The 57,671-nt window shown below is 66.6% G+C and carries 37 protein-coding genes (2 of these 37 only partly in view); 20 read left to right on the forward strand and 17 right to left on the reverse strand.

Annotated elements, in window-relative coordinates:
• Window positions 1–2,452, forward strand: partial view of a 2-oxoglutarate dehydrogenase E1 component gene (locus tag O9271_RS04905; RefSeq protein WP_298266615.1) — the 3' portion only. The gene continues 323 nt to the left of window position 1, outside the view; the window shows 2,452 of its 2,775 coding nt (coding positions 324–2,775); its start codon lies beyond the left edge, outside the window; the stop codon is at window positions 2,450–2,452.
• A gap of 5 nt (window positions 2,453–2,457) precedes the next feature.
• Window positions 2,458–5,142, forward strand: coding sequence for a PIG-L family deacetylase (locus tag O9271_RS04910; RefSeq protein ID WP_298266617.1), 2,685 nt, complete (start codon window positions 2,458–2,460; stop codon window positions 5,140–5,142).
• 262 nt (window positions 5,143–5,404) lie between these two features.
• Here O9271_RS04910 and O9271_RS04915 read toward each other — a convergent pair whose 3' ends face one another.
• Window positions 5,405–7,066 (reverse strand): sodium:solute symporter, encoded by a 1,662-nt coding sequence (locus O9271_RS04915; protein ID WP_298266619.1) that lies wholly within the window; start codon window positions 7,064–7,066, stop codon window positions 5,405–5,407.
• A 132-nt stretch (window positions 7,067–7,198) separates the two neighbouring features.
• Window positions 7,199–8,644, reverse strand: coding sequence for a M20/M25/M40 family metallo-hydrolase (locus O9271_RS04920; protein WP_298266622.1), 1,446 nt, complete (start codon window positions 8,642–8,644; stop codon window positions 7,199–7,201).
• Window positions 8,645–8,788: 144 nt separating this feature from the next.
• Between O9271_RS04920 and O9271_RS04925 the strand changes: the two genes are divergently transcribed.
• Both O9271_RS04925 and O9271_RS04930 read left to right on the forward strand, forming a co-directional pair.
• Entirely contained in the window at window positions 8,789–10,420 is a 1,632-nt protein-coding gene (locus tag O9271_RS04925) for a TldD/PmbA family protein (RefSeq protein ID WP_298266624.1), read from the forward strand.
• Window positions 10,417–11,814: a TldD/PmbA family protein gene (locus O9271_RS04930; protein WP_298266626.1), complete on the forward strand. Its 1,398-nt coding sequence runs from the start codon at window positions 10,417–10,419 to the stop codon at window positions 11,812–11,814. The genes O9271_RS04925 and O9271_RS04930 overlap by 4 nt, the downstream gene beginning before the upstream one ends.
• A 65-nt stretch (window positions 11,815–11,879) precedes the next feature.
• Here the strand turns inward: O9271_RS04930 and O9271_RS04935 are convergent, their stop codons facing one another.
• On the reverse strand, window positions 11,880–12,596 hold the full coding sequence (locus O9271_RS04935; protein ID WP_298266628.1) for a hypothetical protein: 717 nt from the start codon (window positions 12,594–12,596) through the stop codon (window positions 11,880–11,882).
• 181 nt (window positions 12,597–12,777) lie between these two features.
• On the opposite strand from O9271_RS04935, the gene O9271_RS04940 reads away from it, so the two are divergent.
• The gene (locus tag O9271_RS04940; RefSeq protein ID WP_298266630.1) at window positions 12,778–13,053 is read left to right on the forward strand and encodes a superinfection immunity protein; all 276 of its coding nucleotides are present in this window, start codon (window positions 12,778–12,780) and stop codon (window positions 13,051–13,053) included.
• A 25-nt stretch (window positions 13,054–13,078) separates the two neighbouring features.
• On the opposite strand, the gene O9271_RS04945 is transcribed toward O9271_RS04940, so the two are convergent.
• From O9271_RS04945 to O9271_RS04960, 4 genes are read right to left on the reverse strand one after another with little or no spacing between them, the layout of a single operon-like run.
• Window positions 13,079–14,896, reverse strand: coding sequence for an alpha-amylase family glycosyl hydrolase (locus tag O9271_RS04945; RefSeq protein ID WP_298266632.1), 1,818 nt, complete (start codon window positions 14,894–14,896; stop codon window positions 13,079–13,081).
• The gene (locus tag O9271_RS04950; RefSeq protein WP_298266633.1) at window positions 14,893–16,251 is read right to left on the reverse strand and encodes an MFS transporter; all 1,359 of its coding nucleotides are present in this window, start codon (window positions 16,249–16,251) and stop codon (window positions 14,893–14,895) included. Before O9271_RS04950 ends, O9271_RS04945 begins: the two co-directional genes overlap by 4 nt.
• Entirely contained in the window at window positions 16,248–17,714 is a 1,467-nt protein-coding gene (gene malQ / locus O9271_RS04955) for a 4-alpha-glucanotransferase (RefSeq protein ID WP_298266635.1), read from the reverse strand. Before malQ ends, O9271_RS04950 begins: the two co-directional genes overlap by 4 nt.
• A 34-nt stretch (window positions 17,715–17,748) precedes the next feature.
• Window positions 17,749–20,169 (reverse strand): hypothetical protein, encoded by a 2,421-nt coding sequence (locus O9271_RS04960; protein ID WP_298266636.1) that lies wholly within the window; start codon window positions 20,167–20,169, stop codon window positions 17,749–17,751.
• Between the two features lie 642 nt (window positions 20,170–20,811).
• Here O9271_RS04960 and O9271_RS04965 point away from each other — a divergent pair.
• From O9271_RS04965 to O9271_RS04995, 7 genes are all read left to right on the forward strand, one after another.
• Entirely contained in the window at window positions 20,812–23,799 is a 2,988-nt protein-coding gene (locus tag O9271_RS04965; RefSeq protein ID WP_298266638.1) for a SusC/RagA family TonB-linked outer membrane protein, read from the forward strand.
• Between the two features lie 26 nt (window positions 23,800–23,825).
• The gene (locus O9271_RS04970; protein ID WP_298266641.1) at window positions 23,826–25,400 is read left to right on the forward strand and encodes a RagB/SusD family nutrient uptake outer membrane protein; all 1,575 of its coding nucleotides are present in this window, start codon (window positions 23,826–23,828) and stop codon (window positions 25,398–25,400) included.
• Between the two features lie 90 nt (window positions 25,401–25,490).
• The gene (locus tag O9271_RS04975; RefSeq protein WP_298266643.1) at window positions 25,491–28,868 is read left to right on the forward strand and encodes a VCBS repeat-containing protein; all 3,378 of its coding nucleotides are present in this window, start codon (window positions 25,491–25,493) and stop codon (window positions 28,866–28,868) included.
• Window positions 28,865–30,223 carry a vanadium-dependent haloperoxidase gene (locus O9271_RS04980; RefSeq protein WP_298266645.1) on the forward strand — a complete coding sequence of 453 codons (1,359 nt, stop codon included), beginning with the start codon at window positions 28,865–28,867 and terminating at the stop codon, window positions 30,221–30,223. The genes O9271_RS04975 and O9271_RS04980 overlap by 4 nt, the downstream gene beginning before the upstream one ends.
• Window positions 30,224–30,273: 50 nt before the next feature.
• Entirely contained in the window at window positions 30,274–33,606 is a 3,333-nt protein-coding gene (locus O9271_RS04985; protein WP_298266647.1) for an FG-GAP-like repeat-containing protein, read from the forward strand.
• Window positions 33,603–35,327, forward strand: a complete 1,725-nt coding sequence (locus O9271_RS04990) for a sodium:solute symporter family protein (protein ID WP_298266648.1) — start codon at window positions 33,603–33,605, stop codon at window positions 35,325–35,327. The genes O9271_RS04985 and O9271_RS04990 overlap by 4 nt, the downstream gene beginning before the upstream one ends.
• A gap of 15 nt (window positions 35,328–35,342) precedes the next feature.
• Window positions 35,343–35,558, forward strand: a complete 216-nt coding sequence (locus O9271_RS04995; protein WP_298266650.1) for a hypothetical protein — start codon at window positions 35,343–35,345, stop codon at window positions 35,556–35,558.
• A 23-nt stretch (window positions 35,559–35,581) separates the two neighbouring features.
• Here O9271_RS04995 and O9271_RS05000 read toward each other — a convergent pair whose 3' ends face one another.
• Complete coding sequence (locus O9271_RS05000) at window positions 35,582–36,208, reverse strand: hypothetical protein (protein ID WP_298266652.1); 627 nt, start codon at window positions 36,206–36,208, stop codon at window positions 35,582–35,584.
• The gene (locus tag O9271_RS05005; protein ID WP_298266654.1) at window positions 36,196–37,353 is read right to left on the reverse strand and encodes a glycoside hydrolase 100 family protein; all 1,158 of its coding nucleotides are present in this window, start codon (window positions 37,351–37,353) and stop codon (window positions 36,196–36,198) included. The genes O9271_RS05000 and O9271_RS05005 overlap by 13 nt, the downstream gene beginning before the upstream one ends.
• A gap of 9 nt (window positions 37,354–37,362) precedes the next feature.
• Here O9271_RS05005 and O9271_RS05010 point away from each other — a divergent pair, with 9 nt between their 5' ends.
• A complete protein-coding gene (locus O9271_RS05010; protein WP_298266656.1) occupies window positions 37,363–38,727 on the forward strand; it encodes an MFS transporter in 1,365 nt (454 codons plus the stop codon).
• A 205-nt stretch (window positions 38,728–38,932) separates the two neighbouring features.
• On the forward strand, window positions 38,933–40,264 hold the full coding sequence (locus tag O9271_RS05015) for a VWA domain-containing protein (RefSeq protein ID WP_298266659.1): 1,332 nt from the start codon (window positions 38,933–38,935) through the stop codon (window positions 40,262–40,264).
• A gap of 16 nt (window positions 40,265–40,280) precedes the next feature.
• Here the strand turns inward: O9271_RS05015 and O9271_RS05020 are convergent, their stop codons facing one another.
• Both O9271_RS05020 and O9271_RS05025 read right to left on the reverse strand, forming a co-directional pair.
• The gene (locus O9271_RS05020; protein WP_298266661.1) at window positions 40,281–40,679 is read right to left on the reverse strand and encodes an NUDIX domain-containing protein; all 399 of its coding nucleotides are present in this window, start codon (window positions 40,677–40,679) and stop codon (window positions 40,281–40,283) included.
• Window positions 40,680–40,692: 13 nt separating this feature from the next.
• On the reverse strand, window positions 40,693–42,720 hold the full coding sequence (locus O9271_RS05025; protein WP_298266662.1) for a S9 family peptidase: 2,028 nt from the start codon (window positions 42,718–42,720) through the stop codon (window positions 40,693–40,695).
• Between the two features lie 122 nt (window positions 42,721–42,842).
• Between O9271_RS05025 and O9271_RS05030 the strand changes: the two genes are divergently transcribed.
• From O9271_RS05030 to O9271_RS05040, 3 genes are read left to right on the forward strand one after another with little or no spacing between them, the layout of a single operon-like run.
• Window positions 42,843–43,571 (forward strand): ABC transporter ATP-binding protein, encoded by a 729-nt coding sequence (locus O9271_RS05030; protein WP_298266664.1) that lies wholly within the window; start codon window positions 42,843–42,845, stop codon window positions 43,569–43,571.
• A gap of 38 nt (window positions 43,572–43,609) precedes the next feature.
• Window positions 43,610–45,964: an ABC transporter permease gene (locus O9271_RS05035; RefSeq protein ID WP_298266667.1), complete on the forward strand. Its 2,355-nt coding sequence runs from the start codon at window positions 43,610–43,612 to the stop codon at window positions 45,962–45,964.
• Between the two features lie 31 nt (window positions 45,965–45,995).
• Complete coding sequence (locus tag O9271_RS05040; RefSeq protein ID WP_298266669.1) at window positions 45,996–47,204, forward strand: efflux RND transporter periplasmic adaptor subunit; 1,209 nt, start codon at window positions 45,996–45,998, stop codon at window positions 47,202–47,204.
• Between the two features lie 57 nt (window positions 47,205–47,261).
• Here the strand turns inward: O9271_RS05040 and O9271_RS05045 are convergent, their stop codons facing one another.
• From O9271_RS05045 to O9271_RS05070, 6 genes are all read right to left on the reverse strand, one after another.
• Entirely contained in the window at window positions 47,262–48,512 is a 1,251-nt protein-coding gene (locus O9271_RS05045) for an MFS transporter (RefSeq protein WP_298266670.1), read from the reverse strand.
• Window positions 48,513–48,521: 9 nt separating this feature from the next.
• Window positions 48,522–49,400, reverse strand: a complete 879-nt coding sequence (locus tag O9271_RS05050; RefSeq protein ID WP_298266672.1) for an ABC transporter permease — start codon at window positions 49,398–49,400, stop codon at window positions 48,522–48,524.
• Window positions 49,397–50,533 (reverse strand): ABC transporter permease, encoded by a 1,137-nt coding sequence (locus O9271_RS05055; protein WP_298266674.1) that lies wholly within the window; start codon window positions 50,531–50,533, stop codon window positions 49,397–49,399. Before O9271_RS05055 ends, O9271_RS05050 begins: the two co-directional genes overlap by 4 nt.
• Window positions 50,530–52,092: an ABC transporter ATP-binding protein gene (locus O9271_RS05060; RefSeq protein ID WP_298266676.1), complete on the reverse strand. Its 1,563-nt coding sequence runs from the start codon at window positions 52,090–52,092 to the stop codon at window positions 50,530–50,532. The genes O9271_RS05055 and O9271_RS05060 overlap by 4 nt, the downstream gene beginning before the upstream one ends.
• On the reverse strand, window positions 52,089–53,138 hold the full coding sequence (locus O9271_RS05065) for a BMP family ABC transporter substrate-binding protein (protein WP_298266678.1): 1,050 nt from the start codon (window positions 53,136–53,138) through the stop codon (window positions 52,089–52,091). The genes O9271_RS05060 and O9271_RS05065 overlap by 4 nt, the downstream gene beginning before the upstream one ends.
• 116 nt (window positions 53,139–53,254) lie before the next feature.
• Window positions 53,255–54,763: a hypothetical protein gene (locus tag O9271_RS05070; protein WP_298266681.1), complete on the reverse strand. Its 1,509-nt coding sequence runs from the start codon at window positions 54,761–54,763 to the stop codon at window positions 53,255–53,257.
• A 93-nt stretch (window positions 54,764–54,856) separates the two neighbouring features.
• Between O9271_RS05070 and O9271_RS05075 the strand changes: the two genes are divergently transcribed.
• The 3 genes in view from O9271_RS05075 to nadC are tightly spaced (at most 29 nt apart) and all read left to right on the forward strand, a layout consistent with a single transcriptional unit that may run on beyond the window.
• Window positions 54,857–56,380, forward strand: a complete 1,524-nt coding sequence (locus O9271_RS05075; RefSeq protein WP_298266684.1) for an L-aspartate oxidase — start codon at window positions 54,857–54,859, stop codon at window positions 56,378–56,380.
• 29 nt (window positions 56,381–56,409) lie between these two features.
• On the forward strand, window positions 56,410–57,420 hold the full coding sequence (gene nadA, locus O9271_RS05080; RefSeq protein WP_298266686.1) for a quinolinate synthase NadA: 1,011 nt from the start codon (window positions 56,410–56,412) through the stop codon (window positions 57,418–57,420).
• Window positions 57,417–57,671, forward strand: partial view of a carboxylating nicotinate-nucleotide diphosphorylase gene (gene nadC, locus O9271_RS05085; RefSeq protein ID WP_298266688.1) — the start only. Its footprint extends 705 nt past the window's final position; only the first 255 of its 960 coding nucleotides appear in the window; it begins with the start codon at window positions 57,417–57,419; its stop codon lies off the right edge, out of view. The genes nadA and nadC overlap by 4 nt, the downstream gene beginning before the upstream one ends.

Consider the following 57,671-nt stretch of genomic DNA (forward strand, 5'->3'; position numbering starts at 1 on the left):
CGCCGATCTGGCGCAGATCCCGGGCGCGGCGCTCGGTGACGATCGCTTCGCCACGGCGAAGGACGTCATCGAACGCAAGCGCCGTGTGTACTCGGGGCGTATCGGTTACGAGGTGTGGCACCTCGAAGTGAACGAAGAGCGGAATTGGTTCCGCAAGGCATTCCGCGACGGTGTCATCACGCGCCCGCTCACGGCCGACGAAAAAAAGCAGGTGTTGCGTCGTCTCAACGAGGTCGACGGGCTCGAGCGCTTCCTCGGACGCGCGTACCAGGGATACAAGCGCTTCTCCGTTGAAGGCACGGATTCGCTCATTCCGCTGCTGGATGCCATGGTGGACGCACTCGGCCGCGCGGGGGCGCACGAAGTGGTGATCGGCATGGCGCACCGCGGCCGGCTCAATGTCCTCACCAACGTGATGGGCAAGCCCTTCGAGGCGCTGTTCGCCGAATTCGAGGGGCATCATGATGCCGCCGATGAGAACGCCACCGGCGATGTGAAGTACCACATGGGCTACATGGGCTCGCGCACGGTCGACGGGCGCGAGGTGAAGCTGCGCCTCATGCCCAATCCGTCGCACCTCGAAGTGGTGAACCCCGTGATCGAAGGCGTCGTGCGCGCGCTGCAGCGCGAGCCGGGCGAGCCCGGACGCCGCAATGAGCACGTGGTGGTGCCGGTGGCCATTCACGGTGACGCGGCCTTCCCGGGCGAGGGCATCGTGGCGGAGACGCTCAACATCTCGCATCTCAACGCGTACCGGACGGGCGGCACGATTCACATCATCGTGAACAATCAGGTGGGCTTCACCACCGACCCGTCGGACGCCCGCTCCACCTATTACGCGTCCGATCTGGCCAAGGGCTTCGAGATTCCCATCTTCCACGTGAACGCGGATGATGCAGAGGCATGCGTCATTGCGATGCGTCTGGCCTGCGCGTACCGTGCCACGTTCAAGAAGGATGTGCTCATCGATCTGGTGGGCTATCGTCGTCACGGGCACAATGAAGGCGACGAGCCGATGTACACGCAGCCCACGCGCACGGCGGCCATTCGCAAGCACCCCACCGTGCCGCAGGTGTGGGCGAGCCGTCTCGTCGCCGAAGGCGTGATGACCGCTGAAGACGCGGCGCACGTGGAGCAGGAGGTCTCGCAGCGCTACGCCGAGATCCACGCGCGCTTCAAGCAGTCGCTCCTGGGCAGCGAGAAGCACGCGCCGTGGCCGGCGGAACCTGCCGAGGCGCCGCGGCCGGTGGCCACCCGGGTCGCGCCCGAACGGTTGCACTTCATCAACGAGTCGCTCCTGCAGTGGCCGACCGATTTTGCCGCCAACCCGCGCCTCGCCAAGCAACTCGAACGTCGTCGGGAAACGATGGGGGACCAGGGGGGAATCGAGTGGGGCCACGCCGAGGCGCTGGCTTTCGGCTCGCTGCTGCTCGACGGCCTGTCGGTGCGCCTCACGGGGCAGGATGCGGAACGCGGCACCTTCTCGCATCGGCACGCGGTGCTCAACGATGTGAACAGCGGGCGCAAGTATGCGCCGCTCGCCCATCTTCCGGGCGCCAAGGGCGCGTTCGAGGTGTACAACTCGGCGCTCTCCGAAACGGCCATCATGGCCTTCGAGTACGGCTACAGCGTCATCGCCACCGATACCCTCACGCTCTGGGAAGCGCAGTTCGGCGATTTCGTGAACGTGGCGCAGCCTATCATCGACCAGTTCATCGTGGCGGACCGGGCGAAGTGGGGGCAGGACAGTGGCCTCGTGCTGCTGTTGCCGCATGGCTACGAAGGGCAGGGGCCCGAACACTCGAGTGCCCGACTCGAGCGGTTCCTGCAGCTGTGCGCCGAAGGGAACATGACCGTGGCCTACTGCAGTACGCCGGCGCAGTATTTCCACCTGCTGCGGCGACAAGCCTTGCGCAAGGATCGTCGACCGCTCGTCTGTATGCAGCCCAAGTCGCTGTTGCGCCTGCCGCAGGCGGCGTCGCGCCTCGCGGATCTCGTGCAGGGTGGCTTCCAGGCCGTCATCGACGATCCCATGGCCTCGCAGCAGCCCGACGACGTACGGCGCATCGTGTTCTGCTCGGGGAAGCTGTACTACGATCTCGCGCTCTCGCCATCACGCAATCCGCACGTGGCGCTCGTGCGGGTGGAAGAGCTGTATCCGTGGCCGCACGAGGACATCCAGCGGGTGGTCGACCGCTATCCGGCACTGGAGCAGGTCGTGTGGGCGCAGGAAGAGCCGAAGAATCAGGGCGCGTGGACCTACGTGCAGCCGCGCCTGCGGGCGAGCGCCGGGGCGGCGGTCGGCGTGCGCTATGTAGGACGGCCGGAGCGGGCGAGTCCGGCAGAAGGATTCGCCGATGCGCACCAGGCGGAGCAGGCCCGTATCGTCGCGATGGTGATGGACACGGGTGAGGTGCTCGAGGGGCGCCCGGTCATGACCGCCACATACTGACCACCATGCACCCTTTCGCTGCTTCGAGGCGAACGATCAGCGCCGCGGCTCTTGCCGCGGCGCTCGTCGTTCCGGCCGCTCCGCTCGCGGCACAGGTCGCTCCCGAACGTGGCGCGGCCGCCCTCGGGTCTGCGCTGGCCGGGATCGGCACCACCGGGCGCGTCCTCACCGTGGCCGCACATCCCGATGACGAAGACACGCCCATCATCGCGTGGCTCACCCGCGGCCGCCACGTGGAGACGGCGTATCTCTCGCTGACGCGCGGTGACGGTGGCCAGAATCTCATCGGCAACGAACTCGGCGAAGCGCTCGGCGCCATCCGTACGCAGGAGCTGCTCGCCGCACGGCGCATCGACGGCGGCACGCAGTACTTCACGCGCGCCTATGACTTCGGGTTCAGCAAGAACGCCGAGGAGACGTACCGGCACTGGCCGAAGGACAGCATCCTCGGCGACGTGGTGCGCGTGGTGCGGGCGTTCCGGCCGCACGTGGTGATCGGCTTCTTCAGCGGTACGCCGCGCGACGGCCACGGGCATCATCAGGTGAGCGGGCTGCTGGCACGCGAGGCCTACGAACTGGCTGCCGACACGGTGCGTTTCCCCGTGCGCGAGTTCGGGATGCCGTGGACACCGCAGAAATTCTACCGCAGCGCGCGGCAGGTACCCGACAGCGCCACATTGCGTGTGAATACCGGCGAGTACAATGCGATGCTCGGCCGAAGCTACTACGAGATTGCCGCGGAGAGTCGGTCGCAGCACAAGAGTCAGGGCTTTGGCGTGCTCCAGCGCAAAGGCGTGATCTGGGGCTATCTCTCGCGCGAAGCCACGCGTGCCGGGCCCGCCGATGCGCGCGCCGAACGCTCGCTGTTCGACGGCATCGATACCACGTGGGCGGCGATTCGCCGTCGGGTACCGGCGGCGACACAGCCGGTGCTGGACTCGGCGCTCCAGGCGCTCACGCACCTTCGCGCCGAGTATCGCGCTGCCGATCCTGCAGGCATCGTCGAGCCGCTGGCGCGGACACTTGGACAGTTCCGTCGTGTGCGCAACACGCTGGGGAGCGGCCCCTTCGTATACATCAACGACGGGTTGCGCGGTGGGAACAGCCCCAATGCGCGGCGCGCAATGGACGAGGCGGACCCGGCGCTCTGGGTGGCCATGGCCACGACCGTGGAGCGTACGGAGCAGGCGCTCGTGCTCGCGGCTGGCGTGGTGGTGGAAGCCACGGCCCCGCGTGGCACGTTTCCGGTTCGTGAGCCGGTAAAGGTGGACGTGAACGATACGTTGCCGGTCACGGTGACCGTGTTCAACCGGGGGCGGGCACCGATCTTCCTGCGCAATGCCGGCGTGGCGGGCATCGGGTTGCGTGGCATCGACCAGGGCGATGTCACCATTGCGCCCGACAGCGCGCACGTGATGACGCGATGGGCGGTGGCCTTCGCGAGCAACTCACCGTGGTGGCGTGCCAAGGGGCGCCAGCAGCAGGACTGGTTCCAGCAGCCCATCGATTCGCGCGATGAGGTCGCTCAGCAGGAGAAGGTGTCCACGGTCCTGCAGGCGTTCCTGCAGATCGCCGGGGAATCGGTGACCATCACCACGCCGGTTGTCTACCGCTATGCCGACCCGGTCAAGGGCGATCTGCAGATTCCGGTGAGTGCGGTGCCGGGCATCTCGGTGAACCTCGGCAGCACCATGGAGTACATCCGCGCGGGAGTGCCAGTGGATCGCTACATCCCGGTGCGCGTCACCTCGTCGTATCCGCACGAGGCCAAGGTGGCGGTGCGCATCCTGCTCCCCGATGGTCTCAAGGCCGACACGGTCGAGCGTGAACGCACCCTGGAGGCGCAGGGCAGTGTAATGGTGACGTTCCGTGTGCGCGGCACCATCAGGGCCGGGCGTCACGAGCTCGGTGCCATGGCACTCCACGAGGGCACCATGAGCACGAGCGGCCCGTATCTGGTGGCGTACGATCATATCACGCCCATGCGCCTGTACGGCGCCTCGGGCATGTACCTGTCGGCGGTCGATGTGAAGCTGCCCCCGCGCGCACGCGTGGGCTACGTGGAAGGGGTCGGTGATGCCGGCGTCAAGGCACTGGAGCAGCTCGACATCACGGTGGAGAAGCTCGAGCCGGCCATGCTCGGCAGTATGGACCTCTCGCGCTTCACCAGCATCGTGGTCGGGCCGCGCGCCTACGAAACGAGTGAGACGCTGGTGAAGAACAACGCGCGGCTGCTGGAGTATGCCCGACGCGGCGGTACGCTGGTGGTGCAGTACGGCGCGCAGAACATGAACGCCTTCCCGGGAATCACGCCCTATCCGCTGCAGTGGGCGCCGCGGGCGGCGCGCGTGACCATGGAGGACGCACCGGTCACGGTGCTGCAGCCCGCCCATCCGCTGCTCACGAGTCCCAACCGTATTGGCGCTGCCGATTGGGCTGACTGGGCGCAGGAACGTGCCACCTACATGCCCAGCGTGATCGACCGGCGTTACACGCCACTGCTGCGCATGAACGATCCCGACGAAGCCGCCAATGACGGTGCGCTGCTCACCGCGCCCGTGGGCAGAGGGCGGTACGTGTACGTCACGCTCGCGCTGTTCCGGCAGTGGTCTGCGGGGGTGCCGGGGGCGGCGCGGCTGCTGGCGAATCTGGTGGCGGGGCAGGCGATCGCGATGCCGCCGAAAATGTAGGCGGGGACACGACGCGGGGGACCACGCGCGATCGATGACGCGTTGGCGGCTACGCGTTGGCGGGAACGCGTTGGCAACTACGCACGGGGGCGCGGGCACCTACGCGCCCACCGACGCGGGCGACCGGGTCGCTCCGCGTTTTCGCCCCCGTTGGTGCCCGCGTGTTCATGCGTGCTTGCCAACGCGTACTTGCCAGAGCGTTGGTGCCAACGCGTTCCCGCCAACGCGTCGTCGATCGCGCGTCGTTCCTCTGCGCCGTCTACTACGCCAACGCCGCGCGCTTTCCTCCCACCGACAGCAGCAGCCCTACCGAGAACACCACCACGGCACCGATCACGTTGTGCCAGAGAAAACTCACCGTGGGCAGGCCGAACGAGACCGCTGCCACCGCGCTCATGCCGGCGATGAGCCCCGCGAACGCCCCCAACGCGGTGGCACGCTTCACCATCGCCAGCAGGAAGACGCCGAGAATGGAGCCGTAGAAGAACGAACCGAACCGGTTCACCACTTCAATGAGGGAGCCGAGCGTGGCCGCGTAGGTTGCCACGACCATGGCAAAGACGCCCCAGAGCGCAGTGGCAACGCGACCGACGGTAAGGAAATGCCGATCGGTATCTTCCTTTCGATACCACCGCTGGTAGAAGTCGACGACGGTCGCCGTGGCCAGCGAATTGAGTTCGGCCGCAATCGATGACATGGCCGCGGCCAGCACGGCCGCGAGGAACACCCCCGCGAAACCGAGCGGCAGGTTGTCGAGCACGAAGCGCGGAATGATATAGTTCACGTCGCGGGCACTTTCGCCGCTGGCCACGGCCGCGGCCGCCAGCGCGTCTTTGCGCACCGTCTCCAGGGCGTCGTTCTGCGCCTTGAAGGTGGCCAGCGCCGCGCCGCCGGGGGCGGTGGCTGCGTCACGCGCTGCCAGTTCGCGCCCCGCCAGCGCCGCGGCATGCCGCGACTCGAGCGCCGCGTACACCGCCGGCTGCCGCTCCCGCAGGATGCCATCGTGCCGCGGATTGAAGAGCATGGGCGATGGCGCGAAGGTGTAGAAAAGGAACACCAGCACGCCAATGATGAGAATGAGCGCCTGCAGGGGAATCTTCCAATAGGCACTCATGAGCAGCGAACTCCGGGCCTCGTCCACCGAACGTGCGGCCAGGTAGCGCTGCACCTGGCTCTGGTCGGTGCCGAAGTAGCTCAGCATGAGAAACGTGCCGCCGAGGATGCCGGACCAGAACGTGTACGTCTCGGTGAGCGAGAAGGAGAAATCAAAGACGCGTAGCCGTCCGGTGGCGCCGGCAAGGCGGAAGGCGTCATCCAGCGGGACCGGCAGACGCCAGATGAGTACGGCAACCAGCGCCAGCAGCGCCCCGACGATAACCACCATCTGCTTCACGTCGGCCCAGGCGACCGCCTCCACCCCCCCGAGCACGGTATAGACGATCGTGGGGACGCCAATGAGCAGTACGCACCACGTGAGGTCCCACCCGAAAATCGCGCTCAGTACCACGCTGGGCGCCGCGATGATCGTGCCGGCCGACATGCCCCGGGAGAGGAGAAACAGGAAGCTCGTGAGCGACCGGGTCCGCGCGTCGAAGCGCCGCTCGAGGTACTCGTACGCGGTGTAGACCTTGGCGCCGTGCAGGAAGGGCACGAGCGTGACCCCCAGCAGCACCATCGCCACGGGCAGCCCGAAGTAGAACTGCACGAAGCGCAGGCCGTCGGTCGCCCCCTGCCCGGTGGTCCCGATGAGGGTGATGGCCGACAGCTGCGTGGCCATGACGCTCAGGCCGACGGCCCACCACGGGAGGCGCCGCGAGGCGAGGAAATAGCCCTCGATGTTCGTCGTGCCGCGCGTGCGGCGCAGCCCGTCGACGACGACGACGAGCAGGTACACCGCCACGATGACCCAGTTGATCCAATGCATGTGGCGCTCAGGGGGTGTATCGGGACTGCAGGAGCCACAGCAGGGCCAGGGTGACCAGCTGGATCACCAGGACCCGCGTGAGTGTGCGCTGGAAGTGGGACATGACCCGAAGCAGAGAAAGGCTCGGCTGGCTCAGGAAATCGGCTTGGTCGGGCCGGCAACCTGTTTGACCAGCAGGTACAGGAACTCGAGGCCGTCGTAGAACGACTTCACGCGCAGCTTCTCGTCGCGGCCGTGCGCGTTGGTCTCACCGGCCGCCGAGAAGATGCCACTCACGCCATAAGTGGGAATGCCGGCAGCCCGCAACCGGTAGCCGTCCGTCGCCCCGGTGCTCATGGTGGGAATGACGGGTACCCCCTTGAACATCGCCGCCGTGAGCTGGGTGGTGGCGCGCAGCAGCGAGGCATTGATGGGCGTTGGCGCCCCGTCCCGACGATCGGGACGGTCGGTCGCGATCGCCACGCTGCTGTCGTTCACGAGGCGTTGCAGCACGGCTTTCACCTGCGAGCCGGTGCTGGTGGGCGCAATACGGCAGTTCACGTTGGCCTTCACGAACTGCGGCAGGGCGTTGGGGGCGTGTCCGCCCTCCAGCATCGTCGCCACGCAGGTGGTGCGCAGCATGCTGGCGTAGCGCGGGTCGGTGCTGATGATGCGTGCCGCGGCGGTGTCCCCCGGGTTTGCAACAATGGCGCGCATGGCGGCCGCCAGGGAAGGGATCTCCACCTTGGCGGTCTGCTCGAAGAACGGACGCGTCACGTCGTTCAATTCGACCGGGAAGGTGTACTGCTGAATCCTGAGCAGCGCGGCTGCCAGCGAGTAGATGGCGTTGTCCTTACGCGGGACACTCGAGTGCCCGCCGGTGTTGCGTACCGTGAGGGTGAAGTCGTGGTACACCTTCTCGGCCGCCTGAATGCTGTGAAACAAGGGCTCGTCATTCGGCCCCAGGGTACCACCACCACCCTCATTGATGGCGTACTCGGCGTCGATGAGCTCGCGGCGGTGTTCGATGAGCCACGATACCCCATTGGTGTTGCCGCCCTCCTCATCGGCCGTGAGGGCAAGAATGAGATCGCGCTCCGGCACCCACCCTTCCTGCTTGTAGCGCAGCAGGTTGGCCGTGAGAATGGCCGCCATGCTCTTGTCGTCGGCCACGCCGCGGCCAATGAAGTAGCCGCTCTCCTCCCGCATCTCGAACGGATCGCTGGCCCAGTCGCTGCGCTTGGCCTGCACCACGTCGAGGTGGGCCAGCAGCAGGATCGGCTTGCCCGCTCCCTTGCCGCGGTAGCGTACCACGAGGTTCTGCTTGGCCGGCTTGTCGGCCGGCCCCACGAGCTGAATATCGGCCGTCGGGAACCCCGCCGCTCGGAACCGCGCCGCTACCGCCTCCGCCGACTTCGTCACACTTCCCACCGAGTCGGCGGTGTTGATCTCGACCATCTCTTCGTAGACGGCGCGCGCCGCCTGCTGCGCCGGCGTAAGCGTCGTGGGGGCCCCGGGCGCGGGGCGCAGGATGGACTGGGCGGCAACCGGGATCGGAGCGGTCGAGAGCAGGAGGCCAAGCGCAATGCGACGTGACATGGGCAGCGGGCGAAGGTGAACCGGAAGGTTACCGCCTGATGGCGCTCCAGCTCAATACTCCGTGCTCAACAGGGGGCCGGTACGGAGCGTAGGTTACGGGATCCGTTCACGGATCCGTCTCTCCTTCCCCGTCCCGCCCCTGTCATGACCCGCTCCCGTCGCGACTTCCTCAAGGCCGGCGCCACGGTCGCCGCCGGCTCGCTCGTGGCCACGAGTCCGCTGCTGGCCAATCCCGCTCGCGTCGTACCCCCGTTGGCCGATGTGCCGCGCGCCGACGATCCCGCCATCAAGGCGCTCATGCAGGTCGCGATCGACACGGCCAGGAGCGGCGGTGCCTCGTACGCCGACGTGCGCGTGGCCGCTCGCCGCCAGCAGAACGTGAATACGCGCGATCGCATCGTGCAGGGGGTGAGCGACACCGACACCTACGGTCTCGGGGTGCGCACCTTGGTCGATGGTGCCTGGGGCTTCGCGGCCACGAGCCGCCTCGACAAGGACAGTGTCGCGAATGCCGCGAAGGCCGCCCTCGGGCAGGCGCGCGCCAACCGCGCGTCGCAGCTCAGGCCGGTGGAACTGGCGCCTACCCCCGGCAATCAGGTGGGCACGTGGACGAGCCCCATTGAGGTGGATCCGTTCACGGTGGCCATCACCGACAAGGTGGCGTACCTGCTGGCGGCCAATGAAGCCGCGCTCAAGGTGAAGGGCATCCGCAACGTCAACTCGAGCATGTTCTTTCTGCGCGAGGAGAAGTCGCTCATGACGAGCGATGGCTCGTACATCGTACAGACGATCTACCGCACGTCACCCAGCATGACCGTGACGGCGGTGAGCCCCGACTTCCGCGACTTCCAGTCGGTGCAGGGCAACGAGATCGCGCCCATGGGGCTGGGCTACGAGCATGTGACGAACAGCAAGCTTGCCGAGCATGCGCCGCGGTGGGCCGAGTTGGCCGTGCAGAAGCTCAGTGCCAAGCCGGTGGAACCGGGGCGCTACGATCTGTTGCTGCACCCCAGTAATCTCTGGCTGACGGTGCATGAAGTGATCGCGCACCCCACCGAACTCGATCGCGCGCTTGGCTTCGAGGCCAACTACGCCGGCACCAGCTTCATTGCCCCACCCAAGGATGTGCTGGGCAAGCTGCGTATCGGCACCGACCTGCTCAACATCGTGGGCGATCGCGAGCAGAAGGGCTCGTTGGGGGCCATTGGCTGGGACGACGAAGCGGTGAAGCCGGTCAAGTTCGACATCATCAAGAACGGCATGTTCGTGGACTACCAGACCACGCGGGAACAGGCGACGATGATGGCCGACTACTACCGGAGCGTCGGCAAGCCGGTCCGCAGCTACGGCTGCTCGTATGCCCAAAGCTGGGCCGACGTGCAGTTCCAGCGCATGCCCAACGTGAGCATGGTGCCCGGCACCAATGACGACACGTGGGAGAGCATGATCGCCAAGATGGACAAGGGCATTGCCATCGTGGGCGACGGCTCCTTCTCCATCGATCAGCAGCGCTACAACGGCCAGTTCGCCGGTCAGGTGTTCTACGAAGTGAAGGGCGGCAAGATCGTGGGGCAGCTCAAGGACGTGGCGTACCAGTTCCGCACCCCGGAGTTCTGGAAGTCGCTCAAGGCCATCGGTGGGCCGCGCAGCTACCACCTGGGCGGCGCGTTCGGCGATGCCAAGGGACAGCCCGGACAGTCCAACTCCGTCAGCCACGGCTGCGTGCCGTCGCTCTTCCAGCAGGTCAACATCATCAACACCGGGAGGACGGCATGAGCGCGCTCGCGCCCCGTTCGCTGTTCGCGCCGGCCACCATCCTGTCACGCGCCGAGGCCCAGGAAATCGCCCAGCGCGCGCTCACGAACTCGCCCGCGCCGGAAACGCGTGTGAGCATCAACAGCAGTGCACGCGCGGATACACGCTTTGCGCTCAATCAGGTTACGACGTCAGGCGAGAACAGCGATACCCAGGTCACCATCACCGCCTACGATGGAAATCGCGCGGCAAGCGTGAACACCAATCGCCTCGACGAGGCATCGCTGGCGGCGGCGGCCAGACAGGCGTACGAAATCGCGAAGTTGGTGCCACCCAACCCCGAGCGCATGCCGGAGCTTGGCGCACAGAGCTTTCCGGCACTGCAGGAGCGCGTACTGTCGCTCCCCACACCGGCCGAGCGTGCGGCGGCGGCCAAGATCGTCACGGAGCTGGCGCGCAAGAACGAGCTCATTGCCACGGGTTTCATCGAGTGCCGCGCGGGCGCATCGGCGCTGGCCAACAGCAAGGGGCTGTTCGCCTACGATTCGAGCAGCAGCGTGACCATGACCAGCACGGTGCGCTCACCCGACGGGACCGGCTCGGGATGGGCGTGCAGCGACGGCAACAGCTTCGACGAGCTCGATCCCGCCACGCTGGCAGCCACCGCCGTGCAGAAAGCACGTGACTCGCGCAGCCCCGTGGCCATCGAACCCGGGCGCTACACCACCATTCTCGAGCCGACGGCGACGGGCAATCTGGTGCAGCTCATCGTGGGGGCCATGCAGGCACGCGCTGCCGACGAGGGACGCTCCTTCTTCACGAAGCCGGGCGGTGGCAACAAGATCGGGCTCAAGGTGGTCGACGAACGCGTCACGCTGGTGGCGGATCCCGACGACAACCCGTCCACGGGTGGCGGGTTCGACGAAGACGGGCAGCCGCTGCAGAAGGTGGTGTGGATCGAGAACGGTGTGGTGAAGAACCTCAACTATGATCGCTACTGGGCACAGAAGCAGGGCGTGCAGCCCACGCGCGCCGGCGGCGGCGGGTTTCGCGGTGCTGGCCGATCCTTGCGCATGATGGGGGGCACGTCGAGCATGGCCGAGATGGTCAAGGGCACTGAGCGTGGTGTGCTGGTCACGCGCTTCTGGTACATCCGGCCAGTGGATGCGCGCACGATCCTGTACACCGGCCTCACGCGCGATGGCACCTTCCTGATCGAGAACGGCAAGGTCACGCGCCCGATCAAGAACTTCCGCTACAACGAAAGCCCCATCTTCTTCCTGAACAACCTGGAAGCGATGGGGCCCTCGGTCCGGGTCAACGCCAGCGAGAACCTTGGCGCCGGCGGCGCGGTGTTCATGCCGGCCATCAAGGTACGCGACTTCACCTTCTCGAGCCTCAGCGACGCCGTATAGGCCGTGCGGGGCGATACCCGACAGGGGCCCGCCATCCGGCGGGCCCCTTGGCGTTCATGCTGTCGTCAGACGGCGTAGACGAACGCGCACCCATGTTCTTCGGCCATCACGTTCGCGAAGATGCCGCTGGGTTGCATGATCACTCCCGGTACGAGCATGCTGTTGGCCTTCTTGCGCGCCTCGGCCGCGTCGAGCTTGTCCCGCTGCTGAATCATCCCCACCACGCTCCGGTAGGCGAGGCCGCACCCCAGCACGATAGCCCCGTTCTCGATCTGCTTGTCCAGCATGAGCGCGCGCATGGACGCCGGCGCATCCTGGCCGGGCGCCGGCAACACCGGATTGTGCTTGAGCCGCTTGCCGTCGTCCCCCTTCAGCTTCTCGGCCTTCCCCACCTCGTAGGTCGCCCAGAACTCCTGGTTCATGCCCAGGAAGATGCCGTTGTGGCGCACGACGATCACCGTGGACAGGTCACCGGGCTTGGTCTTGAGGACGTCGGTGTACTGCCGCTGCCAGATGCCGGCCCGCAAGACGCCCACGCCTCCCTCGACCTCCGGCACGTCGAACATCGCCTTGTGCTTGCCGGTGAGCTTCTTCGGCCACGATACGTCCCACGGCTCGGCCTGCTGCAACTCGTCCCATTCTGCCGCCGCCGACAGGAGCGTGTTGGCCGGTACACCGCCAGCGTAGCCAGGCACGGCGTGTGCCACGCCGGGCAGCGCCACCAGCGATGCGGCGGTGAGACCGGCCTGCCTGAGAAAGGTGCGGCGCGCGTAGGGTGACATGCGGGCTCCAGAGAAAGAGAGAGAAGGGACCGGTGAAGATCGCACCGTTGCCCTGCGCGCGTCCACTCCGCGACGGAACGGTTTCCCCGTGGCGGACAAGCACGGCGTCGCGGGGTGGACTTGTGGCCAGAGGGAACTGGTACCGCGGCTCTGCTGAGGCGCCGGGCGATAGATTGCCGGGATGCTCTTCCCCCCGCTTTCGCTGCTGCAGCGTGCCGAGCCGCAATTCCGCTATACCGGAGGCGGGCTGCCCAAGGGCGCCGTCATCATCGTCGCCCTGGTGCTGCTCTATTTCCTGCCGAGCATGCTCGCGTTTGCCGGTGGGAAGCGGCGCAGGTGGAAGATTGTCGCCGTGAACGTGCTCGCCGGTTGGACGATCATTGGCTGGATCGTGTCGATGATCATGAACTGGGCGTACGAAGCTCCCGACGTGAACGCCGACATCGCCGAGTCGTGATTGAAGTGCTGGCCGCGCACGCCCATCACGGAACAAATACACAGCTCGCCCGTGCCGGAATGCGCAACGTGCTGCGGTTGCCCGAGCCCTCCGCCGCGGCACAGACACCCAGTACGTCGGTGCCACGAATCACGCCTGGTACGGTGACCGTGGCAGCGCTGCTGTCGTTGTTGAGGGCCACCACGACCCGGCCGCGGCGATAGACGAACTGCTGGTCGGTGACCGCGAGGTGCTCCGGGCGTGCCATACGCAGGTCGGCGTGCGCCGCGCGCGTGCGCAGGAGTGTATTCACATGCTGCCACACCGCCTGCTGCTCCGGCGTGCGCCCACTCGCTTCGAAAGCGTTGCGCGCATCGCCCGGCCAACCACCCGGAAAATCACGGCGGTTGTCGGGATCCGGCCCGCCGGGGATGGCGATCTCATCGCCGTAGTACACCAGCGGCGTCCCACGCGTGGTGAGCACCGTCGTGAACGCCAGTTTGAGCCCCTCAATGGTGGCGCCCTTCTCCCCCATGAACCGCGACACGTCGTGCAGCCCGAGGAACGGCATCAGCGCCTCGGGCGTGTCGTACAGGTGGTCGCGCATGAGCATCTGTGCCACGCCCTTGAGGGGCTTGCCACCGATGAACGCATCCCGAATGGGATAGTACAGCGGGAAGTCGAAGAGATAATCCACGCCGGTTTGCACGCCACCCGGCGTGCGCTTCGTGCCTTCGAAGAACCGGATCATCGCCGGGTCGCCATCGAACACTTCGCCCACCACACGCAGCGTGGGGTACTGTCGCTTGATGGCGCCCATCCAGTCACGCCAGAAGGACACCGGCACATACGGCCACGTGTCCTGACGAATTCCATCCATGCCGCTCATCCCCACCCACCATAGCGTGTTCTGGATGAGGTAGCGCGACACCTCCGGATCATCCTGGTTGAAATCGGGCAGGATGTTGATGAACCAGCCGTCGAGCGTGGCGCCCCGCAGCGAGTCGTGGGCATAGGCGTTGGCGAGAGTCCACGTTTGCCACGTGTTGTCCGGATGCTTCGCCTGGGTGCCGTGGAACCACGTGGGGGTGGGCGCATCCTTCACCCATGGGTGATACGGCCCCGTATGATTGGCCACCATGTCGAGGATCACCTTGATCCCCGCCTTGTGCGCGTCATCCACCAGCGCCTTGAACTCGGCCATGGTGCCGAGGTGTTCGTCCACCGCATAAAGGTCGGTGGCGCCGTAGCCGTGGTAGCCGGTGGTGGACTGCTTGTCGTACACCTCGAGCGTATCGGTCCCATCGTTGTTGTCGTAGATGGGATTCATCCAGATGGCGGTGATGCCAAGCTGCTTGAGGTACGGCAGCTTCTGGCGCACGCCGGCCAGGTCGCCACCGTGATAGAAGCGGCCCTTGGTGCGGTCCAGAATGTCGGGCGACTTGGGCGTGCGATCGTTGGTGGTGTCGCCGTTCGCGAAACGATCCGGCATGAGCAGATACACCACGTCGTCTACGCCGAACCCCTGAAAGCGCCCCAGTACCGGCAGCTGTGCTGCCACCGTGAACGGCGCCTTCACGCTGCCATTGGCCGTACGCAGCGTCAGCGGATACGCCCCGGGGCGCGTGGACGGCGCGATGCGCACATCCACGAATGCGTAGGTGCCCTGCACATTGACCTTCACGTCCCCACAGGCAAGTTGCGGGCATTCCACCCGCGCCCCCGTGAGATGCTGCCCCCGAATGAGCACCCGCACCGGATTGATGGAGTGGTTTGCCCACCAATTCGGCGGCTCCACTTTCTCAACGATGGGAGCCTGCGCGCTGGCGGCCAGCGGCGCGAGCAGGGCCAGCAGCAGCGTCATGCCGTCTCCTCCGGCACCTGCACCCGCAACACCAGCAGCGCGGCGATGGCCATGAACGCGCCGCCGGCCACCACCGCTGCCACGCGGTTGTTGTCCAGCAGATTGTTCATCACCCAGCCGAACCCCAGCGCTGCCACGATCTCGGGAATGACGATGAAGAAGTTGAAGAGCCCCATGTACACGCCCGTCTTCCCCGCCGGCAGCGCCGCCGAGAGCATCACGTACGGCATGGATATTGTGCTCGCCCACGCAATGCCCACGCCCACCATGGAGAGCAGCAGCAGCGACGGGGTGTGAATCACCGCCACACTCGCCAACCCCGCCGCACCGGCCAGCAGACACAGGGCGTGCGTCGCGCGCGGCCCCCGCGACTTCGCGAGCGGTGGCAGGAAGAACGAGAAGACGAACGTCACCGCCGAGTACACGCCGAAGCACACGCCGCCCCATTCGATGCCCTGCTGGTAGCGCGGATCGCTCGGGTCGGTGGCGCCGAACACGTCGGTGGCGACCGCCGTGCCGAAGTACAGCCACATGCAGAAGAGCCCGAACCACGTGCACATTTGCACCAGGGCGAGTTGGCGCATCGTGGCGGGCATCGCGCGCGCGGCGGCGAGGATCTCGCGCGCACCCGCGAGGAAGCCGGCGTTCTGCGCCTTGTCCCGTTCGAAGGCCGCGAGATCGGCGGGCGGCGTCTCCGTCGTGGTGAGCACCGTGTACATCACGGCGCCGAAGAAGGCGACCGCCCCGACATAAAAGGACAGCTTCACCGTATGGGGAATGGTCCCCGGCGCGCTGGCAGCCACGCCGAACCAGTTGGTGAGCATCCACGGCATGGCGGAGGCGATGACCGCGCCCAGCCCGATGAACAGTGACTGCATGGCGAAGCCGCGCGTGCGCTCCTGCACCGGCAGCAGGTCGGCCACAAAGGCGCGAAACGGCTCCATGGAGATGTTGATCGAGGCATCAAGAATCCACAGCAGCCCAGCGGCCATCCACAGGGCGCTGCTGTTGGGCATCGCGATCAGCGCGAGCGAGCTCAGCACCGCGCCGATCATGAAGAACGGACGGCGGCGTCCCCAGCGCGGCGACCACGTGCGGTCACTGAGGTGGCCGATGATGGGTTGCACGATGAGTCCCGTGAGGGGCGCGGCAAGCCACAGCAGCGGAACCTCGTCGGGTTTCGCCCCCAAGTACTCGTAGATGGCGCTCATGTTGGCCATCTGCAGCCCCCAGCCAAACTGGATGCCGAGGAACCCGAAACTCATGTTCCAGATCGCCCAGAAGTTCGTGGGCGCCGCTGACTGCGCGCCAGCGGTTGGCGCGGGAGCGGTGGGGGAGTCGGTGGCGAGGCTCATCGCTCGTAGGTGGTGGTGAGCGTATGCAGCCGCTCGGTGAGGTCCGGCGTGAGTTGCGCCCAGCTGAATCGGAAGCCCCAGTTGCCGGCCTGACGACCGGGCAGATTCATGCGCGCATCGCTTCCCAGTCCAAGCACATCCTGCATGGGGATCAGGACGGTGTTTGCCACCGAGGCGAGCGTGGCCCGGATCAGCGTCCAATGCATCTCGCTGCCATCGGTGTCGAGATAGCGGCGTGCGAACGCCTTCTCGCGCGCCACCGTATCGGCCGAGCGGGTGCTGTCGCCGGCGCCGCTCGACTGCCACCAGCCCAGGGTGGTGTCATTGTCGTGGGTGCCCGTATACACGACGAGATCGCGCACGTACCGATGGGGGATGAAGTTCGAGTCCTGGCCGTCGAACGCGAACTGCAGGATTGCCATGCCGGGATACCCGAGCTGCGCTCGCAACGTCTCCACCTCGGGTGTGATGAGGCCAAGGTTCTCGGCGATGATCGGCAACGCACCCAGCGCGTTGGTGAGCGCCTGAAACAGCGTGGCGCCGGGTCCCTTCACCCAGCGTCCGTTCACGGCGGTGGGCGCGTCGCCAGGTACTTCCCAGTACGCCTCGAAGCCGCGGAAATGATCGAGCCGGACCAGATCGAAGAGCGCCAGCCCCGCCCGCATGCGTGCAATCCACCAGCGATACCCCTCCGCCGCCATCCGCTCCCAGTCGTACAACGGATTGCCCCACAGCTGCCCCGTCTCGCTGAAGTAGTCGGGGGGCACCCCGGCCTGCACCTTGAGCGTGCCATCGTCGTGCAGCTGGAACAGCGATGGGTTTGCCCACACGTCGGCCGAATCGTGCGCCACATAGATGGGCACATCGCCCATGAGCTGAATGCCGCGCTCCCGACACGCGTGCCGCAAGGCGTGAAACTGTGCGTAGAACACGCACTGTTCCTTGTAGATGCGCTCGATCGGGGCCGCGAGCTGCCGGCGCCAGCCGTCGAGTGCCTGCGGATCCCGCTGTCGCGCGCCGGCCTCCCACGCGGTCCACGACACCCCGCCGTGCGCCTCCTTGAGCGCCATGAACAGCGCGTAGTCGGGGAGCCACTGCTGCTGCTCCTGCACGAACTGCCGGATCCGCTCGTCGAAGGGAATCGTGTCGAGCCATGCCGCCAGTGCCGCCTGCTTGGCCGGAATGACGGCGCCGAAATCGACCGTGCGGTCGCTCGCTCCCGAAGGGATACTGAACCCGGGAACGTGAATGAGCAGCGGATTGCCGGCAAACGCCGAGAAGCACTGATACGGCGAGTCACCATAGCCCGTGGGGCCGAGTGGGAGCACCTGCCAGATCTTCAGACCGGCGTCAGCGAGCCACTGCACGAAGCGATGCGCATCGGGACCGAAGTCACCAATGCCGCCGGCGCCAGGGAGCGAGGTGGGGTGCAGCAGCAATCCTGCCGCGCGAGCGAACGACATGTGAAGGTGGGAGAAGGGGGGAGTGTTGGGCGGACTACTGCGGCATTCTTGCCCACACGTACTGCACGGCGAGGTCGGTCGTGCTCCATAGCTGCACATCGCCACCGCTACCGTAACGCGTGGGTTGTGGCCGCCCGTTGGGGAACGCGTAGCTCCACAACTCGCTGCGGAACCCGGAGGCCGCCACGGCCTCACGGACCCGCGTGGCTGCCGTGTGCAGCAACTCGGTGGTGGTGGAATCGTCCTGCACGAGCGGCAGGTGACTCGCGACGCCAAGCAGGAACAGGTTCACCTCCCGTCCCCACACGACGCGCGGCCCGTGATACGGATCGTCGAGAAAGGCCTGCCAGATCGGTGGAGTGGCGTAGGCGTCGTTGGCCACGACCGCGCCCACCGCCGGCACGAGCAGCCCTTCGGGATACTCACGTGCGAAGATCGACACATCGCGGCGCAGCGCGGCCCGATTCACCGAGGTGCGGGAGGCCGACGCCATGAGTCCATCGAGAAACAGGCGCGTGGCGGGATCGCTGTTCATCACGCCGATCTGCTCACCGCGATCCGTGAGGGCGAGCGCCAGAAACTCGATTCCCTCACCAGAGCGCGGGAAGGCGCGCCAATACCGCCGTTCACCCTCCGGCATGGCGGCAAGCCGCGCCTCCACCTGCTGCTGGACCTCGGCTGGTGTTCGGCGTACGACGAACGCCTCGATGGCGCCACGCCAGACCCGAATGGCGTCTAACAGCGCCGCGTCATCGCGCGCGTAGCGACCCAGCGGTGTGTCGGCTCGCAGTGCCGGCACGGCGGACCACGTCGCGGGCGACAGGAGGCCGAGGTCCCGCAGCGCCTGCAGGATCTGCTGGGTGGCGGCAAGCGCCTGCGGGATATACACCGCGTTTACATCCATGGCATACTTGCCATTGCCATAGCCGGCGCCGCTGTCGCGCCAGCTTTGCGCAAACCAGCGCGGCGCGCCCTCGTAGGCGGTCGCGGTGGCTTCGCGTGGGGCGAAGGGCACGAAGTTCGAGGTCACCGGGTGCGCCACGTACGCTGCGCTGCGGTCGGCGAGCACCGCGAGTTCCGCCAGCAGCAACGCCAGGCGGGTCTGTGTGCCTTCCCGACCGGTGAGCCAGGTGCGCTTGCGTGCGGCGGTCACTCGGCTGTCGGCGAGATAGCGCGCCGCCATCAGCGGCAGCTGGTATTCGTCGTCGACCATGTGATAGTTCTCGCGCGTCGTGCGCCGCGCCTGCAGCACACGCACCGCGCGCGCCCGCAGCGTCTCGGCCCGTGACCGCCCGCCGGGTGCGACCGCGGCACTGTCGGCGGCACGCAGCAGCTGGGTTGCCTCGGTGGCCGCCTCGCGGATCGCCTGCCCGCCGAGCGCCTCCTCATGGCTGACCTCGCCCGTTGGGGACAGCTTGCGGAGCGCCGCGGCGATGACGAATTCACTCATCTCCGGCCGCCAGATCGGCTGCATCATGAGTGCCGACAGCAGCATGTCCCGCCCGAAGTACGTGGCGTAGGTGGGGAGTCCGGCCATGAGCTTCTCGCGGGAGGCGAGCAGCTCGACGCCAGTGACCTGCCGTTCGATCCAGCGGGCGCGCGTCGCGTCGCCGCGCGTCTGCACGTCACGGGTCCACGCCAGGAAATCCTCCGTGAAGATCTCCTGGCGAGAGAGGGGGGTGAGCGAGCGACCAGTGGTACTGATGGTCACGCGGAACCGGAGCGGGTGTCCGTGGGCTGCCCGCAGCGTCACCTGGCGCGCATCGGAAGCGATGACCCGTCCGCCTTCGAGCGCTGAGAGCCACAGGCGCAGCGTGTCGAGGCCGTCGAGGGCCAGCTGTTCAATGAGTACCGCGCTGTCGGCGGCGGGGCGCCGCGCGAGGCGGGGGAGGAACCGGGCGCGTAGCTGCGCCGGGGAGCCGGCCCGCAGCGCCACGAGCGCCGCGCGGCGCACCGGGGTGGGCTGTGCATCCAGCGCGGCGGCCAGCGCCGGGTACTCGGCGAGCACGTACGCGGAGTCGGTGAACGGCTTGCGATGCTCCTTGAAGTACTGCACATCGCGCTCGACGCGCATGCTCCCCAGCACGAAGCGCCCCAGGTGGATTTCGGTCTCCGGTACCTCGAGGTCGTACTGAAACAGTCGCCGCTGCCCCTCCCGCCAGACCCGCGCGTCGGTGGAATGCCAGCGAACAGGTGCCGGAGTGCCGTTCGCGGAGCGCGCGGAAAAGCCCACACTCTCGTTTTCCCCGTTGGCGAGCAGCTGCACGATGCGTCCTTCGCGGCGATCGAGATACAGCTGCACGGTGTTGCCGTCGGCGTCCCGGTGAAATCGGGTGACATAGCCGGCGTAGGCACTGCTGTCATCGAGGCCGGCTTCCGGAAATGCGAGCACCGGCGGTGACGAGCGGGCCGTGGACACCAGTTGTGCGACGAGGGAGAGCGCGAGCAGGCTCACAGGCGCCGGCCAAGTGGTGCGGAGAATGGAAAGTGTTGCACTGCAGATTGTTGTGAAAGTTCCAGCGCCGGGGCCGCCTGAGGCGGCGGCAGGACCGGGGGGAGGTGAGCGGGGCGCGCGGGGGGGCGCGCGCTGGGTGTCGGCGGGAGGGATGTAACGGATGAAACGAAGTCCGTCGCGGGAAACTTGCGCGTGGACCGAACGGGCGCCAGCACCCGTGGCGGGGGCGCGAAAAGCGAAAGTTCTCGCGATTCAATCTTGACAGTTCCCGTACATCGTTGTTTCATGGCGTTTCACATCCCTTCTTGCACGCGACTCACCCCCTTCCCGAGTTGCGGGTCGAACATGTTCCCCTCTCGTTCATGGCCGTGCCGCCGGTGGCGGACACGGGCGAGAACGATCGAGCCCGTGAGGGCTCACCCACCACACTTGGCGACCACCCTCTCATTATAGATGTAGTCCGGACCTCATGGTCCGAATTGTATCGACAGTGATTCTCCACCCGGTCGCAGGTTCTTCCCAGCCCCATGGAGGCATCGGTTTATGGCGGTAGGCGTCCGTTGGTTGGCCGCAGCGGCAGCGGGTACGCTGCTCACGGCAAGCCAGGTCAGTGCCCAGCAAACGGGCAGAGTCTCTGGCCGCGTGGTTGACTCCGCGACGGCCGGCGTTCTTGCGAACGCATCGGTCCAGGTCGTCGGGACACAGATCGGCACCTACACCCGTAACGACGGTGGCTTCCTGCTGCCGGCGGTGCCGGCAGGGCAGCAGCGGCTGCGCGTCACGCGCATCGGCTACTCCGCCAAGGAGGTGTCGGTCACGGTGACGGCCAACGGGCAGGCCAGCGTGGAAGTCCCGCTCACCGCCATCGCCGCGCAGCTCACGGCGATCGTGACCACCGGCTACGGTCAGCAGCGCAAGGAAGCCATCACCGGCGCGGTCGCCACGATCAAGGGCGACGACGCGAACGTGGGCGTGCAGCCCAATGCGACCGGCCTGCTCACCGGCCGCGTGGCCGGTGTGAATGTGATCGCGAACAACGGTGAACCGGGCGGTGGCGCCCAGATCCGCATCCGTGGCGGTACGTCCATCTCGGCCTCCAACGATCCGCTCTATGTGATCGACGGCGTGCCCATTCAGAACGACCAGACGGAAGCGTCGGGCATCGGCATTGGCGGCGGTCCTGCGCTGGCGCGCAATCCGCTCAACATGCTCAACCCGAGCGACATCGCCAACATCACCGTCCTCAAGGACGCCTCGGCCACGGCCATCTACGGCTCCCGCGGCGCCAACGGCGTGGTGCTCATCGAAACCAAGCGCGGCGCCTCCGGCGTCTCGTCCATGGAGTACGAAACGTTCGTGGCCGCCTCGGCGCCGTCGAACCGGCTCGACGTGCTCTCGGGTAACGAGTACCGCGACTTCGTGCAGGGGCTCGTCACGGCAGGGCGCCTGCAGCGCAGTGCCCTCGCCAATCTCGGCTCCGCCAACACGGATTGGGAAGACGCGCTCATGCGCAACAGCTCCACGATCAACCACAATCTCGCGTTCTCCGGAGGCACGGCGACCACGCAGTACCGGGCGTCGGTCAATTTCCTCGATCAGAACGGTGTGGTCATCTCAAACGGCTTCCGTCGCTTCCAGGGTCGCCTCAATGCGAACCACACGGCAGTGGACGGCAAGCTGCGCATGAACTTCAACCTGACCTCGTCCAAGGTTGACAACGATTACCTGCCGTTCGAAAACACGGGTGGGTTCGAGGGGGGCGTGTTCACCAACATGGTGATCTTCAACCCCACGCAGCCCATCCGGACCACCACGGGCGGGCAGTCGGCGTTCTACGAAATCGGCCCGGGCCGTCAGTCGGTGCGTAACCCGGTGGGCGTGGCGGAGCAGGTGGCCGACGACGCCACCACCAACCGCACCCTCGGCAACCTGCAGGCCACCTACAGCGTGACCAGCTTCCTCACGGCGTCCGTGAACGTCGGCACCGACCGCACCAGCGGCGTGCGTCGCACGTACCTGCCGCGCGCCAGCGCGGTTGGCGCCGAGTGGAATGGCCGGGCGCGTCAGGTGAACCGCAACCTCTCCAACAACACGCTGCAGACGCTCCTCACCTTCGCCCCGCGCATCTCCGATACGCAGGAACTCGAAGTGGTGGGTGGCTACGAGTACAGCGATTTCGACAACGGCGAGTTCGGCGCGGAAGGGCGCAACTTCCTCACCGACGCCTTCAGCTACAACAACCTTGGCGGTGGGGCCACCCTCGAGGCGCCCTTCTCCTTCCGTGAGCAGAGCCGCCTGGTCTCCTTCTTCGGCAAGGCGAACTACAGCTTCAAGGATCGTTACTTCCTCACCGGCGTGATCCGTCGCGACGGGTCGTCGCGCTTCGGTGCCGGCAACAAGTGGGCCGTATTCCCGGCCTTCTCCGTGGGTTGGAAGGTGAGCGACGAGAGCTGGATGCAGGGCAAGGGCTTCTCCAACCTCCGTCTGCGTGCAGGCTACGGGCTCCAGGGTAACCAGGCCGTGTCGCCGTACTCGTCGCTCATCCTGCTCGAGCCGAACAACGGTGCGCGCTATCCGTTCGGCAACGACGTGGTGACGGGTGTCGTGCCCACGCGCAACGAGAATCCGAATCTCAAGTGGGAGCAGACGGCGCAGTACAACATCGCTGCGGAGTACGGCTTCAAGGACAACAAGTACACCGGCTCCATCGAGTACTACCGCAAGAACACCAGTGATCTGCTGCTCACCGTTGCGGTGCCGCAGCCGGCGCTCGTGCCGACGCGTCTCGAGAACGTGGGCAGCCTGCACAACACCGGTGTCGAGTTCACCTTCGATGCCAACCTGATCGAGAAGAAGGACCGCTCCTTCAATACCGGCATTGTCGCCTCGATCGAGCGCAACCAGGTCGATGACCTGGGCGGTCGCTCGTTCATCACGACCTCCGGCATCTCGGGGCAGGGCCAGTCGGGGAACACGGCCCAGCGCATCATCCCGGGCCGCCCGCTCGGCACCTTCTGGGGTCCCGAGTTCGTGAATGTCGATGCCCAGGGCAAGCAGGTGTTCAACAACTATCGCGTGACGCGTGACGCCAACGGCCAGATCACCAGCCGCACCCGTGACGGCACGACGACGTCGCCCGACGGTGACGACTTCGGGGTCATCGGCGACGCCAACCCGGCGTTCAGCCTGGGCTGGAACGGGCGGCTTCGCTGGGGCAAGTTCGACATGAGCTACCTGTGGCGTGGCGAGTTCGGCCGCGACGTGTTCAACAACACCGCGCTCGTCTACTCGACGCAGTCGGCCGTGCTGCAGGGGCGTAACTTCCTGCGCAGCGCTCTCAGCCAGACCGACGGCCTCACGGAGCCGGCCATCTACTCGTCGCGCTGGATCGAGGACGGTACGTTCTTCCGCCTCCAGAACGTCACGGTGGGCTACACGTTCAAGATCCCGGGAACTCGGGCCAACACCGCCCGCTTCTACGTGTCGGGTGACAACCTCCTCCTGTTCACGCCGTACACCGGTTACGATCCAGAAGTGTTCGTCGATGCCGGCCTTGCGTCGCGTGGCGTCGACTACCTCGTTTACCCGCGTGCCCGCACACTGACGTCGGGACTCCGCGTCCAGTTCTGATCACTCCGGACGATTCCCAACTGACCATGCGAAAGACCCGCAATTTCCGACTCGCGTCGCTCTGGCGCGCCGGCCGCGTCAGCGCCGCCCTGTTGGCGGCGCCGGCAGCGGTGTTCACGATCCAGGGCTGCACCGACCTCGACGAAACGCCCGTCAGCGCCATCACGCCTGACAACTTCTACAAGAACGCCGATGAAGTCATCGGCGGCGTGGCGTCGGTGTACGCGCAGCTCCGCTCCACCATGTGGGGCTACTACAACCTCAGCCAGGTGTCGTCGGACGAAACCGTCGTGCCCACGCGCGGTTCCGACTGGTTCGACAACGGCCGCTGGCTCGATCTGTATCGGCACACCTGGACGCCCACCTCGGGTTCCGGCCTCGAGGATATCTCGGGTGTCTGGAACGATCTCTTCGGGGGCGTGGCGCGCGCCAACGTGCTGCTCAGTGCGCTCGAAACCACCGAGGTGCCCAACAAGGCGGCCATCGTGGGTGAAATGCGCACCCTGCGTGCGTTCTACTACTACCTGCTGATGGACTTCTTCGGCGGCGTGCCCATCGTCACCACGACCGAGGTGAAGCCGCGTGAGCAGGCAACGCGTGCCCAGGTGTTCGCCTTCATCGAGAAGGAGCTCACCGAGTCGCGCACGGCGCTCCCCGACGCGTGGCCGGCCAACCAGTATGGCCGCGTGACCAAGTCGGCAGTGGACGCCATCCTGGCGAATATGTACCTCAACGCCCAGGTGTTCACCGGCACCGTCACGGCCACGGGGCTTACCCGCGGCCCGGCCAAGTGGAACGAAGCCATCGTGGCCGCCGATCGCGTGCTCAACTCGGGCCGCTTCAGCCTCCCCGCCGACTGGCGCACCAACTTCTCGCCCACCAACGAGAACTCGCCGGAGAACATCTTCGTCGTGCGCCACACCAGCAGCCCGGGTGGCCTCGGCATGTCGTTCCAGATGCGCGGGTTGCACTACAACTCGTTCAACCTGTCGCCGTGGAACGGCTTCGCCACCATCGCCACCACGTACAACACCTTCGACGACGCGGACGATCGCAAGAAGGTGTTCCTCGTGGGGCCGCAGGTGGACCTCAAGACCGGCCAGCCCATTCGCGACCGCGCCGGCAACCCGCTCATCTTCACACCGGAAATTCGTGACGTGACGCAGGCGGGTGAGGGCGAAGGGGCGCGCGTCTACAAGTACCCGATCGATCCGGCAGCCACCGAGGGTGGCAACCACGGCAACGACTTCGTGTACTTCCGTCTGGCGGAGATGATGATGGTCAAGGCCGAGGCGCAGAACGAGTTGGGGCAGACGGCGTCGGCCATTCAGCTGATCAATCAGGTGCGTGCCCGTGCCTTCAGCCCGGCCCGTCCCTTGGCCGCGAACCTCTCGCAGACCCAGGTGCGACAGGCCATCTTCGACGAGCGCCTCTTCGAGTTCATCGGCGAAGCCAAGCGCCGTCAGGACATGATCCGTGCCGGCACGTACACCAACGCCCGTCTCTTCAAGCAGGCGTCGGCGCCGTACCGCATCCTCATGCCCATCCCGCAGAACCAGATCGAAACCAACCCGCTGCTCAAGCAGAACCCCGGCTACTAAGCTGTAGGGAAGGGTTCCGAAGGTCGCCACGGCCTGCGTTCACGAACCGAACGCAGGCCGTGGCTTTCATGGCAGTTTCCCCCTCGAGACGTGACTTCGTTCATCCCGCGCCCGATCGTGGCGCTTCAGCCCCTCGTCATCGGCTCGGCGGCACTCATGCTCGCCGCCTGTGGCGAACGTGGCGCTCCCCGACTGGCTGACGCGCCGCCGGTCGACAGCACGCTCTTCACGCTCATGCCCTCGGCCTACACCGGCGTGGCGTTCACCAATCGGGTGGTGGACTCGCAAGAGCGCAACGTGTTCACGTACCGCAACTTCTACAACGGTGGCGGGGTCGCCATTGGCGACCTCACGGGCGATGGCCGACCCGAGATCATCCTCACGTCCAATCAGGACGGGCCCCGTCTCTACCTGAATGAAGGGGCGTTCCGGTTTCGCGACGTCACGGCCAAGGCCGGCGTGCAGCCCGATCGGCCGTGGACCACCGGCGTCACCTTGGCCGACGTCAACGGCGATGGGCGGCTCGACATCTACCTCAGCCATGCCGGTGACGGCGAGCCGGCCACGCGCGCCAATACCCTCTGGATCAATCAAGGTCTCGGCGCTGACTCCGTGCCCACCTTCGTGGAGCAGGCGCGCCGGTACGGGATAGCCGACGAGGGCTGGTCTACGCATGCCGCCTTTGTCGACTTCGATCGCGACGGTGATCTCGACCTGTTCGTAATCAACAACTCGCCGCGCCCGGTCAACAGCTTCGGTGTGCGCAACACGCGCGACGAGCGGCACCCGTACGGCGGCGACCACCTCTATCGCAATGACGGCGACACCTTCACCGACATCACCGAGCGCGCCGGCATCTGGAGCACCGAAATCGCGTTCGGGCTGGGTATCGGCGTCGGTGATGTGAATCGCGACGGGTGGCCCGACATCTACGTGGCCAACGACTTCCACGAGCGCGATTACCTCTATCTCAATCAGAAGGACGGCACCTTCAAGGATGTGCTGGACACGGCCATGCCACTCACGAGCTACTTCTCCATGGGCATGGACATCGCCGATGTGGACAATGACGGCTGGCCTGACGTCTACACCACCGACATGATGCCGGAGGACGAGTATCGCATCAAGACCACGGCCATGTACGAGGGATGGGACGTGTACATGGCCAAGGTGCGCGATGGGTATGGCCACCAGCTCATGCGCAACATGCTCCAGCGCAACAATGGCGACGGCACCTTCAGCGACGTGGGCTATCTGACGCGCACCGCAGAGACCGATTGGAGCTGGAGCGCGCTCCTCGCGGATCTCGATCAGGATGGTCGCAAGGACATCTACGTGACCAACGGCCTCGCCCGGGACGTCACCTCGCAGGACTACGTGGCGTTCCTGGCCGATCGGACCACCATGGAGCGCGAAGCCAGCGCGAAGCGTGTGGATTACATGCGCCTCATCAATGCCATGAGTTCGACCCCCATTGCCGACTATGCCTTTCGCAACGACGGCGCCTGGAGCTTCAGCAATCAGGCCACGGCCTGGGGGCTGGACACGCCGAACATCTCGAGCGGCGCGGCCTACGGTGATCTCGACGGCGACGGCGCGCTCGATCTGGTGGTGAGCAACGTGAACGCCGAAAGCTTCGTGTACCGCAACAACGCGCGCACGTTGCTCACGGACCGGCATTGGCTGCAGGTGCGGCTGAGCGGCCGTGGTCGCAACCCGTTCGCCGTTGGTGCCCATGTCGCCGTCCATGCAGGCGCCGACCGCTACGTGCAGGAGCTCTATCCGGCGCGCGGGTTCCAATCGAGCGTGGACTACACGCTCACCTTCGGGCTCGGGGCACACGCGGCGGTCGATTCCATCGTGGTTCGCTGGCCCGACGGTACCCGCACGCTGGCGCCCGGTGGCGCGGCCGATCGCGCCCTCGTCATCACACAGGCCGCAGGGACGTCGCCGGCCGCTCCGTTCGCGCCGAGCCGGCCACCGGCGCTGCTTGCCGACATCACGGCCCGGTCCGGCCTCGGCTTCACGCACACCGAAAACGAGTTCGTCGACTTCGACCGCGAGCGGTTGATCCCGAAGATGCTGAGCACCGAAGGCCCCGCACTCGCGGTGGGCGACGTCAATGGCGACGGCCTCGATGACGTGTACCTCGGTGGGGCCAAGGAGCAGGCAGGGGCGCTCCATGTGCAGAATGCGAACGGCACCTTCACGCTCGTGCCGACCCCGGCGTTTGCGCTGGACGCCATCTCCGAAGACGTGAGTGCCGCCTTCTTCGACGCCGACGGTGACGGCGACCGCGATCTGTACGTGGTGAGCGGAGGCAACGAGTACAGTGAAGACAGCCCGGCGCTGCAGGATCGGTTGTATCTCAACGATGGGCGCGGGCGATTCAGCAAGACTGAAGGTCGACTGCCCGTCGCGCTCATCAGCGGCAGTGTCGTCGCGCCAGCCGATGTGGATGGTGACGGGGACATCGATCTCTTCGTCGGTGGCCGCAGCGTCCCCTGGAAGTACGGCGCCGATCCGAGGAGTCAATTGCTCCTCAACAACGGTCGCGGCACCTTCACCGACGCCATCGCCAAGGCGCCGGGGCTGCAGACCGTGGGCATGGTGACCGATGCCGTGTGGAGTGATGCGGACGGCGACCGCCGCGTCGACCTGGTGCTGGTGGGCGAGTGGATGCCGGTGACGGTCTTCCGCAACCGCGGCGGCGGACGATTCGAGCGGATGGTCGACGAGCTGTTGGGCGCCAGCGACGGGTGGTGGAACCGCATCGTGGCCGCCGATCTCGACCGCGACGGACGCGACGAGTATCTGCTTGGCAATATCGGTCGCAACACCCGACTGCGGGCCACTCCCGATGAACCGCTGCTGTTGATCGTGAAGGATTTCGACAACAACGGCTACGTGGAGCAACTCATCGGCATGTACAACGGCGGCAAGCCGTATCCACTGGTCTTGCGCGACGACCTGATCAAGACGGTCCCCCCCTGGAAAGCCCGCTTCCTGAACTACAAGGACTACGCCCTCCAGACGCTCGATGACGTGGTGCCGGTGGCCGAGCGGCAGCGCGCCATTGTGAAGCAGGCTCGCCGCCTGTCGAGCAGCGTACTGCGCCGCGGCAGCGATGGCCGGTTCGCATTCACTGACCTGCCGGTGGAGGCACAACTGGCCCCCGTGTACGGCATTACCACCACCGATGTGAACGGTGATGGTCGACTCGATGTGCTGCTGGCCGGCAACTTCGATGGCGTGAAGCCCGAGCTGGGCCGCATGGCTGCCAGTGAGGGGCTTGTGCTCCTCGCGGAGGAGGGTGGCACGTTCACCGCGGTTCGCCCGGCCGAAAGCGGATTTCGTGTTCCCGGACAGGCGCGTGCGCTGGCGCGCCTGAAGAGCCGGTCCGGCCAACGCGTTGTGGTGGCGCGCAACAATGCGGCGCCGCTCGTTTTCTCGGTTCCACGTCCATGATGCGCCTTCGAAGGTACCTCCAGGTAGTTGCGCTGTCGGCCACGACGATCGGTGTCGTGGCCTGTGAGACACGCCGTCCTGCTGCCGCCGAGGCGGTGCGTTCCGCCGAGCCGTTGCACGAAGCCATGCAGCAGCTCACCAGCACGATGGTGTACGACATCTTCAGCCCGCCGCAGGCGAGTCGCGTCTACAGCTACGCGAGCATTGCCGCCTACGAGACCATCCGTCAGGGAGATACCGCCTGGCGGTCCCTCGCTGGGCAGGTGCGCGACATGCCCGCCGTGCCGGCTCCCGATCGGACCCAGTCGTATTCGTTCGAGCTGGCCGGCGTGCGTGCCTTCCTCACCGTCAGTCACCAACTCACGTTTTCTCGCGACCGCATGGACTCCGTGCGCACGGTGATGACCAACAGGTACGCCGAGGCGCTCCCCGACGACGTGGTCGAACGCAGTGTCGCCTACGGTGACACCGTTGCGCAGTTCGTGCTGGCATGGGCCGCCAAGGATCGATTCAAGGAATCGCGTGGGTTGCCCAAGTACAGCATCACACGGGATCCGGGGCGCTGGCGTCCCACCCCGCCCGCCTACATGGATGCCGTGGAGCCCAACTGGGGCACGCTGATTCCATTCGTGATGGATTCGGCCAGTCAGTTCCGTCCGGCCCCGGCCATTCCCTTCGACACGGTCAAGGGTACGCCGTTCTTCACGCAGGCACTCGAGGTATACGAGAAGGGCAGGACCCTCACCGAGGAAGAGCGACTCATTGCGTCGTTCTGGGACTGCAATCCGTACACCATGAATGTGCAGGGGCACACCATGTTCGCCACCAAGAAGATCTCGCCTGGTGGCCACTGGATGGGCATCGCCGGCCAGGCCTCGCGACAGTCCAAGGCCACCCTGGTGGAAAGTGCCGACGTCTACGCGCGCACGGCCCTCGCTCTGGCCGACGGCTTCATCGCCGCGTGGGAGGAGAAGTTCCGGTCCGGTGTCCTTCGCCCGGAGACGGTGATCAACAATTACGTGGACGAGCAGTGGACGCCGCTGTTGCAGACGCCGCCCTTCCCGGAGTATCCCAGCGGCCACAGCGTCATCTCCACCGCGGCGGCGGAAGTGCTCACCAGCATCTTCGGTGCGAACTTCGCCTTTGCCGACTCCGTCGAAGTGCCGTTCGGATTGCCGGTACGTTCCTTCTCGAGCTTCGAGGCGGCCGCCAACGAAGCGGCCATCAGCCGCCTGTACGGCGGGATCCACTACCGGCAGGCCATCGAGGAAGGGCAGAAGCAGGGGCGTCAGGTGGGGCAAAACGTGGTGGCGCGCATTGCGACCAGGCCCGCCGCCGCCGTCGCCGCCCGGTGAGCAAAGGCGCTGGCCCCTGGTGGCGCCGGTGGGCAGGCGCAGCGGCTGCGGTGGCGGCCTTCTCCGCGTGCGCCGATTCCTCCGGCGGTGATCGCAGCGCAGCGGCCGCCCCCGCGTCCCAGGGGCCGCCGCTCTTCGAGTCCCTGCCCGCGTCCCGTACCGGCATGGCCTTCGTGAACACGTTGCCGGAGGCGCCCGAGTTCAGCATCCTGAACTACCTGTACTACTACAACGGCGGCGGCGTCGCGGTCGGAGATGTGGATGGAGATGGACGGCAGGATGTCTACCTCTCGTCCAACCTCGAGTCAAACCGTCTCTACCGGAATCGCGGCGACTTCACCTTCGAGGACATCACCGAGCGCGCCGGCGTGGCCGGCCCGCCGGGATGGAAGACCGGCGTCTCGATGGCCGACGTCAATGGTGACGGCGCGCTCGATCTGTATGTGTCGGCGGTGAACTACCTCACCATGGCCGGACGCAACGTGCTGTACATCAACGACGGCACGGGCGTCTTCACCGACCGCACCGACGCATACGGGCTCGCGTTCTCCGGGTTCTCCACGCAGTCGCTGTTCTTCGACTACGATCGTGACGGTGATCTCGATCTGTATCTGCTGAATCACTCCGTGCACACGGAGCGACAAATCGGCGTAGCGGCCCGTCGCGATCAGCGACATCCACAGGCCGGCGACCGTCTCTATCGCAACGACGGCACGCGTTTCACCGATGTGAGTGCGGCGGCGGGAATCTTCGGGGGCGTCGAGGGATTTGGACTGGGAGTGGTGGCCAGCGACGTGAACCTCGATGGCTGTCTCGATGTGTACGTGGCCAACGACTTTCAGGAGAACGACTTCCTGTACCTGAACGACTGTCGCGGCCACTTCACCGAAGTGGGCACGCAGGCCTTCAGTCATACGAGTCGCTTCTCCATGGGCGCCGATGCTGCCGACATGAACGACGATGGGCGTCCCGACTTCATGACGGTGGACATGCTCCCCGAGCAGGAGGCCATCTTCAAGACCTCCGCGAGCTACGAAGGGTGGAATCTCTTCGACATGCGCCTGCGCGCCGGTTACAGCGTGCAGTACCCGCGCAATGCACTGCAGCTCAATCGGGGAGACGGCACGTTCGCCGAGGTGGCGCTGCTCGCCGGTGTGGCCGCGAGTGACTGGAGTTGGGGGCCCCTCTTCGCAGACCTCGACAACGACGGACGCAAGGATCTGTTCATTACCAACGGCATCTATCGCCGTCCGAACGATCTGGACTACATCAACTATGTCGGAAACGAAGCGGCACAGGCGGCACTCGCACGCGGGGTGACCCGCGCCGAGAACCGGGAGCTGCTGCAGCGCATGCCGCAGATTCCCCTGGCCAATCATGCCTATCGCAACGACGGAGATTTGCGATTCACCGACATGGCCGAACGGTGGGGACTCGGCGAAAAGGGGTTCAGCAACGGATCGGCGTACGTGGACCTCGACGATGACGGGGCGCTCGACCTGATCGTCAACCGCATCAACGCGCCAGTCGCCGTCTATCGCAACACGGCGCGTGCGAACGGCAACACCACACACTGGCTGCAGGTGCGCCTCGCCGGCAGTGGCCGCAACACCGACGGCATCGGCGCCAAGGTCACCGCCGTGACCGGGGCGCATCGCCAGCTGCTCGAGCAGCAACCGGTGCGCGGCTTTCAGTCGAGTGTCGATCGACGGTTGCACTTCGGGTTGGGCACGTCGGCCGTTGTCGACTCGCTCATCGTCGTCTGGCCGGACGCGCGGTACGAAATTCGTACCAACGTGGCGGCGGACCGCTCCATCACGCTGCATCAGGACAGCAGCGCCGGGCAATGGCGCTATGCCCCCATCCGCCTGCAGCGCACCGTGGACGAGGCGCCCGCCGTCGGCGCGGCGGTGCCGCACCGCGAAAACGACTTTCTCGACTACAACCGCGAACCGCTCATGCCGCATGTCGTGTCGGCGGAGGGTCCCGCGCTTGCGGTCGGGGATGTGAACGGCGACGGGCTCGACGACCTGTATGTCGGAGGCGCCAAGTGGCAGCGTGGCACGCTCCTGCTGCAGCAGCGCACTGGTCGCTTCACGGAGTCGAGTGCCGCGACCTATGCGGCTGACAGCACGGCAGAGGATGTGGACGCCACCTTCTTCGATGCCGACGGCGATGGGGATCTCGATCTCTATGTGGTGAGCGCCGGCAACGAGTTCTGGAACGAGTTCGCGGAACTGGACGACCGGCTCTATCTGAACGACGGACGCGGTTCCTTCACCCGCGCCGTGAACGCTCTGCCGGCCGGTTTCCGCGAAAACGGCAGCACCGTAACCGCCGCCGACTTCGATGGTGATGGCGATCAGGATCTCTTCGTCGGCAGTCGCGTGGTGGCGCGTGAATACGGTCGGACACCCACCAGCCATCTGCTGCGGAACAATGGCGCCGGGCACTTCACCGACGTCACCGAGGCCGTGGCCCCCGGCCTGGCCCGCGCGGGGCTGGTGACCGCGGCGCAGTGGGCCGACGTGAACGGCGACAAGCGCCCTGATCTCGTGGTGGTGGGCGAGTGGATGCCGGTGCGCATCTGGATCAATCGTGGCGATCGGCTCGAGGAGCACGCGGCCGCCAGCGGACTCGCCGCGGCCAGCGGCTGGTGGAACAGTCTCTCGGTGGCCGACCTCAATGGCGATGGTGCGCCGGATCTCGTGCTCGGCAATGCCGGCACCAACGGCGTTCTCCGGGCCTCGGCCCGGGAGCCAGTGCGCATGTACGTGCACGACTTCACCGGCACCGGAAGCACGAAGCAGATCATCACCCGCTTCGTGCAGGGCGTGGCGTATCCCCTGGCTGGCCGCGACGAGCTCGTGAAGCTCATGCCCGCAATCCGTGGGAAGTATCCCACCTTCGCGGCCTTCGGCGCGAGTCGCCTCGAGGAGATCTTCAACCCGGCCGAGATCGCGAAGGCCGAGGTGAAGGAAGCGACCACCTTCGAGAGCGCGGTGGCCATCAACGATGGACGGGGGCGCTTCACGCTGCGCCCCCTGCCCGTGGCCGCGCAGCTATCAATGACGTTCGCGACGTTCGTCACCGACGCCAACGGCGACGGGTTTCAGGACATCTTTCTGGCCGGCAACGCCTACGGCGTACCGCCGGTGATCGGTCGCTACGATGCGTCGCGCGGTGTCCTGCTGTACGGTGACGGGGCCGGTGGATTTCGCCCTGCCGACGCGACGGCGGTCCCGGCCATCGACGGGCAGGTGCGCGCGCTCGTTCCCGTGCGGCGTGCGGGCAAGCCCCCATGGATGGCCGTTGCGCGAAACGGTGCGCCCCTGCAACTGCTGACGTTTCGCCGACCCACTCCCCAGACACACACCCAATGACCAAGCTGACCACGCTCGACTACGTCGTGATGGCCATCTATTTCGTCGTGGTGCTCGGCATCGGCTGGGCACTGCGGCGCATGATGCGCACATCCACCGACTTCTTCCTGTCGGGTCGGTCGTTGCCCCCATGGGTAACCGGACTGGCATTTCTTTCGGCCAACCTTGGCGCCCAGGAAGTCATCGGCATGGGCGCGTCCGGGGCGAAGTACGGTATCGCCACCAGCCACTTCTACTGGATCGGCGCCATCCCGGCCATGGTGTTCGTCGGCATCTTCATGATGCCGTTCTACTACGGATCGAAGGCGCGTTCCGTCCCCGAGTACCTGAAGCTGCGCTTCGACGAAAAGACGCGCACCTTCAACGCGCTCGGTTTCGCGGCCATGACGATCTTCTCGAGCGGCATCTCCATGTACGCCATGGGGAAGCTGCTCAACCTGCTGCTCGGGTGGGATTTCAACACGAGTGTGCTGGTCTCGGCCGTCATCGTGCTCGCCTACGTGACGCTCGGTGGACTCACCAGCGCCATCTACAATGAAGTCCTGCAGTTCTTCATGATCGTCTTTGGATTCGCGCCGCTGGTGTGGGTGGGGCTCAAGCAGGTCGGTGGCTGGGACGGCATGACGAGCAAGCTGTCCGCCGCCGCGGTGCAGCGGGGCCTCCCCGAGTACGCCTACACCAACGTGTGGCAAGGCATGGGATCGGCCACGACCAATTCCATCGGCATCGAATGGTTCGGCATGGTCATGGGGCTCGGCTTCGTGCTCTCGTTCGGCTACTGGTGCACCGACTTCCTCGTGGTGCAGCGCGCCATGGCCGCCGATTCCATGACGGCGGCACGCCGCACCCCGCTCATTGCTGCCGTGCCCAAGATGTTCTTCCCGTTCCTCGTGATCGTGCCCGGCATGATCGCGCTGGCCATGGGCGACAACATCATTCCCGCCAAGCTCACGGCTGCGGGAACGCCGCTGCTGGACACGAACGGCAACGTGGTGCTGGACTACGATCTGGCCACCCCCATGATGCTGGTGAAGCTCTTCCCCACCGGCATGCTCGGCCTGGGGCTCACGGCCCTCATCGCGTCGTTCATGTCGGGCATGGCCGGCAACGTGACCGCGTTCAATACCGTGTGGACCTACGACATCTACCAGGCGCACATCAAGAAGCAGGGGACCGACGAGCATTACCTGTGGATGGGGCGCGCGGCCACCGTGGGCGGAATCGCGCTGTCGGTGGCGGCCGCCTACGTGGCCGGCTCCTTCAACAACATCATGGAGCTGCTGCAGCTCGTCTTCGCGTTCGTGAACGCACCGCTCTTCGCCACGTTCGCGCTGGGGATGTTCTGGAAGCGCAGCACCGGGCATGGCGCCTTCTGGGGCCTGGTTGCCGGCACTGTGGCGCCAGCCATCCACCATGGAATCTCGCTAGCCAACGGCGCCACTCCAGGCGTGAAGGGGGGATTTTTCGGCGTGATACTCAGGTATCCCAGCGAGATGGCGCAAACCTTCTGGACGGCGGTGGCGGCGTTCACGACCTGCTTTATCGTCACGATCGTGGTGAGTCTCGCCACCCGGGCACGGCGCGAGGCGGAGCTGGAGGGGCTGGTATACTCGCTGACGCCACGGCAGGTGGACGATGTGAAGGCGTGGTACGAGAAGCCCAGTGTCTTCGCCGTGGCCGTCATGCTGGCCATGGTGGCGCTCAACGTGATGTTCTACTGATCAGGAGCGACGACCATGAGTGGTGGCGCAGCGATGGATCTTCGCCTGCCAATCGGCGGGCTCTTCGTGGTGCTGGGCGTCATTCTCGGCGCGTACGGCATCATGACCAACGGCGATACGGCCATGTACGAACGGAGCGCCGGCGTGAACATCAACCTCGTCTGGGGCGGCGTCATGCTGGCCTTCGGCGCCCTCTTCCTCGCGCTGGCCCAGCGCGCGGCCCGACGCTGAGCGAGAGGCGACCAAACGTGTCGTCAGGCTGGGCCGCGTCGCAGGCCGAACGCGGCATCGATCAGCCAATGCGCCTTCGCGCCCTGCGGCGCAATCAGGCGGTGCTCGATGCCGAGAATGGTATCGATGATCGGCTCCCAGGCGTCACGGTTGCGCGCGAGACGTCGTTCGTGCGTGTCGCGGTGCGTGGCTTCGAGAAACACGCGCACGTCCAGGCCGTCGAGCATCAGCACATAGGTGCCCTCCACCACCAGCACCTGCAGCGCCGAGAAATCGCGGACTTCCTCGTCGAAGCGGTTGGCAGGGTAGTTCACCAGCGGTGCGCGTACCTCGTGGTGCCCCGCTCGAAACGCGGCAATGTGCTCGTCAATGAGCGACAGCTGCACTTCGTGCGGCCCCACGGCGCCGAGGTCGGTCAGCCGGAATTCGTGGTTGGTACGCGGCGGCCGGATGAAGTAGTTGTCCTGATTGAGGAACGCCGTGGGAATGCCGCGGGCATTCAGCGCATCGGCCAGTTGGGCGGCCGTCGTGCTCTTCCCACTTCCCGACTCCCCCGCCACCCCGATGACGAGCCGACGTCCGTCGAACGCGCCATCCCCGTCGAGTGCCTGAACGAGCCGCGTCACCGCGGTGGTGCTCAGGCTATCCATGTCCATGCCTCCGGGCCGCGCTGGCGCGCGAGATCGAGCAGTACGAAGCCGGTTGCGGTGTACGCCATGCCGGCCGTGCCCAGCGCTTCGCCCGTTTCGCCGTGGAAGTACTCCTCGAAGTCGAAGTGCGTGAGACGGTGGAGGTGAGCAACCGTGAGTGCGTGCAGTGTGCCGCTGGCGGCCATGCGCCCATGACGCGCCAACGCTACGCCCAGCCATCCCAGCCACACGGGCCAGATGCCGCCGTTGTGGTACTCGTGGGGGCGGTTGCGAAATCCGTGCAGATGGTAGCCAGCCAGCGCGTCCCATTCACGATCACCTTCGTGAATGACCGGCGAGAACGCCGGGACCAGCGCGCCGTGCGCGAGGAATCCCTGCTCCAGCCCGTCGAGTATGCTTGCGCTGCGGTGCGGCAGCAGGTCGGCGATCGCGAGCAAGGCGCAGGCCGCGAGGTCGAGGTGTTCGTCGGTACGCACCGGCGAGGTGGCGGCTACCGGAAACCGGCGCGGTCCGCCGTACTGCCAGTCGGTGGACGGCCAGTACCGCTCGTCAATGACACGGGCGATGGCCGCCGACTTCTCAGCCCAGGCCGGCTTGCCGGCCAGCGGTGCCAGCAGGCGCAACCCCCAGGCGCGAAGAACCTGATCGTACAGGATGTAGCCATCGAACGGATACTCGTCGGCCCAGTTGCCGCCGGCCGGGACGTACAGCAGGTGGCGGCCATTGTACTCGATGCCTTCGAGCAGGTCCACGACCCCCTCTGCCGACTCGGCGAAGTCCTCGTAGCGGGCGTGCCCTCGCGCGCACAGCAGCGCCACCCCCACCAGATACCAGGTTGCGGAATCGAAGCGTGGCGCAAGGGTGCCGAAGCTCACCTGCTGGCGCCCGTCCGGTCCCGTGCGGAAGTTGGACGCGATCTGACCCTGCGGTCCCTGCAAGGTCCGCAACTGTTCGAGTGTGCGCCGCAACCCGGTCACGACCTGCTCGTCACCGGCCGCGAGGCCGGCGAGGCCCGCCATGATCGCGTCGCGCGCAAACACCGCCGCATAGTTCGCCACGGCGCTGCGTGACGCGAGGATGCCCTGCGGCGTGGCCAGTGCACGGAGCAGGGCGATGGATTCGTCGATAGGAAGTTGGTCCTTCATGGAGATTCGATGGCAAGTACCGTGACCGCAGCGCCGACGCACACGACTGCCTCCACCGCGCCGAGGAAGCCGCATCTGTCGTTCCTGTCGATCGTGAACATGAACGTCGGCTTCTTCGGAATCCAGTACAGCTTCGGGTTGCAGCAGAGCAACATGAGCCCGATCTACCGGTATCTGGGGGCCGACGAGGCGAGCCTGCCGCTGCTCTACCTGGCCGGTCCGGTCACGGGACTCATCGTGCAACCCATCATCGGCGCCATGAGCGATCGCACGCTCAGTCCGCGAGGGCGCCGCACTCCGTACTTTCTCATCGGCGCCTTTCTCTGCTCGCTGTCGCTGTTGGCCATGCCGTTCAGCCGGACCTTGTGGATGGCCGCCGGCATTCTGTGGATTCTCGATGCCGCCAACAACATCACCATGGAGCCGTACCGCGCCTACGTCTCCGATCGATTGGACGATGCCCAGACATCGCTTGGATTCCTCACGCAGAGCGCCTTCACGGGACTTGGCCAGACGCTGTCGTACATCACGCCATCGCTCCTGGTGTTCCTCGGCATGAACCGCGATGCCGTGAACGACCGCGGTATTCCCAATATCACCATGCTCGCCTTTCTGATGGGCGCCGTCTTCTCCACGGCGTCCATCCTCTGGTCTCTCCGTCAGGTCCCCGAGCTGCCGCTCACCGTTGACGAGCGCCAGCGGATCGAGCGCATGCCGCGGGGGGTCGGCCATACGTTGCAGGAGATCGTCGACGCCCTGCGCGAGATGCCAACGACCATGCGACAGATGGTGGCGATGAAGTTCTTCCAGTGGTACGCGATGTTCTGCTACTGGATCTACATCGCCCCCGCACTCGCGCTCACGCTCTTCGACACCAAGGATCCCGCCTCGGCCGGCTTCCGTGAAGCCGGCCTCGTGACCGGCCAGGTGGGCGCCTTCTACAACTTCGTCGCCTTCGTGTCGGCATTTGCCATGGTGCCCGTCACCCGACGCATTGGCGCCAAGTGGATGCATGTGATTGCGCTGAGTGCCGCCTCCCTTGCCATGCTGGCCCTGCCGGCCATTGAGAGTCGGGCGCTGCTGTTCGTGCCCATGCTCGGCATCGGACTCGCGTGGGGGAGCATGATGGGCAACCCCTATGTAATGCTGTCCGATTCCATCCCCAAGGAGCGGGTGGGCGTGTACATGGGGGTATTCAACATGTTCATCGTCATCCCCATGCTCATTCAGAACCTCACGCTACCGTTGTTCTACGAGACGCTGCTTGGCGGCAATCCCGCCAATGTGATTCGCCTTGCCGGGGCCTTGCTGGGGTGCGCCGCCGTGGCGTGCGCCTTCGTATCGGTGCGCAAGGCACGGGTGACGGCCGCCTGATTACCTGTGTCCTGACCACCATTGTCCGGGCGGTTCCGCGGAGGCGTACGTCGACGCAGGGCGCACCGCCAGAAGGGATGGCGGGACACGATGACACCCGAAGCGAAACCGAAGAACAAGTGTAAGTCTTCCAACGATTTGCGCTTCGCGGGATTGTCAGACCCCGCCCCGACATTCCGCGCACCCTCCAACGTGGAGTTTGTGCATGGATTCAGTATTGCAGCTCGATCATTACGCCGTCGACGGTTCCCAATCACCCAATGGCACCCCCGGCGTCATCGTCCGGGTCTTGCTCACCCTCAGCGGTTCGGCGCCGCAGCATGCCACGCGCCCGCCCATCGGGCTCTCCTTCGTCATCGACCGCAGTGGGTCCATGGGCGGCGAACGCATCGACGCGGCGCGGTCGGCCGCCGCCCGTGCCGTCGAGCGCTTGCACCCAGACGATGTTGTTTCGGTCGTTGCCTTCGACGATCTCATCGAAACGGTGGCCATCCCCGATCGGCGTGCGCGTCACCAGCAGCTCGCGGCCATGCTGCAGCAGATCGACGCCCGCGGGTCCACGAACCTCAGCGGCGGCTGGCTGCGCGGACGCGAGCACATGCAGCACGCGCAGGGTATGATCGGCACGCTGCCCGGCTCGTCTCGCCGTATCCTCCTGCTCACCGACGGTCACGCCAACGTCGGCATCACCGATGTGAGCACGTTGGTGGAGCTGGCCCGCACCGCGCGCCGCATGGGTATCACCACCACCACCGTGGGGGTCGGCGAGGGGTACGACGACGCGCTCCTGCGCGCCATGGCCGACGCTGGAGGCGGCAGCGCCTGGTACATCGAACGACCCGACCAGTCTCACGATGTCCTGGCGGAGGAGCTGGGCAACCTCCTCTCCATCAGCGCGCAGGGCGTACAGGTGCAGCTGTCGCTCAGCGACGCCGTATCGGTAATCGTGGTGCATTCCGACTGGGCCACGTCGCATCCGGGTCCGGGCACGTTCGCCTTCGACTTGGGCGATCTCTATGCTGCCGAGCCCAAGCCTCTGCTGCTCGAACTCTTCGTGCCGCAGGATCGCCTCGCCCGCTACGAGTCGCAGCGTGAAGCCATCGCCACGCTGCACGTAAGTGCCGACGTGCTCACCACCAGCGGCAGCGTGGAACACCGCAGCACACGGCTCCCCATAGCGTCGTCGCTGGAAGGCCAGCGCCACCTCGAGCCAGACGTCGAATTCGCCGTTCTGCTGGCACGCGCAGCCAAGGCGCGGGAGACGGCGGCGCAGCAGCAGCGTCGGGGACAGGCGGAAGAGGCCAACCTCGTCATGCGCGCCGCCGAGGCCGACCTGATCAACAATGTCCTCGCCAATGATCCGCAGTTCAGTACCCAACTCGCGGCGCAGGCCGCCGACATGGCCGCCTTGGCCGACAAGTACGAGCAGCGGACCTATTCCGAAATGGATGCCAAGTATCAGATGCAGCGCACCTACAATCAGCGGCGAGGCAAGAAGTCGTACGACGACCTGCTTCAGCGCAAGCCACCCGAATAACGCGGCGCGTGAGACATCACCCGGCGACCAGCGAGGCCACGAATCGTGCGTCGCTGGGCGCCAGGGGGAGTGCGGCCAATACCACCGGCGAGCCCCACGTGAGCGCCTCGTGTTCCAGAGCGCGCGGCTCGCCCGCGATGCGCGTCGGCAGGAACACGATGTCATACGGCGAGTCGAGGTCTGCGATGACCATCAGCGGCGCCGCGACACCGACCACCACCACGCCCAGCTCCTCCTGCAGCTCGCGTCCGATGGCGTCATGATCCGACTCGCCGGGCTCGCACTTGCCGCCGGGAAACTCCCACAGGCCGCCATGACGCTTCGTCACCGGGCGCTGGCACACCAGCAGCCGGTCGTCGCGGCGAATGACCGCCGCCACCACCCGAATGCGCGCGCCGCTCGTCTCGCTGGTCACCAGGCGGCCGGTGTCATGGCCGCACTCCGGCCAGATGCTTGTCGTACCACGCGAGGTATCGGTCGTAGCGATCCCGAACGAAGCTCGGCCGGGTGATGCCGTGAAACTGTCCCGGATACACGATCAGCTGGGCGGGGACGCCCAGCGACGTGAGCGCCTGGTACATCTGCTCGCTGCCGGCAATCGGTACGTTGAAGTCCTTCTCGCCACCCATGAACAGCGTCGGCGTCGTGATGCGATCCGCCTTGTAGAACGGGTAGCTGACCTTCTCCCACACCTTCGGGTTCTTCCACGGTGCCCCGAGTTCGTTCTCGTACTGGAAGATGTACTGGTCGCTGCCGTACATACTCGTCTGCAGCGCACTGCCGGCACCGCTGGTGGCCGCCTTGAACCGCGTGGTGGTGGCAATCGTGTAGTCGGTGAGAATGCCGCCGTAGCTCCATCCGCCAATGCCGAGGCGGTTCGGGTCCACGAAGCCGAGTGACCGCACATGATCCACGCCGGCCAGCAGGTCCTGCACTTCCTTGTTGCCCCAGTCGGCGAAGATCGCCTTTTTCCACGCCTGACCACGCCCGCTGCTGCCGCGGTAGTTCACCTGCAGCACCAGATAGCCGTTGGCGGCAAACAGGTCGCGCTCGAACTGGAAAAGATGCTGGTCCTGCGCATTCGGGCCGCCGTGAATGCGCAGCAGCAGCGGGTACTGCCTCGTGGCGTCGAAGCCGGCGGGCTTGGTGAGCAGGGCGCCCACCGTCAGCCCGTCCCGGTTACGAAACTGCACGTCCTCGGTGGTCCCCAACTGCAGCGCGGCGAAGATGCTGTCGTTCACATGGGTGAGTGCACGAAGGGTGCTGGCATCCCATGCGAACAGCTCGGCCGAACGCTGTGCCGTACCCGTGTTCACCACCGTACGCCCACCGGGCGCCACATCGTACGACGTCACCACCCGCCGTCCGTCCACCAGGCGCGTGACGGCGCCGGTACTCACCGCTACCTGCGCGAGATGCTGCGCCCGGTCGTCGCCAATCAGCACGCGCAGTGACGTGCCGTCGGCCGACCACGACAGCTGGCTCACGTCGCGGTCGAGCGTCGCCGCCACCAGCCGGGGCGTACCGCCGCCGCTGGGGATGATCGCGATGGTGTTCTGCGTATAGGCCGACAGCTCGGGCTCGCTTGCCTGGAGGTAGGCGATCTGCGACCCGTCGGGGCTCCATGCCGCGCCCGCGTCGGGTCCGCGCCACGTGGTGAGTCGGCGCGGCGTGGCGCCGGCCACGGCATCGACCACGAAGAGATCGCTATTGTTGAAGCGGTCCGGGTCCCCGTCGGCGCGTTCGCTGGTGAATGCCAGGCGCGTGCCGTCGGGCGACCAGCGGACCTGTCGGTCGTCGAAGTCGCCCGTGGTGATCTGCACCGTCGACTTCGTCGTCACGTCCACGACCCACACGTGGTCGCGACGCCGGTCCAGATACCCGTCCCCATCGCGCTTGAAGGCGTAGCGATCGATCACGATGGGCTTTGGGGTACGCGCGCGCAGGGAATCGGGCTTTCCCTCATCGGGGTCGGGATCACGCGACACCAGGGCGATGCGAGTGCCGTCCGGCGACCATTCGTATTCGCTGATGCCGCCCTTGAGATCCGTCAGTCGCACGGCCTCACCGCCGGCCCGGTCAAGCAGCCAGATCTGTCCGCCCTTGGAGTCGTACCGTCCGGACACGAAGGCGAGGTAGCGATTGTCCGGGCTCCAGCGAGGATTGCTCTCGCTCTCCGGTGAGCCCGCCATCTTGAGGGTGCGCGTACCCTCCCAGTTCACCATCCACACATCGCTGTCGCTCCGGTCCTTCGCCGAGTCCACCGTCACCACCGTGTAGGCGATCCACTGTCCGTCGGGGGAGAGGCGACCGGCCCCTACGTCACGAAGCCGATAGATGTCGGTGGAGCGAAGCGGGCGACTGGTCGGTAGCGTGGCCTGAGCCTTGGCCGCCGTCGACAGGGCGCCCAAGGCCAACGTGAAGAGTGCGAAGGTGGGAAGGAGCGGGCGTCGCATGGCAGGATCCGGGTTGATGATCGGTGGCACGGATCGCCACCGGCGCGGGGAAAGATACCGCCTGCCGGTTTGTCCGGGGTCTGCCTACTTCCGACGGCGCACGGCCGCCATACTGTTGGCGCATGTCCGGCGAACTGCTGTTCCGCGCCCGGGGGCTCACAAAGGTATACGGCACCGGCACCGCACAGGTTGTGGCGCTGCGCGCCGTCGATCTCGACCTCATGGCGGGCGAGTTCGTCGTCATCCTCGGTCCGTCCGGAAGCGGCAAGTCCACGCTGCTCAACATTCTCGGCGGCCTCGATGTCCCCAGCGCCGGTGACGTCACCTTCCGCGATCATGTCCTGACGGGTGCCAGCGAGAACGCGCTGACGCAGTATCGCCGCGAGCACGTGGGTTTCGTCTTCCAGTTCTACAATCTCATTCCCGGGCTCACGGCGCTCGAGAACGTGCAATTGGTGACCGACCTGACCCGGAACGATCCCCATGAGCGTGGCGCCGAGGATCCCGCCGAGGCGCTGCGTCTCGTCGGTCTGGGCGACCGGCTCGACTTCTTCCCCGCCCAACTGTCCGGCGGCGAACAGCAACGGGTGGCTATCGCGCGAGCAGTGGCCAAGCGCCCGGACGTCCTGCTCTGTGACGAACCCACCGGTGCGCTCGATTTCGAGACCGGTATACTGGTGCTCGAGGCATTGCGCCGAGCCAACCGTGAACGGGGAACCAGCGCCGTGGTGATTACCCACAACGTGGGCATTGCCGCCATGGCGGACCGTGTCCTGCGGATGCGGAGTGGCGCGGTGATCGGAACCACCGTGAACGCGGCGCCATGTGAACCCGCGGACCTTTCGTGGTGACGGCCGTGCGACGCCTGGGGCACCCTTCCCTCATCTCGATGCTGACGCGCAAGGCGTGGCGCGACGTCTGGCATCAGCGCGGCCCCTCCATTGCCATCGCCGTCGTGGTCATGGTTGGTGTGGCGAGCTTCGTGGCGATGCAGTCGATGGTACCCCATCTTCGCGGCTCGCAGCAGCGCTATTACCAGACCGCACATTTCGCCGAGCTCTGGGTGTCGGTTTCGCAAGCACCGGACGCGCTCGCTGCCGAAGTGCGAGCCATTCCTGGCGTGAGCGCGTTGGAAACACGGGTCGCTGAAGATGTGGTGCTCGAGGTGCCCGGACTCGCCGGCCTGGCTACGGGCCGCCTGCTGAGTCACCCCACCAGTCGTGAGCTGGCCGTGAATCGTCTGCGCGTGCGCGCCGGACGGCTCATGTCGCCCTCGCACGACGACGAGGTCGTGATCAGTGATGGGTTCGCTACGGCCAACGGCCTTGCGCCTGGCGATACGCTCGGGGCGGTGCTGAACGGCCGCTGGCGTCGCCTCGAGGTGGTGGGGGTCGTGCTCACCCCCGAGTTTGTGATGGAGGTGCAACCCGGTGCCTTGTTCCCCGACAATCGGCGCTACGGGATCCTCTGGATGGCCGAGGGGGCGGCTCAGGCCGCCTTTGGCCGCGTGGGCGCGTGGAACGAGGCGACATTGACCCTCGATCGGACGGCTTCCGAAGCGGCCGTGATCGCCGCCGTGGATGAGCGCCTGGCGCGGTACGGTTCACTGGGTACATACGGACGCGGCGAACAGCTGTCACATCGCTACCTGACCGACGAAATCAGACAGGCGGCGGCGTTCGGTACCGCGGCGCCCCTCATCTTTCTCGGCGTGGCGGCCTTCCTCGTCAACCTCGTACTGGCGCGCCTCGTGGCGGCACAGCGTGAGCAGATCGGCATGATGAAGGCGTTCGGCATCACCAACGGCATGCTGATTCGCCACTACGCGCAGATTGCCCTCATCCCGGTGCTGCTCGGTGCCATCATCGGCACGGGGGTTGGCCTGTGGTTCGCCGGGCTGCTCGCAGAGTTGTACTCGCAATACTATCGCATGCCCGATGCGGCGTTCACTCCGCGTCTCGGGACCATCGCGGCGTCGCTCCTCGTGACCGGTCTCTCGGCACTGATCGGCACCGTGGGCGCGGTGCGGCGAGTCGTGCGGTTACCTGCCGCCGAAGCCATGCGACCGGAGGCGCCGCTGCGCTTCCGGCACACCTGGTTCGACCGGTCCTGGTTGCATCGCCGTCTCTCTCCCATGGCACGACTCACGGTACGCAGCATGCTGCGTCGGCCCGCGCGGGCGACCTTGGCCACTCTGGGCATGGCGCTCAGCATTGCGGTCGTAATGGTCGGTAGCTACGCGTACGATGCCATTGCCGTCATGCGCGATGTGCACTTCACCGAGATCCAGCGCGAGGATGTCGCGGTCACCTTTGCGCGCAGTGAAGGTGACGACGCCCTTCGCGAATTGGCGCACATGCCCGGCGTGCTCCGGGTCGAGCCACTCTGGTCCTTGCCGGTCAAGATCGGGCACGGCCCTCACGAACGGCGCGCCGCCATCACCGCCCTGATCCCCGGGGCCCGGCTGCGGCGCGTGGTCAATGGCCAGCGGCAGGAACAGGCGGTACCGGGCAACGGACTGCTCATGTCCGCCGCGCTCGCCGAACTGCTTGCCGTCGAGGCCGGTGATTCGGTGCAGGTACAGGCGCTCACCGGCGAGCGCCGCCTCCGCACGCTGATGATCGGGGCGCTGGTGCACGATCTGATCGGCACCGGCCTGTGGATGGGGCACGACGGGATGGAGATGCTGGCCGGCGGCACCGCGTACGACGGCGCGGTTCTCGCCGTGGACCCGGTGCTCACGGATCAACTCATCGCCCAGCTGCGGCGAACGCCCGGCGTCGCCAGCGTCGGGGAGCGCGCCGACGTGCTGGCGAGCTTCGACACGGTGATGCGCGACAGTTTCGGGGTGACCTTGCTCGCGCTGCTCGGATTTGCCGTCGTCCTCGCAGTGGGTGTGGTCTACAACACGGCCCGGGTTTCCTTGTCGGAACGGAGCCGCGAACTCACCAGCCTTCGTGTCCTCGGATTCTCGCAGCGGGAAGTCGCAGCAATGCTCTTCGGGGAGTTGGCGGTCCTCGGCGCACTCGCCGTGCCCCTCGGCTTCGCCATCGGCGCAGGGCTTGCCGCTGCCATGGCAGCGGGGATGAGCTCCGAACTGTTCCGGCTGCCGTTCACGCTGTCACCCCGTACCTACGGTTGGTCGGTGGTGGTGTTGGTCGTCGCCGGCATGGCGTCCTCGTTGCTTGTGCGACGGCGGCTGGATCACCTCGACCTCGTTGCGGTACTGAAGACCCGCGAATGACCACGCCGCAGCGATCTATCGGAGGATGTACATGTTGAGAACACGACGCGTCATGGTGGCGATCGGGATCACGGGGCTCGGCGCGGCGAGCTGGTGGTGGGTGCGGCGTCCGCCCGTTGTCGACGTCGAGATCGCGCTCGCGAGCGTGGGGCCGCTGCGTGTTTCGATCGAGGAAACGGGAACCACGCGCGTGCGCGCGCATACCGACGTGAACGCGCCCGTCAGTGGGCGCTGGGTACCGGCCACCGTGAAGGAAGGCGATGTGGTGAGCACCGGTACGCGTCTTGGCACGCTCTACCCGGCTCCGCTGGATGCATCGGCGCGGGAGCAGGCCACGGCGCGCGTGGGAAGCGCTGGCGCGTCCATCGCCGAGGCTGAGTCGAGGCGGACCGCTGCCCGCACGGCTCTGGACGAGGCGCGCCGTACGCAGGTCCGCGTAGCGGCGCTCGGCGCTGCCGGCGCCGTCGCGCCGGAGGAAGTCGAACGTGCGCGCGATGCCGTCTCGCTGCGGGAGAGCGACGTACACGCCGCCGACGAGCGACTCCGCGTGGCGCGGTATGACCTCGCCGTGGCGCGCGCTGCGCTTGCGGGAGCCACGGGCGCCGCCGGTGGCCTCACGCTCGCCGCGCCCATGACCGGGACCATCCTCGCCATCGCAGAAGCGCATGAGCGTGTCGTACCATCCGGAACACGCCTGCTCGAAATCGGCGACCCCCGCGACGTCGAGGTGCTCGTTCCGCTGCTCACGGCAGACGCGCTGCGTGTGCGGGAGGGGGCGAGCGTTCACCTGACGTTCGGCGCTGCGGCATCGACGCTGGAGGCGGATGGAAAGGACACCGTGGTCGGCCGAGTGGTGCGCATCGAACCGTCGGCCTACACCCGTATGTCGGCACTCGGTGTCGAGGAACAGCGGGTGAATGTGATCGTCAGTGTCCCGGCCACTGCCGTGCACGTCGGTGATCGTTTTCGCGCCGATGTGCGGATTACCGTGCGGGAGGCAGCCCGCGCGCTGCGTGTGCCCGCGAGCGCGCTCACCCGACGTGATGAGACCTGGACCATCTGGGTCGTCGCAAACGGACGGGTCGACCGTCGCCCCGTACAGCTCGGTGAGCGGGGGACAGATCTGGTCGACGTACGCGACGGGCTCCAGGCGGGAGATACCGTGGTCCTGTTTCCCGGAGACCGCTTGCGGCCACGCGCGCGGATTCGGGTGACTCGAACTACGTCGGCACCGCCCTGATCGTGGCGTGGTCCCGCCGAGTTCGCCAAGCTGAGTCTGCCCAACGGCTCTCTTCGCTCAGGGCTTGGCGGGCGACACGCGCGGCGCATACAACTCGAGGTCGCGCCCCATGAGCAGCGTGGCCAGCACCACGCTGGCACTGATCCAGAAGGGACTTCGCTGGCCGAAGGTGTCGAACGCGACGCCAAGGATGACAGGAAACGCCACCCGCGTCACCCCGCCGAACGTCTGCTGCACACCCATGTACAGGCCACGCTCCGCACTGCTCACGATGCGCGAGAGCATGGCCGTGACGCACGGGAACGTGAACGCCGTGCCCAGCGGCAGCATGCCCACCGCGAGCGCCAGCAGGGGGAGATTGGGGGCGAACGACAGCCCCACCAGGCCACCGGCCAGCAGGAGCAGACCGACACGACTGAGCTGCGGTTCGCCCACCTTGTCCACGAGGCGCCCCAGAATCAGGGCGCGCACCACGACACTGAGCACGCCGATGTACATGAAGAAGTAGCCGATCGTGTTCTCGGTCACGCCGAAGCGGTCCGCGAGAAAGAGCGCAAGTATGGCGGTGGTGCCCTGAAAGGCCCCGATGGCCAACGCATAGATGAGAATGAGCCGTGAGGCGGGTTCGCTGGGATGGCTCACCACGCGCAGCACCGCCTCGCGCGATCCCTTGGGCTTGGCCTTGGTACTGTCCCCGCCGGGCTTGCGAATCTCGGTCAGGTACTTCGACGCGAAAATCATGTTCACCACACACAACCCGGCAGCCACCAGCCCCGGGGTGTTCTTGCTCCAGAGCTGGACCCACGAACCGATCACCGGTCCCAACGCCACGCCGGCGTTGGTGGCCGCGGAGAGCCAGCCGAGACTCTTTGCGCGGTCCTCAGGGCGCGTGGCATCGGCGACATAGGCCTGAATCACGCTTACCGTACCGCCGCCCGCGCCCTGCACGATACGGGAGAGAAACAGCAGCCACAGACTGTCGGCGTACGCGAACACCACGTAGGCCACCGCGCTGGCGCCGAGTCCCACCATAAGGGCCGGACGACGTCCGTACTTGTCGCTGAAGCGCCCCCACACCGGCGCGCTGAGGAGCTGCGCCACGCTGAACGAACTCACCAGCAGCCCGACCACCGCACCGCCGGCCCCGAGCGTCTTGGCGTAGAAGGGGAGCAGGGGCAGAATCATCAACAGGCCGAGCATGTCGATGAACGCCGTGACCATCAGGACCGCGAGTTTGCCGAACGCCGACTTGCCGTCGTCGATGGGGTGTTCGTCGGTATGGGAATGCGGTGCGCTGCGCTGGCTCACGAGGTGGGGTCAGTCGGTCTTGCCAAGAGCGGCCGGGGCCACACTGCGTCCTACCACACCCGCCAGCGCCACGATGGTCAGCAGGTAGGGGATCATCTCCACGAACTGGCTTGGCACCAGCTGCGCGCCCTGCAGCTGAATCTGCAATGTCTCGGCAGCCGCGAACAGCAGGCAGCCCACGCCCACGCGCACTGGCTCCCACCGCCCGAAGATCACGGCGGCGAGGGCGATGAAACCGCGGCCAGCCGTCATGCCGTCGGTGAACTGATGCTGGTCCAGCGCCAGATAGGCGCCCCCGAGACTCGCCAGCGCGCCGGCGATGTAGAGCCCCTTGAGGCGCATGGGGTTCACGGCCACGCCCAACGTGGCCGCCGCCTCAGGCTTCTCCCCCACGGCCCGCGCGCGCAGCCCGAACGGCGTGCGGTACAGGAGCCACGCCAGCGCGGGCAGTGCCGCCAGGCCGATCCACACGACCGGATTGAGGAAGCTCGCGAACATGGCGTTCCCTGTGCCTTCGCCGCCGAACCCCGGTACGCGCGGGGAGTTGCTCGAACTGTCGAACACCAGGCGCAGGAAGTACCGCGTGCTGGCCGCCACGATGAGGTTGATGGCCACTCCCACTACCACCTGGTTCGCCCGGAACCGAATGGTGGAGACGGCGAGCAGGCTGGTGATGATGCCACCAGCAACAAGCGCGCCCAGCAGCCCGGCCCACGGGCTGTTGCCGTAGTAGCTCCCGAGGGCCGCGCCGAAGGCGCCCGCCAGCATGAGCCCCTCGAGCCCCAGGGCGATGATGCCCACCCGTTCCGACATCACACCGCCCGCTGCCGCCAGCAGGTACGGGATGGCAATGCGAATGGTCTGCAGCAGAAAGGCGAGCAGGATCATGCGCCGGCCCTCGTCGCGCCGGACGGATCTCGGCGGGCCAGCGAGGCCGTGACGCTCGCGGCCGCTGCCCGGATCTGCTGCTGCACTTCGGGCACGGCGGTGGCTACCGACAGAATGACGGCCGCCGTGAGAATGTCGGTGAGCTGCTTGGGCACCACGGCGTTCACGGCCAGGCCGCCCTGCGACAGCGTGGCGAACAGCAGCGCCGCCGCGAGAATGCCGAAGGGATGATTCCGCCCCACCAGCGCTACCGCGATGCCGAGAAAACCAGCGCCACCCGCGAACCCCTCTTCGTAGTAGCCCTTGTAGCCGAGCACGAAATTGACGCCACCCAACCCGGCCAGCGCACCGGACACGATCAGGCTCACCAGCCACACGCGCGGCACCCGAACTCCGCCGTACTCGGCAGCGTCCGGCTGCAAGCCGACGGCGCGCAGTTCATAGCCACGTTGCGTGCGGAAGAGATACCACCAGCTCACCACCGCGGCGCCGATGGCAAACAGCAGCGTGAAGTTGACGGCGCTGCCACGAAACATCGGGAAGGCCTCGGCCAGCCGGGGCACGGTCCCCGCCAGGATGTCGGGGGTGCGCAGCGTTTCCGGCAGGTGCAGCTTGGCGGACACGATCCAGTTGAGCAGCGCCAGCACGATGAAGTTGAGCATGATCGTGACGATCACTTCACTGGCGCCGAAACGCGCCCGCAGCGCCCCCGGCACGGCGCCGGTGGCACCGCCCGCCAGCATGGCGGCCCCGACGCACAACGGGACGGCCACGAGCGCGGGGGTCGTTGCGGGCAGCACCAGCCCCATCAGGGCCGCACCGAATCCGCCGGCCGCGAGCTGTCCCTCGGCCCCCACGTTGAAAAGTCCGGCTCGTCCCGCCACCGCGAACGCCAAACCGGTGCAGGTGAGGGTGGTGGCCTTGTAGAGCACCTGGCCGATGCCATAGGCGTTGCCCCACGTCCCCTTCACGAGCAGCGCCCAAACCGCCGCCGGTGACTCGCCAAAGGAGAGAATGAGCAAGTCCCCCAGCACGGCGGCGAGGCCAAGAGCCACCACGGCGGGCAACACGGCCTCCAGCACACGGGCGCCGCGCAACGACGGTGTTGCCGTATCGCTCACGCTACCGCTCATGCGGCCGCTCCGGTCATGAAGGGACCGAGTTGCTCGGCGGTGCAGCCGGCAGCCGGCAGCACCGCAACGAAGCGACCACCGTACATCACGGCGATGCGATCGGAGAGGGCCAGTACCTCCGGCAGGTCGGCACTTACCAGCAGGATCCCCCTGCCGGCGTTGCGTGCCGCACGCAGCTGCTCATGGATGAATTCGATGGCGCCCACATCCACCCCGCGCGTGGGCTGCGCGGCCAAAAGCACACTGAAGGCGCGTCCCATTTCCCGCGCAATCACGATCTTCTGCTGGTTGCCGCCCGAGAGCGCGCGCGCCGGCAGCGCGGCCAGTGGCGGCCGGATATCGAAGCGCTGCACCTGTTCGGCGGCGTTCGCTGCGATGCGTGCGTGATCGAGGCCACCGCGGCCGCCGAAGTGATGCTGTCGACCCAGAATGAGGTTGTCCGCGATCGAATAATCGAGCACCAGTCCTCGCCGATGGCGGTCCTCCGGGATATGCGATAGCCCGCGATCGGCGCGCTCACGCACCGACAACCGGGTGAGATCGTGCGTTCCCAGCAGCATCTGTCCCGCCTGCGCACCGCGTAGGCCGGCGATGGCCTCGAGCAACTCCGTCTGTCCGTTGCCCTCCACGCCAGCGATCCCCAGGATCTCCCCCGCGCGCAGGTCGAACGACAGGTCGAGGACGGCAGGGGTGCCGCGGTCGCCGCGTACCTGGAGGCCACGCACCTGCAGCAACGGCTCGGCCACGGGGCCGCCGGCGACCGGGGCACCGTGCGCCGAGTCTTCGCGCACGGCGCCAACGGCATCGAGATGCAGGTTCACGTCGCGCCCCACCATCGCGCGCGCAATGTCACGCGGCGTTACCCCCTTCGTGGCAAAGCGCGAGACGGTCGTCCCGGCACGCATGACGGTGATGTGATCGGACACGGCAATGACTTCATCGAGCTTGTGCGTGATGAGCACCACGGTGCCACCAGCCTCGCACACGGTGCGCAACACCCCCCAGAGTTCCTGCACCTCCGGCGGTGACAGGACAGCGGTGGGCTCGTCGAGAATGAGCACGCGCGCTCCGCGGTAGAGCGCCTTGAGAATCTCGACGCGCTGCGCCTCACCCACGCTGAGATCCGCAATGCGTGCCCGCGGGTCCACGTGCAGGCCGCAGCGACGGCACAACGCCTCCACTTCGACCACGGCACGGTGCAGGTCGATCGTCACTCCCTTGAGCGGCTCGCTCCCCAGCACCACGTTCTCTGCCACCGTGAGAGTGGGCACGAGCATGAAGTGCTGATGCACCATGCCCACACCGGCCGCGATCGCCTCGGTGGTCTTCCACCCGGTGACATTGCGGCCGTTCACCTCCACGGTGCCGCCGTCGGGCTTGAAGAGCCCCGCCAACACCCGCATGAGGGTACTCTTGCCGGCGCCGTTCTCGCCCACCAGCGCATGGATCTCGCCGCACGCCACCTCGAGCGACGCATCCCGGTTGGCCACCACCGCGCCAAACGTCTTGATCACGCCGGCCATGCGGATGGCTGGCGTGTCGTGGCTTGCGGCACTCATCGCGACTCCGGGCGGCTGGACGGCACGACAATGCGTCCGGCGACGATGTCCGCGGTGAGCGAATCGAGTCGCGCCCGCACGGTGGGAGGGATCAGCGCGCGATTGTTGTCGTCGTAGATATACCCCACGCCGCGTTCGGCAAGACCGAATTGCTGCACGCCCCCGGTAAACGTGCCGTCCTTGACCGATTGCACTGCCGCGACCACCGACGCGTCGATCCCCTTGACCATGCTGGTGAGGATGAAGCCCGGGGCTTCGCTGTACTGATCGGCATCGACCCCGATGGCGAGCTTGCGTGTGGTGCGCGCGGCCTCGAAGACCCCGAGTCCGGTGGAGCCGGAGGCATGGAAGATCACATTCACCCCCTGGTTGTACATCGCCAACGCCATCTCCTTGCCGCGGCCGGGGTTGCGGAACGCTTCGGGGGTGACGCCGGCGTAGTTGGCAATGACCGTGCAGTCGGGGCACACGTACTCGACGCCCGCGCGATAGCCGGCCTCGAACTTGTGGATGAGGGCGATATCCATGCCTCCCACGAAGCCCACTTTCTTGCTCTTCCCGACCAGCGCCGCGAGCGCGCCCACGAGGAACGACCCCTCTTCCTCGCGGAACTTGAGCGCGCGCAGATTGGCTGGCAGCGGTAGCGGGCTGCCGGTGGAATCCAGCGGCACCGACATGTCCACGTTCGCGAAGCGCACCTGGGGATACTCGCGCGCCAGCGCGAGCACGTCGTCGGTGAAGATGAAACCCACGCCGATCACGAGGTCCATGCCCTCGGCGGCGAGCAGACGAAGCCCCGCTTCGCGGTCGGAGCCTTCGCCGGGTTCGATGTACGTCACCCGGGCGCCCAGCTCACGCTCGGCGCGCTCGCCGCCCTGGTAGGCGCCATCGTTGAATGACTTGTCCCCGCGGCCACCCACGTCGAACACGATGCCGACATCGAGGCCATCGGTCGTGTCGGCAACCGTGGCACCGGCCGGCCGGATGGTGAGAAGCGCGAGGTGGGCGAGGAGGAGCGCCCCGATCAGATAGAGGGTGCGGCGCATGGCCCCGAAGGTTCGCCGTCCGGTGCTCCGGCCGGAAGCCCTTGGCGCCACAAGAACGGGCCACGGGGGATACCCGTGGCCCGTTCTTGTGGCGCCCACCCTGCGAGGGCGGTCGGCTACTTGATCGGCTTGTACCGGTAGGCGTAGATCTTCTGCCCGGTCGCCTTGAGCTCCACGTTCTTCCGGTCGCCCTTCTTGAGCGCCCCCGTCTCCGCGGTGGCGCTGGCAACCAGGTTGCCGGCTTCATCGAGGAACTCCGCTGTCACCGTGTACGAACCGGTCGCGGCCACCTGCTCGAGGGCCAGCGTCAGCGTGGCCTGCTCGGCCCCGCGCGAGAAGCCGGCCACCTCCACCTTCACCGGCAGGTTTTCGGCGAACGTCTGGTACTTCACGAGTGAGTCGGTCCACGCCTTCTTCTCGGCCGGAAGCTTGGCCGACTTCCCCATCCCCTGGGACGCATAGGCGAAGAACATCCAGGCGTCGTAGTTGTTGGGGTCGAGTGCCACCAGCTTACGACTCGGGTCAAACATTTCCTTGAAGCGATCCTTGCCGTACAGGGTGGCGGCGAAATTGCGCAGGCCGTCACGGCTATTTGGATTCTTCTTCACCGACGCCTCGAACAGCTTGAGCGCGTCGTCGCTCTTGTTTGCACGTGTGGCAATCACCCCGCCTACGGCGAGGGTCATGTCGCTCTGCTTGTCGGGGTTGGCGAGCATCTCGGCGTACACCTCTCCCATGCTCGCCGTGTCCTTCGACAGCGTGAGCGCTTCGGCCCAGTTGTTGTAGTGGTTCGGCACATCCGGGCTGTCGGGCGCATTGGCGATGAGCGCCTTGAACGACCCGGCCGCGTCCTTGGCCAGAGCAACCTGGTCCGCGCCCTGAGCGCTGCCCGCCAGTTCGAGCTGCGTCATGGCCACGTAGTACATGGAGCCGCTCTTGAGGTCCCGGTACGACGTATCGGAACCGGCCCGCTCGATGACATGGCGCCAGTGCATGATGGCCGCCTTCTTGTCGTTCTTCAGATTGGACACGTTCGCCAGCACATAGTGCGCGTACGGGCCATCGCTCAGCAGCATCGACCGCTTGGCATAGTATTCGGCCGAATCGAGCTTGCCGGCGCTCGAGGCCGTGAGCGCCGCCTGCGTCTGGGCCAGCCACAGCTCGTTCTGGCGCTGCGCCTTGATGTCGGCTTCGCAGGCCGGCGAGGCGGCAACGATGGCCTTGTAGGCCGCGTCCGTCGCCGTGACGAGATCGATCGCTTCCGTGGGGCTGCTGACCAGCCCGATGCTGCTGCGCACTGGAGCCGCCGGCTGGCCGGGCTCGAGGGCCCACATCTTGTACACTTCACTGAGCATGAAGTGATAGCCGGCCAGGTTCTTGGCGTACCGCTCCGGCTTCGTGTCGAGCTCCTTCGCCAGGGTCATCAGCAGCTTCTTGCGCTGATCGGCGTTCTGGGACGACTTGGCCTGCTGGTACGACAGCGACAGCATCGCCAGCTCCTTGGGCTGGTTCAAATCGATGTTGCACGACGCCGATACGCCGCCCGGCTGGGCGACGGCCGTCGCGGGGACAGCAGTGATGAGCGACGCAGCGGCCGCGGCACCAGCGATGAACGTCAAACGCATGACGTCTCCTGAAAGCGAGAGAGCAGGGGAGTCCGGCCGGGTTCCCGGCCAGGGGTTCAGTTGGGGACCAGATGTCCTTTGATTGAAACTACTATGACCGAACGGATCCGCACCCGGTTCCTGGTGATTGGCAGCGGAGTGGCGGGGTTGCATACGGCCTGGCGGGCGTCCGCCCATGGCTCGGTGACGGTGCTCACCAAGCGCACCCTCTTCGACTCGGCGACCGCCTACGCACAAGGAGGCATCGCCGCCGCGCTCGGGGCCGGCGACAGTCCCCACTTGCACCGTGAGGATACGCTCGCCGCCGGTGCCGCGCTGTGCGACCGGGAGGCCGTCCAGATACTCGTGGAGGAGGGGCCGGCGCGGGTGCGTGAGCTGCAGGCGGCCGGTGCCCGCTTCGACCTCGACCCCGACGGGGACTTCAAGCTGGGCCGGGAAGCCGCCCACTCCCGTCACCGCATCGTGCACGCCCGCGGTGATCAGACCGGCGCCGAGGTGGCCCGGGCACTCGTGGCCAAGGTGCAGGAGTCTGCGGCCATCGACGTGCGGGAAACCGCCCGGGTGCTCGATCTGCTGCTCGTGGACGAGGGCGACGGCGTGCAGGTGGCCGGCGTTCGCGCCTCGCTGGCCGGTCGCGCGGTCGAGGTCGTGGCCGACGCCACGGTCCTCGCCACCGGGGGCTGCGGGCAGATCTTCCGCTACACCACCAACCCCCAGGTGGCCACGGGCGATGGCTTCGCCATGGCGCACCGGGCGGGGGCGCGTCTCGCCGACATGGAGTTCGTGCAGTTCCACCCCACGGCGCTCGATACCCCCGAAAACCCGCTGGCGCTCATCTCCGAAGCCGTCCGAGGCGAAGGGGCGATTCTGCTCAACGCCCGTGGCCAGCGGTTCATGCCGGCGCGGCACCGCCTCGCCGAACTGGCCCCGCGTGACGTGGTCGCCCGGGAGATCTTCCGCGAGCAGCAGGCGCACGGTCGGGTGTTCCTCGAAGCCACGAAGCTGGGTACGGGCTTCGCCGCCCGCTTTCCGGGCATTTTCGCCCTGTGTCGGGCTCGCGGTATCGACCCCAGCTGCGAACCCATTCCGGTGACCCCGGCGGCTCATTACATGATGGGTGGGGTCGTCACCGATCTGGCCGGCCGCTCCAGCCTGCCGCGGCTGTACGCCGTGGGGGAGGTGGCCCGGACCGGCGTGCACGGCGCCAACCGCTTGGCCTCCAACTCGCTCCTCGAAGGGCTGGTGTTCGCCGAACGGGTGGCCCGCGACCTCAACCAGACCCCAGAACATCTCCCGGTCCCTGCGCCGGACTCGTGGGACGTGCCGCCGCTCGCCGACCGCGGAGCGGCCCAAGTGGCCGCCGATGAGATCCGGCAGCTCATGTGGGACCACGCCAGCATTTCTCGCACGGCCGCCGGGTTGCGGCGCTGCCTCGCTGCGCTGCAGCGGGTCGGCGACCGTCTGGCTCCCGGGGCCACCGAAGAGCGCAATCTCCACACCACGGCGCTGTTGGTGACCGAAGCGGCCCTCCTGCGCAAGGAGTCGCGGGGAGGGCACTTCCGGAGCGATTTTCCACGCACCCGCCGGAAGTGGCAGGGGCGACACATCACCTGGTAACGACCACCCCACAGGCGACCGGCCGCAGCATGACCATTCTCGAAGCGCACTACGATCCCGCTCTCGCCGCCGAAATCCGCGCTCTCGCCAAGGCGAGGAACGCGGTCATCCTCGCGCACAACTACGAGCGGCCGGAAATCCAGGACGTGGCCGACTACGTGGGCGACTCCCTGGGGCTCTCGCGTGAGGCCGCGCGTACCGATGCCGACGTGATCGTCTTCTGCGGCGTGCACTTCATGGCTGAGACGGCGGCGATCCTGTCACCCCGGAAGACCGTCCTGCTCCCCGATCTGGCGGCGGGATGCTCGCTGGCCGCCACGATCGACGCCGAACAGCTGCGCGCCTGGAAGGCCGAACACCCCGGCGCCGTCGTCGTTGCGTATGTGAACACCACCGCCGAAGTGAAGGCCGAGAGCGACTACTGCTGCACGTCGGGCAACGCGGTCGAGGTGATCAAGGCGATCCCTGCCGATCGCGAGATCCTCTTTCTCCCCGACATGTTCCTGGGCGCGCACGTGCGTCGCGAAACGGGACGCGACAACATTCACGTGTGGCTGGGCGAGTGTCATGTGCACGCGGGGATCGACCCCGAGCACATTGCCCGCACGCGCGCCCAGCACCCGGGAGCGGAGTTCCTCATTCACCCCGAATGCGGCTGTGCCACCCCCGTCGTGGAGGCAATCAGCGCCGGTGCCGTGGACCCGCACAACGTGCACATCCTCTCCACGGAAGGGATGATCCGGCGCCCCGCGCAAACCGCGCAGGATACGTTCATCGTGGCCACGGAAGTCGGCATCCTGCACCGCTTGCGGCGCGAAAACCCGCTCAAGCACTTCATTGCCGCCAATGATCGTGCGCAGTGCTCGTACATGAAGGTCACCACGCTGCCGAAGGTGCGCGACGCGCTGCGCGACATGCAACATCGCATCACGGTGCCGGATGACGTCGCGGCGCGCGCCCGTACGGCCATCGAGCGCATGGTCAGCATCGGCGGTACGGCGGGCGTCAGCCCGTTCGGACCGGAGGATCCGGGCGAATGAGCGCCTTTCACCCACCGCTGCGACCCACCCCGCCCACGTCGCAGGCATCGATCGCCCCGCGAACGATCACCCCGCTCGACACGCCGGTGGTCCCCTCGTCGCCGCTGGCGTTTCCCCTCGACGCCACCGACACGACCGCACGGGTACGGCAGGCGCTGTTGGAAGACGAGGCCTTCAACGACGTGTCCACGCTCGCCACGGTCGTGAGCACCCGGCACGTGCGCAGCGCCATCGTGGCTCGCCGCGGCGGG

The organism is Gemmatimonas sp., from assembly GCF_027531815.1.
In the GTDB taxonomy this organism is placed as follows: Bacteria; Gemmatimonadota; Gemmatimonadetes; order Gemmatimonadales; family Gemmatimonadaceae; genus Gemmatimonas.

Coding starts and splice junctions, on each gene's coding strand:
- O9271_RS04910 (WP_298266617.1), top strand. CDS start 2,458: ATGCACCCTTTCGCTGCTTCGAGGCGAACGATCAGCGCCGCGGCTCTT.
- O9271_RS04915 (WP_298266619.1), bottom strand. CDS start 7,066: ATGCATTGGATCAACTGGGTCATCGTGGCGGTGTACCTGCTCGTCGTC.
- O9271_RS04920 (WP_298266622.1), bottom strand. CDS start 8,644: ATGTCACGTCGCATTGCGCTTGGCCTCCTGCTCTCGACCGCTCCGATC.
- O9271_RS04925 (WP_298266624.1), top strand. CDS start 8,789: ATGACCCGCTCCCGTCGCGACTTCCTCAAGGCCGGCGCCACGGTCGCC.
- O9271_RS04930 (WP_298266626.1), top strand. CDS start 10,417: ATGAGCGCGCTCGCGCCCCGTTCGCTGTTCGCGCCGGCCACCATCCTG.
- O9271_RS04935 (WP_298266628.1), bottom strand. CDS start 12,596: ATGTCACCCTACGCGCGCCGCACCTTTCTCAGGCAGGCCGGTCTCACC.
- O9271_RS04940 (WP_298266630.1), top strand. CDS start 12,778: ATGCTCTTCCCCCCGCTTTCGCTGCTGCAGCGTGCCGAGCCGCAATTC.
- O9271_RS04945 (WP_298266632.1), bottom strand. CDS start 14,896: ATGACGCTGCTGCTGGCCCTGCTCGCGCCGCTGGCCGCCAGCGCGCAG.
- O9271_RS04950 (WP_298266633.1), bottom strand. CDS start 16,251: ATGAGCCTCGCCACCGACTCCCCCACCGCTCCCGCGCCAACCGCTGGC.
- malQ (WP_298266635.1), bottom strand. CDS start 17,714: ATGTCGTTCGCTCGCGCGGCAGGATTGCTGCTGCACCCCACCTCGCTC.
- O9271_RS04970 (WP_298266641.1), top strand. CDS start 23,826: ATGCGAAAGACCCGCAATTTCCGACTCGCGTCGCTCTGGCGCGCCGGC.
- O9271_RS04980 (WP_298266645.1), top strand. CDS start 28,865: ATGATGCGCCTTCGAAGGTACCTCCAGGTAGTTGCGCTGTCGGCCACG.
- O9271_RS04990 (WP_298266648.1), top strand. CDS start 33,603: ATGACCAAGCTGACCACGCTCGACTACGTCGTGATGGCCATCTATTTC.
- O9271_RS04995 (WP_298266650.1), top strand. CDS start 35,343: ATGAGTGGTGGCGCAGCGATGGATCTTCGCCTGCCAATCGGCGGGCTC.
- O9271_RS05000 (WP_298266652.1), bottom strand. CDS start 36,208: ATGGATAGCCTGAGCACCACCGCGGTGACGCGGCTCGTTCAGGCACTC.
- O9271_RS05005 (WP_298266654.1), bottom strand. CDS start 37,353: ATGAAGGACCAACTTCCTATCGACGAATCCATCGCCCTGCTCCGTGCA.
- O9271_RS05010 (WP_298266656.1), top strand. CDS start 37,363: ATGGCAAGTACCGTGACCGCAGCGCCGACGCACACGACTGCCTCCACC.
- O9271_RS05015 (WP_298266659.1), top strand. CDS start 38,933: ATGGATTCAGTATTGCAGCTCGATCATTACGCCGTCGACGGTTCCCAA.
- O9271_RS05025 (WP_298266662.1), bottom strand. CDS start 42,720: ATGCGACGCCCGCTCCTTCCCACCTTCGCACTCTTCACGTTGGCCTTG.
- O9271_RS05030 (WP_298266664.1), top strand. CDS start 42,843: ATGTCCGGCGAACTGCTGTTCCGCGCCCGGGGGCTCACAAAGGTATAC.
- O9271_RS05035 (WP_298266667.1), top strand. CDS start 43,610: ATGCTGACGCGCAAGGCGTGGCGCGACGTCTGGCATCAGCGCGGCCCC.
- O9271_RS05040 (WP_298266669.1), top strand. CDS start 45,996: ATGTTGAGAACACGACGCGTCATGGTGGCGATCGGGATCACGGGGCTC.
- O9271_RS05050 (WP_298266672.1), bottom strand. CDS start 49,400: ATGATCCTGCTCGCCTTTCTGCTGCAGACCATTCGCATTGCCATCCCG.
- O9271_RS05055 (WP_298266674.1), bottom strand. CDS start 50,533: ATGAGCGGTAGCGTGAGCGATACGGCAACACCGTCGTTGCGCGGCGCC.
- O9271_RS05060 (WP_298266676.1), bottom strand. CDS start 52,092: ATGAGTGCCGCAAGCCACGACACGCCAGCCATCCGCATGGCCGGCGTG.
- O9271_RS05065 (WP_298266678.1), bottom strand. CDS start 53,138: ATGCGCCGCACCCTCTATCTGATCGGGGCGCTCCTCCTCGCCCACCTC.
- O9271_RS05070 (WP_298266681.1), bottom strand. CDS start 54,763: ATGCGTTTGACGTTCATCGCTGGTGCCGCGGCCGCTGCGTCGCTCATC.
- O9271_RS05075 (WP_298266684.1), top strand. CDS start 54,857: ATGACCGAACGGATCCGCACCCGGTTCCTGGTGATTGGCAGCGGAGTG.
- nadA (WP_298266686.1), top strand. CDS start 56,410: ATGACCATTCTCGAAGCGCACTACGATCCCGCTCTCGCCGCCGAAATC.